The following is a 57,671-nucleotide window of genomic DNA, read 5'->3' as shown; positions in this document are numbered from 1 at the left end:
CTATTACCCATTTATCCTTTATTTGCTCAGCTTTTGAAGCTTTCATACTATTTCGTTACTATAAATATTGATGCGCAGTACGCCTTGATACATTTTAGTCTGTGTTAATAGATTGACTCTTCTTAAGTATCGTGTTGAGATAAAGAAAAGCAAGTATGAGTGATCAAAACGCTTAATTGGTGATAAGTAGATAGCACTGCTACTTGAGTAATACATGGTCAATATCATTTAGCGCTGTCTTTTGATAATACAGATTCAGCCCTTGAACAATCCATCTGTCGCCCTGATTTACTTACTAACTCATTCATAAAGCTATCAATTATAAAGATAGGTATAACCGTAGGAAGTCGTTATGTTAAGTCGTCATCTTGAAGTTTCTTTGCGTTTAGCAATGACACTTGCGCGCCAAAAATCGCATGAGTACCTCACTGTTGAGCATCTATTATTGGCGTTATTAGAGAATACTCACGCTGCCAATACATTAACTGCCTGTAATGCCAATGTTTCAACGCTGCGCACCGAGTTAGAAGCTTATATCAATAAGCATACGCCAACGGTAGACGCAGACACCGAGCAGTCACCGCAGCCAACCCAAAGCTTTGATCGTATTCTACAGCGTGCTATTTTCCATGTACAATCTATTGGTGGTGGTCGCCTTGTTGAAGGCTCAGATATCCTAGTGTCTATGTTTTCAGAGCACGATACTTATGCCGTTTATTTGCTCAAAAAGCAGGGTATTAGTCGTCTTGAGTTGACCCAATACTTATCACATGGTCAAGATAAAGACGAGCCATCCGAGCCACGTGCTTCTATGACGGGCGAACGCCGTAGTGCCTCAGAAAAAACCAGTAAAGATCCCTTGGTTGAGTTTGCGACCAACCTAAACCAGCGTGCTGCTGAAGGTAAGACTGATCCACTAATTGGACGTGGCCCTGAAATTGAGCGAGCCGCGCAAGTACTGTGTCGTCGCCGTAAAAATAACCCGTTATTGGTTGGTGAGCCTGGCGTCGGTAAGACCTCTATCGCTGAAGGCTTGGCGTGGTTGATTATTAATGATAAAGCACCGAAACCATTGAATGGCTGCGTGATTTATAGCCTTGATATCGGCTCATTAATCGCTGGTACTAAATACCGTGGTGATTTCGAAAAACGCATGAAGTCACTGCTTGATGCGCTAAAGAAAAAGCCCAATGCAATCCTATTTATTGATGAGATTCATATGATTATTGGCGCAGGGTCGTCAATGAGTAGCAATATGGACGTATCAAACTTGATTAAGCCAGCACTTGCTAATGGTGAGCTGCGCTGTATCGGCTCAACTACCTTTACCGAATACCGTCAAGTGTTTGAAAAAGACCATGCACTGTCACGTCGCTTTCAGAAGATTGATGTCAAAGAGCCGAGTGTTGACGATACAATTGATATTTTACGCGGTCTGAAGCCTCGTTATGAGGAATTTCATAACGTTGAATATACCGATGAAGCGTTGGTCACCGCCGTTCAATTATCTGCTAAGCATATTCACGAGCGTTTTTTACCAGATAAAGCGATTGATGTGATTGACGAAGCAGGTGCCTATAAGCGTTTAGGCGTAATTCCTGATGCTAATGATATTGATGCAGAAGAAAGCTTCATTGCGGATATAGAGCAAGATTTTGATGCTCAGATTGATGCCGATGTTGAGGGTCTCGGTGGTGACACGTATAGCGATAGCGAAATGCAGGATGAAGCGGAAACTGCAAAAGCTAATGATCGTGCCAAATCGTTCAGTGAGTCAAAAAGTGCCAAGGCTAAGAAAAAACCACCGATGAAAATCGATGTGGCAGATATTGAGGCGATTGTTGCCAAGCTTGCACGTATTCCCCCCAAGTCAGTATCAAGTGATGATAAGAGTATTCTTCAGCACTTAGATCGTGATCTTAAACACTTAGTGTTTGGTCAAGATGAGGCAATTGAAACCTTAGCCGACGCCATTAAGCTATCGCGTGCCGGTCTCAAAGCACCGGATAAACCAATTGGTTCCTTCATGTTTGCCGGTCCTACTGGGGTGGGTAAAACCGAAGTTTCACGTCAGTTAGCGAACCTACTTGGTGTCGAGTTAGTTCGTTTTGATATGTCAGAGTATATGGAAGCGCATACTGCTTCACGTCTGATTGGTGCGCCTCCTGGCTATGTCGGTTATGATCAAGGTGGTTTGTTGACTGAAAAAATCAATCAACATCCACATTGTGTGTTATTGCTTGATGAGATTGAAAAAGCCCATCCTGATGTCTTCAACTTGTTACTGCAAGTCATGGATCATGGTACGTTGACTGATAACAATGGTCGTGTGGCTATCTTTAAGCAAGTCATTGTGATTATGACGACCAACGTCGGTGCTGATAGTATTAGCCGCTCTTCAATGGGCTTTACTCAGCAAGACCATAGCCGTGATAATACGGAGTCGCTCAAACGTGTCTTTACGCCAGAGTTCCGTAATCGTCTAGATGCCATCATCCAATTTAACCCATTAGATACCTCCGTGGTGGTATCTGTGGTTGATAAATTCTTGGTTGAGCTACAAGTTCAGCTTGATGATAAACAAGTCACCTTAGAGATTGATGACGAAGTACGCGATTACTTGGCTCACAAAGGCTATGATCGCCTAATGGGTGCACGCCCAATGCAGCGTCTGATTCAAGATGAGATTAAAAAGTCATTGGCGAGTATGATTTTGTTTGGTGATTTGGTCAATGGTGGGGTAGTACATCTCACCTTAGAGCCTGAAGCTAATGATGAACAAGATGGTGATTCTGTTAAGCTTGATAAGTACAGTGGTAAGACGGATTATAAGTCTACAGATAAAGGGTCAGCGGAGAGTCGTATTATCTTGACGGTCGTTGAGACTCATGAGCCACATCCAGACTCTGAGTCACTCGCCAGCTAAGTTTTTGCTACTAATGTAATAACAACGGTTACCATGTTACTGTGGTAGCCGTTTTTTTATTGCTATAATTCATAACAAAACCAACGTATGAAATCACGAGCTCCCATTCATGTGCGAGATTGGTTCACGCTCCCCCATTCGATATTTATCTAATCGATAACAAATATAAAAGGACATAATATGGAATTATTCGATGAACAAACGCCAAAAACGCCAGCACAAAAGCAGGCGATTTTAGACAATGTACGCTTGCCAGAAGATTGGAAAACGGCATTAGCAGACGAGTTAACTTCTAACAATATGGACGACTTGCGTGCGTTTTTAAAAGAAGCCTATCAATCAGAAAGTAGTATCTATCCACCAGCACCCTTAATATTTAACGCGTTAAACCTGACCCCTTTATCACAAGTTAAAGTCGTGATACTAGGTCAAGATCCTTATCATGGGCCAGGGCAGGCAATGGGCTTATCGTTTTCAGTGCCCAAAGCCATTCCAAAGCCACCCTCACTTAATAATTTGTTAAAAGAGATGGCGAGCGACGTTGGTATAGCACCCTCAAAACATGGCGACCTGACTTACTGGGCGCAGCAAGGAGTTTTGCTATTAAATAGCTCTCTGACCGTGCGAGAAAGTGAGCCAAATAGCCATCAAAATAAAGGTTGGGAGCAGTTTACCGATGCGGTGATTGATGTGGTTAATGAACAAACAGAACATACCGTATTTATATTGTGGGGCAGTAAAGCCCAGAAAAAAGGCAAATATATCAATACTGATAAGCATCTTATTCTGACCGCTGTACACCCATCACCACTTGCTGCCAATCGTGGCGGATTCTTTGGTTCCAGGCCGTTTTCTAAGACCAATGATTATCTGGTACAGTATGGGCAAACGCCTATCGATTGGCAATTACCGCAATAGTTGTCAAAATAAATGAAATATATACAAAATATAAGCTTGAAGCCACATCCAACCGCAAATAGTCAGTTAGTTATTGAAGATATGCAAGCCAGCGCATTTTGGTCAGTTCAAGATATGAGCTGGATGAACATAGCTCTTAAACTTGCTAGGCAAGGTGCTGAGCGTGGAGAAGTGCCGGTAGGAGCGATACTGGTACACGATCAGCAGATTATTGGTCAAGGATTTAATGAACCAATTGGGCGTCACGATGCGACCGCTCATGCGGAGATTGTCGCATTAAGAGAAGCGTGTGCGCGCTTAAAAAACTATCGTTTACCATTACAGACAACGTTATACGTTACCTTAGAGCCTTGTACGATGTGTATCGGAGCGCTCATTCATGCGCGGGTCGATAGATTGGTTTATGCAGCAAGCGAGCCACGAGCGGGTATGGTTGGTAGTCAGATAAATTTACCGATACAGCCTTTTTATAATCATGCTATCGAAGTACATAATGGCTTATGTCGTGAGCATAGCAGCCAGATGCTTAAGACCTTTTTCCGTGAACGACGAAAAGCGGCAAAAAAGAAAGACAATATAAGCAATTAACAAGATATCAGTCTTGCTGCTAGTGATGGGTAAGTTTTTTTGCTATAATATCGCCCTATTTGATGACGAAATGATGAATTAATTGTCAAGCGTTTGATAAATAAGTAAATATTGTTCTGCAGCTAGCATGTACTAAGCCGTATCAGTATCGTCTACTATTAAGTGAGTATTATGACCGTTTCTACAGCTGATAACGCTATACTTGATAACTTTAGTTCTGGCAGTAATGATAACCAAGCGCCAGTGTTGCGCTACCCAGTTATCTGCATTGATGGACCAAGTGGAGCAGGTAAAGGTACGGTCACGTGGCGTTTGGCCCAAGCATTGAAGTATCAACTGCTGGATTCAGGTGCTCTGTATCGTATCGTTGGACTCAAAGCATTTGAAGCGGGATTAGTTGCGGCAGACGGAATCCAAGCCATTGACGAGATGGCTGTATTAGCATTAACGCAGCGCCTAGAGATTGCTTTTGTACCTAACAATGCATCAGGACGTGTTGATATTTTAGTGAATGGTGAAGCGGTTGGTGAGCAGGTTCGTAATGAAACCGTGGGCGGCTATGCATCACAAATAGCCGTATTTCCAAAAGTTCGCCAAGCATTACTAAAGTTGCAACAAGATATGGCAACTCGTTCAGGATTGGTCGCTGATGGTCGCGATATGGGAACGGTGGTGTTCCCAGATGCGGATGTAAAAGTATATTTGACTGCCAGTGCTGAAGCGCGTGCCGAGCGCCGCGTAACACAGTTAATAAATGCTGGTCAGACGGCAGATTTTGACGCGATTTTAGCGACAATTAAAGCTCGTGATGATCGTGATGAGAATCGGTCGACTGCACCATCAAAGCCTGCAGAAGATGCTCTACTACTAGATAGCTCTAACTTAGATGCTGATGCAGTTTATGCACAAGTGAAAAGACATTGTCAGGATAAAGGTATTTTCTTTAATCGTTAATAAAAACAAGTTAGTAAGTATGAAAAAGTTTCCTATACGCTTGATTTTAGTATAAAATCACAGTAGTAGACGCTAATAATCTCTAGAGAGTGATAAAAATATTCTTTCTAAATCATAGAGATTTAAAAGTATAAGGCATTGCAACACAAGACAGTTGTTGCTAGTGAGTTTAATAAGTTATGTGCTTACTAACAACAAACGTTTTTATATATGATTGTATGGGATATAAAACCAGTATTCTCGTTTTATGCAATCATAAATTTGATCCGTACTGTGCTGGACAGGATACGGCTATACAAAGGTAGACATAATGGAATCATTTGCTGAACTATTTGAAGCGAGCATCGAAGAAACAGGTCTGGATATCGAGCGTGGCTCGGTTATCACTGGTACTGTTGTGGCCATTGATAACGACTGGATCACTGTTGATACTGGTCTGAAATCTGAAGGTATCGTCGCTCGTGAAGAGTTTTTAAGCGAAGAAGGCGAACTTGAAGTTGAAGTTGGCGATAGCGTTGATGTCGTGGTTGAAGCGGTTGATAACGGCATGGGTCAAACCTTGCTTTCACGTGAAAAAGCCAAACGTGTTGAAACTTGGAACTTCCTTGAAAAAATCGCTGATAATGATGAAATCGTAAAAGGTATCATCTCAAGCAAAGTTAAAGGCGGTTTCACTGTAGATATCGGTTCAGTACGTGCGTTCCTACCAGGTTCATTGGTAGATGTTCGTCCTATCCGTGACACCACGCATCTTGAAGGCAAAGAGCTAGAATTCAAAGTTATCAAACTTGATCAAAAGCGCAACAACGTTGTTGTTAGCCGTCGTGCAGTTATGGAAGCTGAAAATTCAGCTGAGCGCGAAGAGCTATTGAATAAGCTTGAAGAAGGCATCGAGATCGAAGGTATCGTTAAGAACCTTACTGATTACGGCGCATTCGTTGATCTAGGTGGTATCGATGGTCTATTGCACATCACTGACATGGCATGGCGCCGTATCAAGCATCCATCTGAAGTTGTTGAAGTTGGTCAAGACCTAAAAGTTAAAGTATTGAAGTTTGACCGTGAGCGCAATCGCGTTAGCCTAGGTCTAAAACAACTTGGTACTGATCCTTGGGATAACGTTGGCGGCACTTATCCAGTAGGTAGTGTGGTTAAAGCACGCGTAACCAACTTAACTGATTATGGTTGTTTTGCTGAGATTTCTGAAGGTATTGAAGGTCTAGTACACGTATCAGAAATGGATCATACCAACAAAAACATCCACCCATCAAAAGTTGTTCAAGTGGGCGATGAAGTTGAAGTAATGATTCTTGATATCGATGAAGAACGTCGTCGTATCAGCCTAGGTATCAAACAAACTCTAGCTAACCCATGGGATGAGTTTGATAAGAAACATGAGCGCGGTGATAAGATCACTGGCACGATCAAATCAATCACTGACTTCGGTATCTTTATCGGTCTAGACGGTGGTATTGATGGTCTTGTTCATCTATCTGATATCTCTTGGAACGAAACTGGCGAAGACGCTATCCGTAACTACAATAAAGGCGACACCGTTGAAGCAATGGTATTGTCAGTAGATGCAGAAGCAAACCGTATCAGCCTAGGCGTGAAGCAGTTAAGCTCTGATCCATTCAACGAATACCTAGTCAACAATGACCGCGGTGCTATCGTTAATGGTAAAGTAAAAGAAGTAGATGCTAAAGGCGCTACTATCGAGCTTGCTAACGAAGTTGAAGCGTATCTACGTGCCTCTGAAATTCAACGTGACCGTGTTGAAGATGCGACTAAGCATTTGAGCGTTGGTGATGACGTTGAAGCGAAAATCATCAGTGTTGATCGTAAAACTCGCAACATCAATTTGTCTATCAAAGCGAAAGACGAAGCTGAAGAGCGTCAAGCGATTAAAGAGCTAAGCAGCACTAGCACGACTAGTACTACTGCCAGTTCTGATGCACAGCCAAAAACAATTGGTGACTTGATCAAAGAGCAAATGCAGTAAGCTGCACGTTATTGATATAAGATTATAAAAGAAGCGACTATGGTCGCTTTTTTTTTGCTTAAATTTTAAGTGCACTATTAATCAATGAGGTTTTTGCTCAAACAGGCAAACTCTTATTTCCATTTACCGTAATATCCGCTATCATTTGCAACATTGAGTAACGAGATGTGAATTATTACTTATTTAAGACACTGATATTATTTTAGTGAATGGCTATTTATCTTTATGATCTTGATGTATAGCTTGTTTTAAAAGTAACCAGCTATCGAAAATGATGGTTCAATTCACAGTCATCTTATCCATTAATCAACAAGGCAAGCGTAATAATGCAGCAAGCGATTAACAAGTCCGAATTTATTAGTAATTTAAGTGCGAACTGTGACAATATGACTGATACTGTAGTCGATGATGCAGTACGTGAAATATTAAACTTGATGACCGATACGTTAGCCAATGATGGACGCGTAGAAGTTCGTGGTTTTGGCAGTTTTTGTCTGCACCATCGTCGTGCCCGTATGGGTCGAAATCCTAAGACAGGAGAAAGCGTACCTGTACCAGCCAAAGCGATACCGCACTTTAAACCAGGTAAAGCATTACGTGAAGCAGTCAATGATACAGTAGCAAATAGCTAAGTGTGTTATAAAGTATTTATTGGGTAAAATTGCCAACAAGAGTGCTTGCCAGCCACTTTTGCTAGAATTTATCACTAGTGAGTTTATAAGCATATAAATGTGTGGGTTGATGAAGGTTTTAGAGTGCTATTTTTAAAACACTAACGACATTCCAAATCGAGGTAGACGTCTCATGCGCTTTTTACTGTTTGTACTGCTGTTTTTAAGCTTCGCTTATTCATTAGGGTTGGTATTGGCCAATAATACCGAGGTTGGCGTAAATTTACTGTTTTCACAAGCGCCGACGATGAATTTGGGCTTATTGCTGATCCTGTGTCTGATACTAGGTATTGTGATTGGTATGCTACTTGCGCTGCTGCTCTTTCGTGTTTTACAAAACAAGTGGGAAATCTCGCGTTTGCAAAAATCGAATGTGAACTTGCAAGCGCAATTGACACAAGCCAATGCTGTCATTGATCGCCAAGCAAGTGCACCAACGGTGGAAGAAGCTGTTTATGGTTCGACAGCAACCAATGTGCAAGTGCAAGACGCAGAAGTACTTACTGTAGATGAAGGCGCGACACTTACCAAACAAAAGCGAGAATAAATTATATTTTGTACTGATCTATGAGCAGTCCATATATAGTGTTTTGATAATTCTGATATAGATATGGTAAAACCATGAATAATACAATGAACTCCCCAGTCCTCGTTGCCTTAGATAATATGACAATGGAGGCATCGATAGCATTAGCTGATCAGTTAGATCCAACATCATGCCGCTTAAAAGTGGGTAAAGAGCTATTTACTCGCTGTGGTCCTGAGATAGTTAAGGCGCTACATCAGCGTAATTTTGACGTATTTCTAGACTTGAAATTCCATGATATTCCTAATACTACCGCACAAGCGGTACTAGCGGCAGCTGAGCTTGGCGTATGGATGGTGAATGTGCATGCCAGCGCGGGCTTAGAGGCGATGTCATTGGCTAAACAGCGTTTGTTAGACGGTAACTTTGATACCTTGCTGATAGCCGTCACCGTGCTGACCTCTATGGATAATCAAGCATTGATGCAAACAGGTATTACCGATGGTCTAGATGCGCAAGTGAGTCGATTGGCACAATTAACCAAGCAAGCGGGTCTTGATGGTGTGGTCTGTTCAGCACAAGAAGCTAAAACGCTCAAGACACTATGTGGTCAAGATTTTAAATTGATTACCCCTGGTATTCGCTTGCTAGACGACAATGCAGATGATCAAAAGCGTATTTGCACGCCAAAACAGGCGTTAGATGATGGTTCTGATTATTTGGTAATTGGTCGTTCAATTACTCAGGCAGCAGATCCTGCGGCTAAATTACAAAAGATACTCCGAGGTATTTAGATACTTATAAAATATTTGTATATTTACAAAGTGTTTAGCATTTTATAGTGTCAGCATGATAAAAAAGACAGCCTAATCCGCTGTCTTTTTTTAATTTTTGCGGGTATATCAAAAAGTGCTAAACTATTTATGTTTATTTAATGATATTAGAACTTATGAAATTACAGATTTTAAGTGACTTACATATTGACAGTTATGCGCGTCAGTCACATCCGCTAGGGCATATTCCCAAAACTGATGCAGACGTGGTATTAGTTGCGGGCGATACTGCCAACAGTGATAGTGGTATGCCATGGCTACAAGAGCAGGCAGCACGTTTGCAAGTGCCTGTGATTACGATAGCTGGTAATCATGAATACTTTAATGAAGATGTGCTACATTTTGATAAAAAGCTTGCGACTTGGGATAATTATAATGCCCAGTCGCAGCAAGGCGTCCGTTTTCTACAGTGTCAATATATTGATATTGGTGACATACGCATCCTAGGTTGTACTTTATGGACAGATTACCAATATCAGGCCAATGAAGATACTATAGCTGCTGCTATGCGCTTTATGCGTGACTATAAACAAATCTATGCTGGAGGCGAGCTCTTTTCACCTGAAATATCGATGCAAATCCATGCTAAGCAGCGTCAATGGTTAAAGCAAGCATTGATCACCGCCAAAACACTTGGCAAAAAAACTGTTGTGATGAGTCATCATAGTATCAGTCCATTATCGGTTTCTGAGAAGTATGCGAATCTACCAAGTAACGCAGCTTTTATCAGTGATTTGTCTGGCTGGATGCATGAAGATTGGGCGCCAATATTATGGGTACATGGACATACACACGAAGCATTTGATTACCGTATTGGTAATACACGAATCATTGTCAATCCACGTGCGTATCCAAATGAGGTGAGCAGCACTGCATTAGCATTTGCGTGGGACAAAGTCATTGATATCGGCTAAGTAATTTTAATCATTTAAAAGCAGATATCTTTTTAGTTATTTGTCACCTTGATCTGTCTTTTTAAAATAGCGAATATAAAATAACGCTTATTTTAAAGTCTAACCGCCTAGACTCGTCAGCAATATTACAATCGAACTGATATTTTGTTCATTCATATCAAAAAATCTGCTACGCTTGCTACCATGAGCAAATATCTCAATAACAATCCCTCAAAACTGTCTGCTGAAAAGCTTGCGAGTCATACTCCAAGTGCTCCAGCACCTTCGCACTTGCCTGATAGTATGATTTCTTCAGTCAGCTTATTGCCTGAAGATAAACGGCTGATTTTATTTACCAGACATTCCTTACGTGAACGCTCTGATGGTAATGGTTTTGCCAGTTATCAATTACCCCTAACACCTAAAGGTCGAGTACTAGCGAAGTCGTGGGGGCGTTGGTTGGCAGGGCATTTACCGTACTCGCTCGATGTAGACAGTATCTCAAGTCCGATTGGACGCTGTATTGACACGGCGCAGCTGATGCAAGCAGGGGCGGGACTACAACGTGATATTACGCATCAGTCATTGTTGGTCGAGCCTGGTAGCTTAGTGACTGAGCCTGAAATAGCAAATCCAGTATTTAAAGAAATTGGTGTACTCAACTTTATCAATCGATTTTTGCAAGGCAATCTTGAAGGTACCAAAAACGCTTACCAAGGCGGTCTCGATATTTTATCGTTGTTTTATCAGCATCAGCCGCAGCGAGGGCATCTCATGCTTGCTGTTAGTCATGATACTTTGTTGTCTGCTTTTTTAGCAGTGATGTTTGATGTGATAGAGATTGATTGGAATGATTGGCCAAAGATGATGGAAGGCGTGTTTTTGTGGTTTGATGATAAGCCGTTTGAACAAGCCAGTGCACACTTCGTTTGGCGCGGTGAAGTGTATGTGCGCCCGATTCATACTTTATTAGACGGCTACCGTGCTGCCGGCTTTCATCCTAATACATTGCTCTTACCACCAGAAGTAAAATGGATCTAAATACTATTTAAAAGATTACTACTCATTTTTCAAGCAGACATAAAAAAACCTTGCCCCAGTATTAGAACCAGTAACAAGGTTTTAGTCATCACACTATAAAGGCGAGATGTGGTCTAAACGTTAACAATCTTAAGCTTGTAGGCCTTTGATGGTTTTGTTCAGGCGGCTCTTACGACGAGCAGCTTTATTCTTATGAATAATACCTTTGTCAGCCATACGATCAAGAACTGGTACCGCTTTTTTGTAAGCTTCGGTAGCCGCGTCATAATCTTTAGCTGCGATAGCCGCATCAACACGTTTTAAGTAAGTACGAACCATAGAGCGTTGTGACGCAGAGTTCTGACGACGTTTGGTGTTTTGACGGGCGCGTTTACGAGCTTGTGCAGTATTAGCCACGCGAATCTCCTTGATAAAGACAGATAAAAATATGAATGTGGATTACAATAAAAAAGGGTTTAACCATCATCGGTAACGAGCAGCCGTCTCGCCAGACATGATGTCGATGTCTAACATTAAAGTACCTATCTATTATTAAAGGCACCTAAATGAGCAATAGAGCATCGCAAGCGCCAAAACTGTTTGGAATAATTAAACAGCGTTAACGTGTAAAGCCGGTTATCTTAGCAAATTATCGCCCTTAGAACAATATATTTGATGATTAATGCTTAAAGAAGTTGTGTGATCATATATACGACAGTTTTTTGTGTCTCTACTCAACTGTTTCTTGAAATATTTATCAATATTGTTGCACCAAAAACCGCTTATGAGTGAATAAATCGCTTAGCCGATAAAATCTCTTACAATAAATTCTATAGAATACCCTCAGTTATGCGTTAATTTAGGTATGATACTAGGGCATGTCCTCAATTCAATCGATGGACATATAAATGGGCTAAAAGTGGCTGAATCTTGCCAAACAATGTTAAAAAAAATGTCAAATAGCTGGTTAATATCCCGATACTATTTAACATTCTGATAGTATCTGCGCTATTTTCCTCATTTGACTATGATTTATCTCATTGTTATCACCATTTTAAAAATGAGGATACGCCCTAAGATGAAAAGCTTTGGTGATAGGCTTTAAAATCAGATTTTTCATTATCATCTATTTTCCAACACACTATAAATGGATAGGCTATGCAGCGAAAAGCAATTGTAATTGGCGCGACAGGATTGGTCGGACAGCATCTTGTCAAACAGCTTAGTGAGCTTTATGACACGTTAATTGTGATTGCAAGGCGTCCGCCACGCTATATCAATACCAGCATGCGTTTTTATCAGGTTAATGATTTTGATAATTTGGCTGAAATATTTGCCAGTGTTGGCGTTGATAGAAAGACGGACGCTTTTAGCTGTCTTGGTACGACAAAGAAGCAGGCTGGTAGCGATGAGGCCTTTCGAAAGATTGATCATGATTATAATGTCAATTTTGCCAAACTTTGCCAAGAAAAAGGTGTTGAAAATTTCTTTTTGTTATCATCCATGAATGCTGATATTCATAGTCGGTTTTTATACAATCGCGTAAAAGCTGAAACTGAGCAGTCTATTATGGCGCTAGGTTTTACGCAGCTAGTTATTTTCCGTCCGTCCTTGTTACTTGGCAAGCATAAAGGTCGTCCGCTTGAAAGTATTGGTCAAAAAGCCTTTCAGCTGATATCGCCCTTAGTTTCAGAATCATTGTCACTGCATCCCATTTCCGCCAAACGCGTTGCCATTGCCATGGCGATGAGTGCGCATGATGTTTATCAGCGTAATAAATACCGTAATGAACCAGCTATCCAAACCACTGATATCATCGAAAATAAGCAAATGCTAGCGATGACTAAAGTTAAAAAATAGCCTAAGTATTAAGTTGAAGGAACAATTAAAATTAAGCCCTCGTCATAAATAATCAGTCATAAACAACCAATCATACATAACAAGGAGCGTCACTATGTCAGACATGCCAGAATCAATAACAACGGATAAAGAGAACTTTGTGACCTGTGATTTATTGGATGCCAATCCTGAGTCGCAGGTGTGTTTGCCTAATATCGAAGGTAAGTCTTTTCATAGCTTTGGCGGCAAAAGGAAATTCTGCGGTGAAATTGTGACGGTGAAATGCTTCGAAGACAATAGTCGCGTCAAATCATTGCTAAATAGCGATGGTAAAGACAAAGACGGTAACGGTAAGGTGTTGGTGGTTGACGGTGGTGGTTCAATGCGTTGTGCTCTGCTAGGCGACATGATTGCGCAGTCAGCGATTGATAATGGCTGGGCGGGGGTTATCGTATACGGCTGCGTCCGTGATGTTGATGATATGGCAGCAATGGACATCGGTGTTATGGCGCTTGGTTGCATTCCGCGTAAATCGAATCGCCGCGATGAAGGTCAAACCGATATTGAAATTAGCTTTGGTGATTTAACATTAAATTCTGGTATGTTTGTCTACGCAGACAATAACGGTATTATCGCTAGCGACAAGCCATTAATTTAACACCAGCTTAATAAATAGCACTCAAAAACCTCAGCTTAGCCGTTGAGGTTTTTACATTTAATCATCCTGTCTTTATATACGAATATAATCTTTATCAGCTATTTGGCTATTGGTTTTTTAATAAAAATGCTAAGTGACAAACCGTTACGGCATAAATTTTGGTAATTGCTGAAATATTCGTATAATAGCTCTCTGACTCTTAACATTGATCCTACTCTTTATGCCTATCACTGCTTTGACTGACGCGTTTGAACCAATTAACCAGCAGTTGTTTCCTATCCAGAATGCCGAGCGGCGTTGGCTGGCACCTGTGCATGGTGCAGTCAGCAGTTTGTGGCTAGCAAGTCTGGTGCAAACACCGCTATGGAATGTTGCCGACCGATTAAAAGTCGTGGTAACTCGTGACCAAAACCAGCTTAACCAGATAGAAACAGAATTGGCATTTTGCGGCGTCGATGCTTATGTGTTCCCCGATTGGGAGACGTTGACCTATGATGAGCTGTCACCGCATCAAGATATTGTTAGTGAGCGTATCAATCTATTAACCGATATGCCAACGTCAGGCGTGCTGCTCATCTCAGTTCAGGCGTTGATGCATCGTGTCGCACCGCCAAGCTGGCTGATAGGGCAGCATTTTGATTTGAGTGTTGGTGATCGATTTGATATCAATACCCAGCGCGGATTGCTGGCAAAGGCAGGCTACCGCGCCGTTGAGAATGTATTTGAGCCGGGTGAATTCGCGGTACGTGGCAGCATCATTGATATCTTTGCCATGGGTCAGCCGTTCCCACTACGTTTAGATTTGTTTGATGATGAGATTGAGACCATTCGTTTTTTTAATCCGCAAACCCAGCGGACATTGACCGTTGATCACCTCAAAACAATGATGAGCGGCAACGATAGTAGCATGGGCAAAGAGTCACTATCACTGCTACACAAGCTACCAGATATCTCAAAACCTATCGAACAATTCCAAATACTACCCGCCAAAGAATTTCCGCTTGATGAAGGGCGTGAGACGTTTCGTACCAACTTCGCTACGATGTTCCCTAATGCGAGCAGCCGTAAGTTTGAGCTACATAAAGACGTAATGGCAGGTATCGCTAGTAGCGGACTTGAATATTATCAGCCGCTATTTTTTGATTTAAAAGAATGGACAGCAGAGAGTAGCTTGTTTGCTTACTTACCAAGCGATGCGCTGTTTATCACTGATGAATTGATTAATGAAAAACAGGTAGATTACTGGTCACAAATTCAGCGCCGTTATGAAGAGCGTCGTCATGATATCGATAAACCTATTGTCGCGCCTGAATGGTTATATTTGCTATCGAATACTTTAAATGAGCATCTTAATCATTATCCGCGCGTGATTCTCAGTGCGCGCAATGAGCTGGCTAGCATGACGGATGTCGCTGCGATTGACAGCGATGATCCATTGTTAGTAGACAGTTCGTTGTTACAAGTTGATCACCAGTCAGATTTGCAGCCTCAATTGCCGCTGACGGCAAATAAGCAGCAAGGCTTGGTGACGCTCAGTGCGCAAGAGCCGCCACAATTGACCGTTAACCACCAAAAGGCTGAGCCTCTTACCCAGCTATTAGAATTTTTAGAGCTGCAAGCACAAACAGCGACGCCAGCATTGATCGTTGCTGAAACAGCGGGTCGCCGCGAAATTCTCATCGAGTTGTTTAAAGGCAAAATCGATATCAAAGCTTATGATAGTTTTGAGGCGTTTTTAGCAGCGGACAAAACCAACAGCGTTAAAGGTAATAAGCTACCGCAGGTTGGTTTAACCGTTGCGCCCATTGAACGTGGGGTATATGTTCCTGAGCGTCTGGTGCTGATTAGTGAGACGCAGTTATTTGGTCGCCAAGTATTGCAAACACGCCGTCGTCGTCAAAGCGGGGTGTCTGAAGAGTTTTTGGTTAAAAGTGTTACTGAAATAACCGAAGGTAGCCCAGTTGTTCATATCGAGCATGGTATTGGGCGTTATAATGGGCTGATTACGTTAGATGTGGGCGACGGTGAGCAAGAGTTTATCCACTTAAAATATGCCGATGATGCCAGTATTTATGTGCCCGTTGCTAATTTGCAAATGATTAACCGTTATAGTGGCGGTGACCCAGCACTTGCGCCATTGCACAAAATCGGTAGCGGAAAATGGGATAAAGCCAAACAAAAAGCGCTTGAGCAAATCCATGATGTAGCGGCCGAGCTGCTTAATATGCAAGCGCGTCGTGAAGCCAAAGTCGGTATTCATTTTACAATAGATGCGTCACAGTATGAGCTCTTTGCCAGTCAATTTGCCTTTGAAGAAACGCCGGATCAAGCCAATGCCATTCATGCGGTGATGGAAGACATGCGACAAAACCAACCAATGGATCGGCTCATCTGCGGTGATGTGGGTTTTGGTAAGACTGAAGTAGCTATGCGGGCAGCATTCATTGCCGTCAGCGCCGGTTATCAGGTAGCGGTGCTAGTGCCGACGACCTTGCTGGCCGGTCAGCATGAAGACAATTTCCGCGACCGTTTTGCTGATTGGCCAGTGCGTATCGAGACGCTATCGCGCTTTGGCGGAAAAAAGCATCAAGAAACGGTGTTGACAGATCTAGCAGCAGGTAAAGTCGATATCGTCATCGGCACCCATAAACTGTTACAACCTGATGTGAAATTCTCTAGTTTAGGTTTGATGATTGTCGACGAAGAACATCGCTTCGGGGTGCGCCATAAAGAGCGTATCAAGGCGATTCAGACGGATGTGGATAGTATGTCGATGACAGCAACCCCCATCCCTAGAACGCTCAATATGGCGCTCTCAGGTATGCGTGACATGTCAATTATCGCGACACCGCCAGCACGTCGTTTGGCGATTAAAACCTTTGTCATGCAAAAAACGGATGCTCTAATGAAAGAGGCCATCTTGCGTGAGTTATTGCGCGGTGGGCAGGTTTATTTATTACATAATGATGTGGCGAGCATTGAGCGTATGGCAGAAACCATACGTGAATTGGTGCCTGAGGCGAGAGTAGGGGTTGCTCACGGGCAAATGCAAGAGCGCCAACTTGAGCAAGTGATGCAGCAGTTTTATCATAAAAAATTCAACGTCCTGATATGCTCCACCATTATCGAAACCGGTATTGATGTACCGAATGCCAATACCATTATCATTGAGCGCGCTGATAAGTTTGGCTTGGCACAATTACATCAGCTGCGTGGTCGTGTCGGTCGTAGTCATCATCAAGCGTACTGTTATCTACTTGTGCCTTCTATCAAAGGGCTTAAAGGCGATGCTAAGCGCCGATTGCATGCGATTGAACGCGCCAATACGCTGGGTGCAGGTTTTATGCTGGCTAGCGAAGACTTAGAAATTCGCGGTGCTGGTGAGATACTTGGTAAGCAGCAAAGTGGTAATATGCAGGCGATTGGTTTTAGTTTATATATGGACATGCTAGAGCGAGCAACTAAGGCGATTAAAGCGGGTAAAGAGCCTGATTTAAGTACACCATTGTCGCTGACTAGTGAGATTAATCTGCATAGCTCAGCATTGATACCAGAAGACTATCTGCATGATGTCCATCAGCGTTTGTTATTTTATAAGCGCATCAGTAATGCCGATGATAAAGAGGCATTGATTGATATTCGTACCGAAATGATTGACCGTTTTGGTACATTACCAGAGCAAACTAAGCAGTTATTTGCCATCCACGGACTGCGTATACAAGCTGAGCCGCTCAAGATTAATAAGATTGATGCCAATAGTAATAGCATGACATTAGAGTTTGCGCCTGATACCCCAGTCGATGCCTTGGCAATTATTAAGTTGATTCAGAGCAATGGTCAGCGTTATCGTATGAACGGTGCTTCTGGTATTCGTTATCAAGATGCTGATAAACTGGGAACGCCGCAACAGCGCGTCACCGCGATACAAGAGTTATTACGCTATTTTAGCGAGCATATGGTGGCAGAGTCAGCGTAGTTGTTTTGGTATTTCGGCATTTTGAGAGCTTAGCAATGATTTTCGGTCGATTCAATCAGCTTAATAAGTCAGCTAGACAGTGCTCAAGTAGGACGTCAAGACAATGAGTCATAGCGCTATTTTATCGGTCGGATAACTGATAAAATAGCGGCATCCTATATTTAGCCTATTGTTTTTTATTAAATTAAATTCTGCTTTTCTAGATTTATATTCCTTTTATCTGAGTGTCATAACAAGAGAACCGTCATTATGTTCCAACTTCATCATAAACTTGCTGCCGATAGCTTTTTAGTGGGTGACTTCCCATTATCGACTTGTCGTTTAATCAATGATTGCCAGTTTCCTTGGTTAATATTAGTGCCGCGCGTATCAGGTATCAAAGAGTTATATGAGTTATCTGAAGCCGATCAAACACAGTTTTTACGTGAGTCAAGCTGGTTGTCGAGTCAGCTAGCCAAGACCTTTCAAGCTGATAAAATGAATGTAGCTGCACTCGGTAATCAAGTGCCCCAACTTCATTTTCATCACATCGTTCGCTATCAAAATGACATGCAATGGCCAAATCCAGTATGGGGCGTCCCTGCTATTCCTTATACTAAAGAGGTGTTGGCGCAGATGCAGCAAACGTTAATGATGGCGCTACGTGGCCATCATCAGATGCCGTTTGACTGGCAAATGTAATAAATACCTGAGTAGTAACAGGTCGGTAAGTTGATTGGCAAATTGATAATGATACTCTATTGGCTAGGTATCGATTAACTAGGCATCGATTGACCCATCAAAATAACTGGAAAAATGGCTAAACGTTTAAAGTTAGGCTTTATTTTGGTGTCTTAGTCGTTTTACGGTTATGTGCCAACGTTATGCTCAGTTATTACAGCCCCTAATTTTTATATATTAATAGGTTTTAAGTATTTGAAATCCAGATAAATATTATCTGGATTTTTTGTGTTTTGCTCAAACGATATGTCTTATAATCCCGATTTAGTAGCATATTAAGACAAGATGAGTGATGAGTGGTAGGCTTTTGGCTATCAGTGACATGGGTTTTGTTGCATTTAAAAAGTATAATGTAATCATTGATTAATTTTATACACAACTTGGCATAGAGGTAGGTAGTGCGCGTGTGCTATCCTCAAGCCTTTTAGTTTTTTACATAGCCTGTTTTACGTAAGCGAATACTTCATATGCCTTTTTTAGACACGCTGAGACCAAATCACTCTTCAAAAAATGAAGGGATTTATCGATTTGACTATCCAGAAGTCTTCGTTTTAATGCTTACCGTAATACTCCTCGCTGTACATTTTAATTTTAGACCTACTTCAATGGCACTGCTCGTTATTGTTTGTCTGCCAAGTTTAATGATTTTGATTTATAACTATCGCCGCCAAAAAAGCTTTTGGACGTCTAACATTGTTATCATTTTACTATCGGTAGTTATTGGATCGATACAGTTTTGCACGGTTATTTCGCTTAGCTTAGCCGCGCTCATAGCACTCAGAATTATTATCAGTAGCCCTGAAAATCATTTAAAACTGATTGCCGTCTCTGTAATAACCGTCATTGTTTTCTATTATGTTAGCGTTACCCTAAGCAGTGCTGATATAGATTGCCATGAAGGCTGGACCACACCAATAATATTATTAGCCAGTATGATCGTCATACTGTATCAGTTTTGGCATGTGTACCAAGAGTATATTGGTTATGAAACTCGTGCTCATCAGGCCGTTGGGCGCTTAAGTACAATGGTTTCTGTCATTAATAAGTTGACGCGCTTCATACCTCCACAAGTTTGGGAGCCTATCGTAAAATCTGATAGCCCAGTTACCGTTGCTAATAAGCGTGCTAAGCTGACGATTATGTTCTCAGATATCGTTGGCTTTACGGAGTTGTCAGATAGTTTGAGCGCTGACAATTTGGCTGATATCTTAAATACTTATATGCATTGTATGACATTGATAGCAAACAAGCATGGCGCCGTACTTGATAAATTTATTGGTGATGGCATGGTGTGTTTTTTCGGTGAGCCAAATAGTCGCGGTGCGCGCCAAGATGCTTTAGACTGTATCGCAATGGCAATAGATATGCGTCGCGAGATGCGAACTTTGAGGCAGAAATGGCGCTTGATGGGCTTTGAGGGGTTGTACATCCGTATAGGCATCAGCACAGGTTATTGCCATGTTGGTAATTTTGGTAGTAATAATCGTCTAAGTTATACTCTTATTGGTAAAGAGGCTAATCTAGCGGCAAGACTTGAATCGAGCGCTGGTAAAGATGAGATACTGGTCAGTGAGAGTACTTACGATTATATCTGTCATAATTATGATTGTCAGCATGCGGGTGCGTTCAAGTTAAAGGGTTTTGATAGCAAGGTAAATGCATGGCAAGTGCTGGATCCAGATACGTATAAAGGTCATTTATCAAAGTGGGTTGATCACACACTACCAGGTTTCAATTTGCATCTAAATTTTAAAGATATGAAGGATAATGATTATCAAGATATCAGAGCACGCTTAAATTTTGCGCTTGAACGTGTCGAGCAGGAGCAAGAAAAAGTGGCAACTGACATAGCGGCAGCAAGCAAACGTAATGACAATCAATGACAATCGTCATAAATAATCATCCAAAAATAATGTTTATACAATCAAGCGCAAAAAAGCCAGCTATTATTATGATAGCTGGCTTTTGCAATATAACAGTCAGATGAATTTTACGGTTAGCGTTTAGTGGTTTTCTTTTGCATGGTTGAGCGTATATTTAGGAATCTCGATGGTTAAATCTTCATCATCGAGCATGACCTGACAAGATAGGCGTGAGTCAGGCTCTAATCCCCAAGCACGATCTAATAAATCGGCTTCAATATCATCCATTTCATCTAAACTATTAAAACCTTTACGGACGACCACATGGCATGTGGTACAGGCTTTTGACATCTCACATGCATGTTCAATTTTAATGCCTTTTTCCAATAGCGCTTTACATAAGTTGCTGCCAGCTTCTAGCTCGACTTCGGCGCCTTCAGGGCAAATTTCATGATGCGGTAGTACGGTAATTTTTGGCATAAATCGTCTTTCCAGTGCTAATCAATTAAAAGAATAAAAATATAAGAAATGCGCTTACTATGGTGACTAAGTCACATTTTAAATGTATCTGCTACCAATCTTGGGCATTCGTGCCTGCCATGCTGGCTTTGACGCTTTGATTCATAATACGGGCAGCAAACGCATCACTGTGAGGCTTGAGCTTTGCTTGCTGTGCCTCGATAAGTGCCAAATCATCAGTACTGAGCGTTGTTTGCAATACTTGTATTTGCTCAGCCAATGAGTGCTGCTCCTCAGAAGATAATAAAGCTGCAAATTCTTTAAGGGCAGATTGTAGCGCTAATACTTCACGCTCCGCTTCTACTTTAGTTTCGATTAAAGAACGTGTATTTTTATCTTCTTCTGCATGCTTGAATCCTGCAACGAGCAACTGCTCTTTTTGCTCATCTGATAACCCATAAGAAGGCACAATCTCAATCTTACTTTCTGTCTTGGTTGAGGTTTCCTGTGCGCTGACGGTTAGCTGTCCATTCGCATCAATACTAAAGGTGACTTCAATACGAGCAAACCCAGCTTTCATCGGCGGGATACCATATAGCTCAAAACGACCCAATGAACGGCAGTTATCTACTGTCTCGCGTTCGCCCTGTACCACATGAATCACCATGCCTGTTTGCCCATCTTGATAGGTGGTAAACACTTGGCGTTTTTTGACAGGGATAGGCGTATTACGTGGAATCAGTACTTCAACTAAGCCGCCCATGGTCTCAAGACCAAGCGATAGCGGCGTTACGTCTAACAATAATAGGTTGTTATTACTATCGCCATTGACCAATTGATGCGCCGTTTGGGCAGCACCCAAAGCCACGACTTCATCGGGATTTAGACGACAAAGTGGTTGCTTGGCAAAAAACTCTGTCACGACTTGTTGTATAGCAGGCATACGAGTAGAACCGCCGACCAAAATCACTTCGTCTAGATCAGCACTCGAAAGTTTGGCATCACGCAGTACTTGTTCGCATACGCTCAGTGTACGGCGGCTAACTGGCTCTGCAATAGCCAGCAAATCTGTACGGCGAAGCACACCTTGGTAAGATTGCTCATTGACAGTGATATCGATATTGACTTGCTCAGCATCTGTCAGGGCTTGTTTATAAGCCTTGGCTTGTTGGGCGAGTATCGATTTATCATGACGACTCACGTCTTTAGGATCGATATTTAATTGTTTGATAAGCCAATTGGTCATTAGACGATCGATGTCGTCACCGCCTAATGCACTATTACCGCCAGTTGCCAATACTTCAAAGACGCCATCAGTCAGCTTTAAGATAGAAACGTCAAAAGTACCGCCACCCAGATCGTAAATTAAATAATAACTTTCTTTATCGCCGTTTTGCGTTGACTGGTCGAGACCATAGGCGACGGCAGCAGCAGTAGGCTCATTTAGCAGGCGTAGCACTTTGATACCAGCCGCTTGGGCTGCATCTTTGGTCGCTTGACGCTGGGCTTCATCAAAATAAGCAGGGACAGTAATGACCGCACCCTCGATACTGTCTGCAGGCAATGCGCTCGCTGCCCGTTGCTCAAGCGCTGCTAAAATACGTGCTGATACTTCAACAGGCGATACTTTACCCTGAGCCGTCACAAATGCTGGCATGTCATCTTTGCTGCCGCTTAACTCATAAGGATGAGAGAATTTGATATCAGCTTGACTACGACCCATAAAACGCTTAGCCGAGACAATCGTATTTTTTGGATCATCCGCTAAGTGAGCTAATGCATCAGAGCCAACTAACGGCTTACCTATACTTGGATAATAGACCACAGAAGGTAATAAGGTATCGGTAGCTGCGCTTGCCTCTAAGACTTGCGCCTTGCCTGAGCGTACTACCGCGACCAATGAGCGCGTAGTACCAAGATCAATTCCTAGGCCAAAACGATGCTGATGGGGTTGGGCGCTTTGATTGGGTTCGGCAATTTGCAATAAAGACATAAGATAACTCAAAGATAAAATGAAAGAGATAAAATTAATAAGTGAAATAGAACAAATATGATAAGCGCACTATTGTGGTTTAACTGCTTTGTATGCACGTGAAAACGAAGATACTTAGCGATTAAAAGTGCTTAAAATAAGGGATTATACGGCATCGCTGTGACTATTTTAACCATCGCTTATAATATAGTTTTCAAATAAGCGTCATAAGCTAATAGCATTTATAAATAAATTTGGCATATAAAATAAATTAACAAGCTTATACGTCAGTTAGTTAGACGTATAAATCATCATCATCTGAATGCTCAGCAGTCGCTAACTCATCGATACCAGTAGTCACGTCAGCATTTAATTTGACTAAGAATTTCAGTTTTTGTGTCGCATCAATCGCCGTTTGCCAATCTTGGTTTTGGTAAGCATCGTTAAAACGCTTAGACTGTTTTGCCAGTCGCTTGGTGATTTGAGGGTGTAGTTGTTGCAATGTCGCACGATCTTTTCCTTCGATTGCGTCATCTAAATCCATTCGCATCTGCATAGCATCTTCTAAAAAGTCCAAGTCTGCGATTGAGTGTTCTAGATTCTGTGCTTGATCGGCCATATCTAGTAGATAGCTAGCACGACTATCAGGCGCACTTAACGCTTGGTAGGCTTGGTTGATTAATGCTGAAGCTTGCTCAGATTGCTGTTGCGCTTGTGAGGTGTTTGCCAGATTCTTGTCGACATTATCAGGGTGATAACGTTTTTGTAGCAGGCGTAAATGCTGATCGAGACTCTCTTGATTGACTTCAAACTGTACAGGTTGCTCAAATAGGGCAAAGAAGTTATCAAACTGGGCTTCTGCAGTAATATCTCTCATATCATACGCCTTGCTTTTTATTTATTTTGAAAGTTTTCTTTAGTTGAGAACATATTTACGATGGCTTAAATATAGAGTCAGTAAGCTCTAAACTAAAGGGTTTTCAACCTTTGGCTCATTAGACGGTAAAAGATTCACCGCAACCACATTCGCCTTTTTGATTAGGATTGGTGAACTTAAAGCCTTCGTTAAGACCTTCTTTTTCGTAGTCCATCAACAAACCATCTAAATACACCAAACTTTTAGGATCAATAAAGATGTTAACGCCGCGGCTTTCGTAACGCGTGTCATTTTCATCAGGGGTATCTACAAACTCTAAAACGTAAGCTAAGCCTGAGCAACCCGCGGTACGGATACCCACTCGAATACCTTCGCCTTTGCCGCGATTGTCCAAAAAGTCTCGAACATGCTGAGCGGCGCGTTCTGTCATTTCAATCATGCCAACTCCCATTGACTATCAATGATAAATATCAATCAAAAAAATCTGTATAAACTGGCAATGAAAATAGCGCACTTGCCAAAAAATCTTAATAACGACCAGTTAAGAATCACTAGAAAATAAAAGGTGACAATTACATTAGCGTTATTGTCACCTTTTTAGCGTTAGTAGCTGTTCAATACATCGACTACTAAAGTACGGCCATTAAGACCGTGTACTTAGAAGTACAATACTTACGCTAATAGGTTTAGCTAGCCGCTTCTTCTGTCTCTACTGCTACGCTATGCTTACCTTTATAGTCGCTAATAGCGGCTTTAATGGCGTCTTCAGCAAGTACAGAGCAATGCACTTTTACTGGTGGTAAGGCCAACTCTTTCGCGATATCGTTGTTTTTGATTTCGCCCGCTTGATCCAAGCTTTTGCCTTTTAGCCACTCAGTCACAAGCGAGCTTGAGGCGATTGCTGAACCACAGCCATAAGTTTTAAAGCGTGCATCTTCAATGATGCCGTTATCATCAACTTGAATTTGTAGGCGCATTACATCGCCACAAGCTGGGGCACCAACCATACCAGTACCAACGTTTTTGGCATTTTTATCAAGATTGCCGACGTTGCGTGGATTTTCGTAATGATCAATAACTTGGTCACTATAGGCCATGGGGTTTTCTCCTAGTTAGATGATGAGTAGTCAATTACTGACTTTAAATGTCTAACTACTCATCGATAATTGGGGTCAAACATTTAGTTAATAGAAACGGTATTTATAAAAAGGGTATTTATAAAAACGGTATTTATAAGTGTCTGATCAATCGTTTAATGGTTCTGTGTGATAACTATGTCGTTGCTTTCGGTAATTTTAGTGCTCAGCCCATTCGACTGAATCTAAATCAACACCTTCTTGGTACATATCCCAAAGTGGTGATAAGGCACGTAATTTATCGACCGCTTCATGCATTTGTTTGATGACAGTATCGATGTCTGCTTCAGTGGTATAACGACCGAAGCTGAAACGAATTGAGCTGTGTGCTAATTCATCTGGGCGACCAATAGCGCGTAATACATATGATGGCTCAAGCGTCGCTGATGTACAGGCTGAGCCTGATGATACGGCTAAGTCTTTGAGCGACATCATGAGAGACTCGCCCTCAACGAAGTTAAAGCTGATGTTTACGATGTTAGGTACGCTGTGCTCAAGATCACCATTTAGGTAGATCTCTTCGATATCTTGTAGACCATCCCACAGTTTTTGGCGTAGCTTGGCTGCATGTGCATGGTCTTCTTCATAACGCTCATTGGCTAAAGCAAATGCTGCTCCAAGACCAACGATTTGATGCGTCGGTAATGTACCTGAACGCATGCCGCGCTCATGACCGCCGCCATGCTGCTCTGCTTTCAAACGGATACGTGGCTTACGACGAACAAATAATGCGCCAATACCTTTAGGACCGTAGGCTTTGTGACCTGAGAAGCTCATCAAATCGATCTTCGTGGTTTCAAGGTCAATCAATACTTTACCAACAGATTGTGCGCCATCGACGTGGAAGACCACACCCGCTTCACGAGTGATTTCACCAATGGCAGCGACATCGGTAATCGTACCAAGCTCATTATTCACCATCATGAGTGATACTAAGATAGTATCATCACGTAATGCTTCTTTAACTTGCTCTGGTAAGATTAGCCCAGTGCTTGGCTGCGGCTCAAGATAAGTAATCTCAAAACCTTCTTGCTCAAGTTCACGGCACGTATCTAATACGGCTTTATGTTCGATCTTACTGGTAATGATGTGCTTACCACGAGATTGATAAAAATGCGCGGCACCTTTAATCGCTAGGTTGTCTGATTCTGTTGCACCAGAGGTAAAGACGATTTCGCGTGGATCAGCATTAATGACTTCAGCCACTTGTTGACGCGCTGTTTCTACCGCTTCTTCTGCTTGCCAGCCATAGCCATGCGAGCGCGAGGCTGGGTTACCAAAGATGCCATCTACTGTCAGATACTCGCTCATCTTAGCAGCTACTGATTTTGCAACTGGTGTGGTGGCGGCATAATCTAAGTATATAAGGTTGTTATGTTGGCTCATGCTGGGTTTGCCTCGCTGTTCGATAGGGTAATAGTGTTGATATCTTTTATGGAAATCTCTTTGGTAAAGCTGTGCTGACGCTCTGACACTGACTGCACATTTTCCATGTCTAATAATTGCGCTAATGTTATATTTTTCAAGTACTGTTCGATATGATTGGACAGTGCACACCATAAATCATGGGTTAAGCACATTGTACCACCTTGACAGTCGCCACGTCCTTCACACTGCATCGCATTAACCGACTCGTCAACGGCAGATATGATGCTCATGACGTCTATTTCATGCAATGGTTTGGCTAGATGATAGCCGCCTGCCGCACCTCGGATGCTAGTGACCAGACCACGTTTACGAAGTTTGGAAAACAGTTGTTCAAGGTAAGAGATAGAAATCGATTGCCGCTTGGCGATATCAGATAAGGAGACTGCAGTGTCTTGTTGGCTGGTCTGTAATGCCAAATCCAGTAACGCAGTAACGGCATATCTGCCTCGAGTAGTCAAACGCATGTGTTATCTCCAAACTTTTAAGTCATTTTTATTTAACAACGACCTTAGCAAAATGATAGTGGTGGCAGCTTGTAGCGCAATATGAAAGCTACTGATGGAATCACATAACCGCTAAGTTGTGTCTTATCGTTATTAAACAGCAGATGATGAACCCGATGTGTGCAACGATTAAGCCAATTATACTTAATCCTGAGTAATTTAGTCAAGATTAAAGTGTGGTTGAATGGTTAATCGAGCTTATCACTATGATTGATAAAAACAATGGTATTAAAAGGAGGGGCTATAAGATTGAAAACATTGATTCCTAGTATTTTTGAAATACTAAAATACAGTCTTGAGGTTTGCGTCTTACGTTTTTTGAACTTCTATCAATTATATTAGGGCGTGCTGAATGTTCCATACGCCCTAACTATCTAAGCGTTTAATATGTCTTAATCAGCATCAAACGCGTTTGGTAAAGTAAGCAACCTTTCATTGTTAAGCTGACATTGGTAAGTCGTTGTTGGCGAAATTAATTCATTAATAGCACGATAATGGCTGCGATCATAATGACGAGAGCAGACACGGTGACGATTATCAGGGTTTTTTGTTTGCTCTGTAACTCTTTAACCGTGATTTCGAGCTCACGGTTTTTAATAGTTAAAGTGTTTATTTGGGTTTGTTGCTCTTTGATGCGTAATTTATAGCTGTCCTTTTTGTCAGCCATTTCAGCTTCAGTAGGCTTGGTTTTACCTTTGCCACCTTTTATCTTTTTAATAAGACCTTGAATTAAGCTGCCAAGACCGAGTTGCATAATAAACTGCTTGACCACCTGTACTTGAACAGACTCACCGCGCATTTGTAGTTTTTCGGTGGTTTCGCTGTCATGAGTGGTGATCGCATTGATCACTTGGATGCTATAGGCATTAATGATGACGTCAGGTTCGCTGCGGTCAATAGGTAACTCTGCGTCTAATAATACGCCTTTGGTGCTAAAAGTGGCAAACACCTCAACATGCGGTAGATACAAGCGTAGCGCCACGACAGTACCTTGCTTGGCAAGTGGGTAAGCGGCTTTACGTAGTTCGGGATCTAAACGTAACAATAGTGTCAGCGCCGACTCGATGAACACCAGAATGATATTAAGAAAAGAGTGAGACAACGTAGAACGCTTCATGTAAATAATCCGTTTTATATTTGGCAAATTAGAGGTAAAAGACAAACAAGAGTCAAAATTGACCCAAAAGGTGCAGTGATATTTTGCTTATAGTAACGCCTTTATAATAAAAAGTAACGCTAGTTTCTGTCAGTTGGGAAATTATTACTTTACAATTTGGTAATCAACAAGGACACAGATATTTATGACTGGCGATGCCTCAGTATGAGATGACATCTCTTTGAACGATAAGGCAGTATAGAGGTTGACTCGCTAAGTCGAAGTTACGAAAAGCCAAGGTGACTAGCAGTTATGACAGTTGCAGAGGCTTTGCGTAACATTGAGTGTCAAATACGTAGTACAGTAGGCAAAAATATGTAAAATCGCTTGCGCTCCTTATGCTGCCTTGATATAAAGACGATAACAAAGCGAAACCTGTTAATACGCCAGTCAGGCAGTTTTTATTGCTTAAATGCTATGAGAGCGTTACAATGCTTGGCGTGAGCGTTTATTATCCCCCTTAAACTTGAAGGAAATTTTATGAATAAGTCAGAATTAATTGATAGCATCGCAGACAAAAGTGGCCTAAACAAAACCCAAGCTGGCGATGCATTGAATGCTGTTATGGAAAGTGTTGGTGAAGCGCTAGAAGCTGGCGATAGCATCTCATTGGTTGGTTTTGGTACTTTCAGTGTAAAAGACCGTAAAGCACGTACTGGCCGTAACCCTAAGACGGGTGAAGAGCTTAGCATTCCAGCAAGTAAAGTACCAAGCTTTAAAGCGGGTAAAAACTTAAAAGAGCGTTTAAACTAAGCCGTTTTATTAAAAACGGATGCTGTATAACGACGTGATATACGAACGAACACAGCATTTACTTAGTAAAGCACTATATGATTTATAGCATGGCTGAAAAGTCATAATATGAATCATAAAAAAGCACCTAGATATTAGGTGCTTTTTTTATCGCTATAGTTTGTATCATACCACGTGAATATTTTGAGTCTGCATCAAAAATCACGTATCATAGGGCGCGCGATAGATGCGTTGTTTAAATAAGGCCGTTTTACTCAGTCTTGTTGTTCTATATCAAATTCACACGTTCTTATTCTTACCATTGCCTGCTTAGATAGCATTGATATTAATAGTAATATTACAATGGTTTTTCATCAATATAGGTTTATAAAGCAGAGATAACTATGGATAAATTGCGCGATTTCTTAAAAAGCTGGCCAGGTCGCATTTTATTGATTTTATGCCTATCGCCGCTCGCTCTATTGGGTGTCGAAAGCTATTTTGGAGGCGGGGTCGATCCCAACCAAGTCGCTCAGGTGGGTGAAGCAAGCGTAGGGTTGTCCGAGTATCAGACTGCCGTAAATAACCGTCGTACTGAAATACTAGAACAAGTTGATGATGCCAGTCTATTAAATGAAGATGTGTTGCACGAGCAGGTGCTCAAAGGTCTCATTGATCGTACGCTATTGGAGCAGCAAGCGGGCAAGCTTGGTATGACAGTCTCTGATGACACGATTAATCGTTTATTGCGTGAAGAAGAAATTTTTAAGGACGCAGAAGGCAATTTTTCTAACGACCAATTCTCAAACTTCTTGCGCCAGCGCGGCATGACTAAAGATCAGCTATTTGCTGAGTTTCGTAACCAGTTAAGCCTCGACCAACTCAATGCCAGTATTGTTGGCACGGCAGTATATCCAATGCAAGCGGTAAGTCAATTGATTGACTTACAACTTGAGTCGCGCAATATCTGGCTGCATCGATTTAATTGGCAAGACTATGCAGATCAGGTCAAGTTAAGCAAAGGCGATATACAAGCCTATTATGATGCCAATAAAGACACGCTAAAAAGTGCGGCGATGGTAGATTTGGCATATTTGCAATTAAGTCCTAAAACCATTCAAGTGAATGAAGTTACGGAAGAAGATTTGCAGCAGCAATATGAAGCTTATAAGCAAGGGCTAGCGGTCGTCGATGAACGTAAAATCAGTCAAATCCTATTAACGGGTAAAGATGCGAAGACCAGAGCGGCCAAAATCAAAGCTCGCTTGGATAAAGGTGAGTCTTTTGCCGCATTGGCTAAAACTGAATCAGATGATCCATCAGGAGCAACAGGTGGCGATATTGGTACCTTTAATCCCTCTGTATTTGGTAATGATGCTGCAGCGGTTGAGCAAGCTTTAGAGGGCTTAAGTATGGGTGATGTAACAGCACCTATTAAGACTAGCTTTGGCTACCAGATATTTACCGTAACCGAAGATAACGGTAGTAAAATCCCAAGCCTAGAAAGCATGCGTGCAGAGCTGACAGCAAAAGCCAAAGAATATAAGCGTCAAGAAATCTATGCAGATAAAGTGACAGCGATTAATGACTTGGCAGCAGATGGCTTTAGTATCGAAGACATCGCTCAGCAAGAGAACGTAACGCTAAAACGTATCAAGGATTATCGTAAAGAAAACAACAAGTCTGAGCTATCACAACCAGCAGTGATTAAGCAGGCTTTTGATGAGTTTACCATTCAAGATCAGGCAGTAACCGCAGGTATCGAAGTCGGTAACGGTACGGTATGGGTGCAACCAAGCAACTATCGTCCTACGAAAACGCTTAGCTTAGCTGCTGCTACACCAAAAATCACTCAGATATTACGTCAAGAAAAGGCCACGGCGTTGGCGCTAAAAGAGGCGAAGAAACTAGCCGCTGGTATTAAAACGCCTGCTGATATCAATAAACAGCCAGTACGTTTTCAATCATTAGGTGAAGTGAATCGCCAAACCACTCTATTGACAGAGAAAGAACGCGGATTGGCCTTTAGTCAGCAAGCAGCTAATAATGGCGTCGTTGCTATTGCCAGTGAGACTGAGATGGGCGCGACTTTGTTGGTCGGTGATCGTATTAAAACAGAGGAGCAGTCGCCATTATCTGATGTGCAAAGAGCACAAACAGCTGCCATCATTCGTGATAACTTGGGGCAAGATCAGCTACAAGATTACTTGGATTATTTACGTTTGGTGTATAAAGTTGAAATTAATGACGCCAATATAGCAAACGCGCAAGGGCGTTAGAAATAAAGCTATTAAGGAAAACTTGAGATACTTACTTAGTCATTCTTTCTAAATAATCTTCTCAAGTTTGAAGCATAAAAAAGCCACTGTCTACAGTGGCTTTTTTAATGAGTATTACTTTTATCATAAAGATTTAGCATTAATGGCGATACGAAATTCAATATTGCTATCAATGCTACTATTCAAAGTGATACGGAACAATTTAATGGCGGAAATGACGCATACCAGTGAATACCATCGCGATGCCATGCTCATTTGCCGCAGCAATGGTTTCATCATCACGCATAGACCCACCTGGCTGGATAATAGCAGCAATACCGACTTGGGCAGCGTTATCGATGCCATCACGGAAAGGGAAGAAGGCATCTGATGCCATAACAGCACCTTCAGTAGCCAATCCAGCGTGCTCAGCTTTGATAGCAGCGATACGCGCTGAGTTGACACGGCTCATCTGACCAGCACCAACACCGATAGTACGCTGACCTTTGGCATAAACAATCGCATTAGATTTGACGTATTTTGCCACATTCCAGCTGAATAATAGATCGGCGATTTGCGCTTCTGTTGGTTGTACATCAGTGACAATCTTTAAGTCATTGGCTGTAATCAAACCAAGATCTTGCTCTTGTACTAGCAGGCCACCATTGACGCGCTTGTAGTCAAGCTGACTATCGCGTTGATCTGGCGCTGGCAGTTCGCCGCACACCAATACACGGACATTTTTCTTAGCAGCTGTCGCTTCAAGTACACCATCTTCGATGCTTGGTGCAATAATAACTTCTACAAACTGATTGTCGATAATGGCTTTAGCCGCCGCCAACGTCAATGGGCGGTTAAAAGCAATGATGCCGCCAAAAGAAGACTCAGGGTCAGTACTAAAGGCAGTGTTATACGCGGTTACTTGATCGTTATCGACAGCGACACCGCAAGGATTAGCATGCTTAACGATAACGCAAGCAGGGGCACTAAAGGCTTTCACGCACTCAAGGGCAGCATCAGTATCGGCGATATTGTTATAAGATAGCGCCTTGCCTTGCAGTTGCTTAGCAGTCGCTATAGAGGCTTGTTGGCTTTTTAGCGGATGGTTTTCTGTATAAAAAGCGGCGTTTTGATGTGGGTTTTCGCCGTAGCGTAGGTCTTGTGCTTTTTCGAGCTGCACATTAAAGGTACGTGAAAAATTCTCAGGTTGCTGGTTTTCATTGACACGGCTACCTAAGAAATTGGCAATCATTCCGTCGTACTGTGCAGTATGCTCAAAAGCCTTCACTGCCAAGTCATAGCGCAAAGCAGGTGTCAGCTCGGTGCCATCATCTAAAGCGGCAAGTATGCGCTCATAATCTGCTGGATCAGTCACGATACCCACATGAGCGTGGTTTTTCGCCGCAGAACGCACCATCGTAGGACCACCGATGTCGATGTTTTCGATAGCGTCGTTCATGGTGACGTCAGCACGAGCAATGGTTTCTGCAAACGGATAAAGGTTGACGACAACCAAATCAATACGCTCAATCGCGTGCTCACTCATTACGGCATCGTCTGTACCACGGCGTCCTAAGATGCCACCATGAATTTTAGGATGTAGCGTTTTGACACGGCCATCCATCATTTCAGGAAAACTTGTGTAATCGGATACTTCGGTCACAGCGACATTGTTTTCTGTGAGTAAACGATAAGTACCGCCAGTAGACAGTAAGTCAAAGCCTGACTTAATAAGGCCTTGCGCAAACTCAACGATATTGGATTTATCAGAGACTGACAATAGAGCAAGTGGGGTTGTACTCATAAGAAAATTTCCATAAAAAAAGCCTGACGTAAACGTCTGGCAAGGTGACAATGACAATTGTTGTAGACAATATCATGGTGGATAGCGTCAATAACGTTAAATTGCCATACATAATGATTGGTAATAAAGACAGAGAAATGCATATAGCAGATGCTACATTAAGTCATAAGTTTTGAGTTTTTTGCGTAAAGTGCCACGATTCAGACCTAAGATTTGTGCACACTTGGTTTGATTGCCTCGAGTTTTTTCAAGGACAACCGATAATAGTGGCTCTTCAATTTGTTTTAAAATAAGCTCATACAAGTCGGTCGGCATCTCATCACCTAGCATCGCAAAGTACTGTCGTACCACACGCTCCACATGTACGCGCAGTGGTTCATGCCGCTGGCTCGCATCGCTGTCTAATGAGGAGTCAACATGACGAGTTGAATGATGGTTAGCTGTACTATAATCGGCAGGATGCTCAGAGCTTGTGGCAAAATGATTGGCATTATGCTGTGCATGAGGTGCCATAAGATAATGTCCTTGGGATTGGAAAGAGTCAAACCATAAGATATCAGGGTATTATATCAAATTAATATCGTTTAGCGCTGACAGATTAACCTTATATTGGCAGCAGTATGACTAGGGTATATGCTTATTATTATAACATTGCCACAAAATATAACTGGCTGGTTCGCACTTGCATCACTATTGAACTTGCGACCTGCCTACGTTTTTCTGACGATTAAAGTTTTAAGAGACGAGGTTGTTTATAGATAGACAGTATTTTGTTGGTAATTATCCATTCAATACAGAGGACTTATAGTCACTTCTCGAATTTGTCTATTAGCAACAGGGATGGTAAATAATATGTTTCGACTACTGTCCGCCGCTAATTGGCTTTGCTTGCTTAATAGATAATCAGCTGGCGTGGCGATGAATTCTCCAATCATATCATTTGCGCCGTATACGCTGACTTTAACATTCGGATATAGCTGTGCTTTGGCACTTTGATTGTTTAATGTGGCACTGACATCGCTCGACTTTCCATCCATCTTAATCTTACTCGATTTATGATTAAGGTTGGTAATCGTGAATGCTGTTAGATCGGCACTAGGTAAACTACAGGCAGCGACTGCACATACTGATTGTAAGCGCTCTGCATGCACTGGGTTTTTCATCAAAGTTTCTAGATTAAAAATGACGTATTGAGCAAAAAGTAGCAGTGCTAATACTAAGCATCCTAGCGTCCATAGTAAGGATGCGATAGAACGTCTCTGCGGCGTAGGTGTAAACTTTGCTTGTGCTTTTCTCACACGCTCTTCGGAGGTTAACGCTTCATCTTTCAATGGTACACCCATATCGAGCAATAGTTGTGATAAGTCGGTATCGTCTTGTCGAACCTCTTCGCTTTTATTTTGTTCTTTTAGGAGTTTTTCGAGCCAAGAATTGTCCGCAGTATCATCCACATTGGCATGAATATCATTAGCGGCTGCTGAACTGAGCGCTATTTGTGCTGATGAGGAATTTTCTGTTGTAGCATCAGATGATACTTTCACTGATGACCCGTTGTTTTTATCTGTTTTTTTAGAGAGGTTACTTGTTGGTTGGCTGTCTGCTGTAGAAGTATAACTGCTATTGTTCATATTGCTGGCTTGAGTCAGCCAAGCATCCATACTATCTAGAGAATCATACTCTAAAACGCTTTCTTCTGGTTCATCGCTATCCATATCATCATAGATTAAGCCGTCATGAATCAAATCATCCTCAATTAAAGTATCAGATGAAACATTTTTTGAATGTGGAGGAGTGAGTGGTGACTTAGCAGTGCCTGCTGCATGTTGATTTTTATTATGATTGTCAGCGTTTTGTGTAGAATGTCTATTTGAATCGGCTGTCGTATTGGTGTCAGTCGTTGTATTTTCTTGAATCGCGGAAGTACTGACAGCATCGGCAGTGAGGATAAGATGTTTATTGACCAAAAAACTCTGTTGGCATTGATCACAGCTAACCGTGGCGTTTACTTTATTCAACTGTGTTTGCTGTATTTTAAAGCAAGCTTGGCAATGAGGGCACTGAGTTTTTATGGGCGTGGTCATAGGGTCGAATCCAAAAAATTATGGTTATCAATACCGCTTAGCCACTCGCTAATAGTTGCCTATAGTGCTAATACTGCCTTTCGTATCAGCTTTAAATATTAGCTGTAAATGTCCATAAATCATGAGTAAGGACAGAGTGGCGTCAAATGCATGACATTTGACTGCCCTCTATCGTAACAGATGTAATTAAATGTTGCTAGCCTGTAAATGTACCAGATAAACGCTGCCAATGTTGGTCTTCTTGCGCTGTAAAAGCATGCTTTGCATCAAGCGCAAAATAAGGTTGATAAGCCGCCGTTACTTGTTCGGTTTGTGACTCTATTAGACCGGCCAAGACAATGCGACCTTTTGGTGCGATTAAGGTGGCGAAGTAAGGCGCTAAGCCAATGAGCGGCTTGGCTAGAATGTTTGCAACGATTACGTCTACAGGTAACACATCATTTTGTGCGCAGTAGTCAGTGAAGTCTTCTGGCAAAAACGCTTGCAGACGATCCCCAACGTGATTGCGTGCGGCATTTTGATTGGTTGCCAGCACTGCTTGTGGGTCGATATCGACGGCATATACGTGGCGTGCACCTAATAACAAAGCAGCAATACCTAAAATACCTGAACCGCAACCATAATCAATCACCACTTTGTCTTTTAGATCTTGTTCTGTTAACCAGTCAAGACATAAGCGGGTAGTGGCATGATAGCCTGTACCAAAGGCTAGGCCAGGGTCCATAATAATGTTAGTCGCCTCAGGATTGGGCGGCGTCAGCCAGTTGGGTACAATCCATAAATTATTGGCACATTCGATAGGATGGTAATTGCTCATCCATTCGCGCTCCCAATCTTTATCATCGACAGCCGTGAGCCAGATACGAGTGGCTTGCACTTGTGCTGCGATTTCATGACTGAGCTGCTCGACTGCCTGACGACTGCCAGCATCGGTAGTCGCATCAAATAGCCCTGTCAAGATAACCTCATCCCATAGCGGCGATTCACCAGGTAATGGCTCAAATAAAGGCTGGTCACCTGCGTCGTCTAAGGCGATGGATAATGCACCTGCTTCTAGGAGCAGTGCCTCAGCCAAATCGACGTTTGCTTTTTCACATTGTAAATGCAGTTGTTGCCATGCCATAACGATAACCTTAATTAAAAATAAATGTCTATTTTGGATAAATGATGCGTATGCACAATATAAAAAGTGAATAGATACCAAGTGATAAACTTAGTATCTATTCACTTCGCTATGTCTTGATATTAGCGTAGGGCTTGCTTCGCTTCACTGATGACGCGAGCGTTGCCTTGGGCTCGTCCTGATTGCAAAATAATTTGCCAAAGCGCGCGGCGACGACTGGTATCTTGAGAAACACTCAGACCACGGCGTGCCATGGCTTCTGCCTTGCGCGGCTGGTTCTTTTTCAATGCCACTTGTGCCAAATAGAAATACACCGCAGAAGATTTAGGTGCTAGGCGCTGAGCACGGGTAAAGCTGTTTTCAGCATTGGTCAGTTTGCCAGCTTTTAGTTGACTGATACCTGCTTGCATCAAATTGCGAAATGCTGGCAAGTTACTATTATTAGTGGTAGCTTGCTGTATCCGTTGCTGCGAGTTTTTTCTTGCCTGTTCTAGCAATTCGTTGTGTGACGGTGCTGACGGCTCAGAGATGATGTAGTCATCACGCGATGGGATGATAATAACTGGATCAGGTTGGGTCAATACAGGATTAGATGGTGTAAATACAGGCGTCTCTTGAGTCAACGGATTGGTTGATTCGGCTGGTTCGGAGGAATTATAAGGCTCAATGGGGTAATCATCCTCGTCCTCTGTTCTGACAATGGGCGCTTGCGTCACAGTCGCTATGGGGGCTTTAGCTGTTTGCGATGATGGCAGCGTTTGAGTCGGTACCGTTTTTATTGCGGTAGATGCAGTCGGCGCAGTCTGACAAGCGCTCAAACTCAACATGCCAGCTAGAGCACTGACTGCCAGCATCGTATTGGCTGGCTTGATTTTGATAGACCGCGTTATGACGGCTGACCTAGCTGATACAGTTTGCTTGAGAGATAACATTAAGTTGAGACCTTTTTTAAGTTTCACAAATAACTTTAGAACCATTCAACGGCACGATCATACCAAGTATCGGCACGACTTTCTGCATCATTACCATTTGACCCATCACTGTTTTCTTGGTTGTCACTATCAACAGCTTCACCATTTGGAATCTCTAAACCTTCACTACGGCGCTGCTGGTTTTGTTCACGAGCACGATCTTGTTGATATAAGCCGACAGCGCAACTGCTGGCTTCTTCTGGTAAATATGCCGACAAGACAGGCAGATAGCGTGCATCTGCACAGCGCTCATTAGACAACTTGCCTGAGTTGTTCTCTAACCACAACCATTCAATACCTTCAGGCTCTGGTAGTGCTACAGGCGTCAGCTTCAAGCGATTCATATAGTCAACCCAAACTGGCAATGCGCCAGTACCGCCGCTTAAACCAATTGGCTTGTTATCATCACGGCCAACCCAAACCACACTGACATAGTTGCCACTGTAGCCTGCAAACCAAGCGTCGCGGTAATCATTTGTGGTTCCTGTTTTGCCAGCAAGATTTAGATTGCTACCAAGTGATTGCACGCGTTTGGCAGTACCGTTTTTGACCACATCTTGTAAAGCATAGTTAATTAAGAAGTTGGTTTCAGGCGGAATACTACGCTGAGTGTTGAGTCCAGTACGTTGTAAAATACGACCACGGTCATCAATGACAGTGCGAATACTATGGATAGGCGTACGGAAGCCACCAGTTGCAAAGACTTGATATACACCAAGCATGTCCATTGGGCTAAGATTAACAGAACCTAACAATGCTGACGGGTAGGGTGGTATTTTTTCTTTAATACCCATGCGCTGTAACTGCTTGGCAAAGGTATCGACCCCAAACTCCATACCTAAGCGTACCGTTGCTTGGTTATAAGACTTTGATAAAGCGGTGGTAAATGGCACATAACCATGGTCACGATTGTCATAGTTCTTGGGGTTCCATTTAGTACCATCGCTTAGATTCACGGTAATCGGTGAGTCATCGACTGAGCTTGCAAGATTATAGCGTCCACTTTCAAGTGCTGTCATATAAATAATAGGCTTCAATAACGAACCCACTTGGCGCTTGGCATCGACCGCACGGTTAAAGCCGGTAAATTCACTGCCACTACCCACCACAGAGACCAGCTCACCAGTCTCAGGATTGGCACTCACTAAGGCACCTTGCAAGTCTTTAGTTTTGCTACTATTACGACGCAGCTCACCCAATTTTCTATCAACCGCTTTGTCTGCGGCTAATTGTGCAATAGGGTCCAAAGTACTGATAATGATAAGACCTTCATTTTTGAGGTCATCAGAATAGTACACGGTATTCAGCTCGCGCTTGACGATATCCAAAAAGTCAGGGAATTGACTTTTGCCTTCGACAGGTTTGTCCACGACACCAAGTGGCTGCTTTAGCGCTTTTTCATAGTCTTCTTGACTGAGTGAGCCAACGGCCAGCATGTTGCCCAGCACGACGTCACGGCGCGCTTTTGAGTCGTTTGGATGGCGACGTGGGTTATAGATACTCGGGCCTTTTGCCATACCGACTAGCAGGGCTTGCTGATCCAAGCGCAGCTCATTCAGTGGTTTATCAAAGTAAAACTGTGATGCCAAGCCAAAACCATTAATAGAGCGGTTGCCGTTTTGACCCAAATAAATCTCGTTGAGGTACGTTTGTAGAATTTCATCTTTGCTATAATGTAGCTCGAGCAATACTGCCATCAACGCTTCGTTGGCTTTGCGCTTCAGCGTACGGTCTGAATTGAGATAGAAGTTTTTAATCAGCTGCTGAGTGATGGTCGAGCCGCCTTGTCTAGAGCCACCAGAGAAGTTGTTCAGTACGGCACGTGCAATGCCTCGTATAGAGACGCCTTTGTGCTCATAAAACGCACGGTCTTCCGTGGCTATTAACGCATCAATGAGTGGTTGTGGCACTTCATCTAACGAGACGACCAAACGATCTTCATTACTGTCAGGATAAATACCACCGATACTCACCGGCTCTAAGCGAATGATGCCGCTTTTGGCAGGCAAAGTGCTTTGTACGGACTCAATCTTGTTACCAGCAATGGTCATTTTTATGACTTGCTCTTTATCCACATCGTTGGCGCTATAAGTAAAACCGCGAGTATGAATAAAGTAGGTATTACCTGATCTATGATAGGTTCCCGTGCGATCATAAGCTTTGTTGCTTTGATAGTTCAGCAACTCCAGCCATGTCTTCATCGTATCTTTGTCGACACTCGCGCCTTGATACAATTCAAGCGGCTGCGAATACACTTTAGCAGGGATATCCCAGCGCTTACCCTCAAACTTATGAGTAATGGTGCGATCAAGTTTGATTAAATATAGCGCCAAGAGCACCATGCCAGCAATAATGACAATTAAGATAAGACTACTAAATACCAACCCACGCTGCTGTGAAGGGAGCGTGTGGTTAACAGATTTAGAGGGCTGTGTTAACTTGGTATTTGGTAACTTGGAATTGGATGTTTGCACTGATGTCGCACCATTTTGGTATAAAAAACTGCCTCATAATGACGCAAATTGACAAATTTTTCAATCTATCATCGTCAACGCAGGCATTCATTGATTTTAAGCTGTGAGTCGTTAAGCTCTTCACAGCACTTGCTTATAGTATAATCTCTGTTAAAACACGGTCATTGCTAACAAAGCATTAAAAGCTTTAGATTGGCAGTATCATTGTTATATAAGTGTCATATTAGCTTCATGTCACCATGTCACCATGTCACATAGCCATGCACGATAGCAGTTTAGAGACGCGCCAACGATGTGTTTTTTATGAATTAACCGCTACTGTTATTGTTTTATTTTTTGTGAGCCGTGCTGAGAGTTATTTAAAATAGCTGTTTTAGATAGGTCTTCTGCATAGGCGTTGAGTCTCGTTAATGATAGTAAGTTTACTTAAAGCGAATAAGGTTCGAGCAAACCTGTCTAAAGGAAGTAAGCGCGATTATGTCTAATGTCCCATCATCAATGGCATCGACCACCAGCCAGCATTATGAAGATAACTCTATCATCGAAGGTTTAGTATTGCCACTCGCAGGCCACTGTTTCCACTGCGGTGATCCTGTACCGCAGCCGCCGTTCCATGCCAAGATATTGGGTAAGCCGCGTGAGATGTGCTGTATGGGCTGTCAGTTAGCCTCTCAAAGCATCGTAGAGGCAGGGCTTGAGCAGTATTATCTGGACCGCTCAGAGATTAATCGCACGGCAAGTCTACCAACGCAGTTGACTCGCCTTGAGGCGTATGACCATGACGAGATCAAATCACAATTCGTCTATGCTCAAGACGGACTGTCGGTTGCAGAGCTGTCCGTCAATAACCTACGCTGCGCGGCATGTACTTGGCTAATTGAGTCGCGTCTCGATGAGTTAGAGGGCATCAGTAAATGTCAGGTGAATTTGACCAATCAGCGGATGCGTGTGATATGGAACGAGGATAAGCTGCCGATCAGCCGTATTCTTGCCACCATTAATGAAATAGGCTATGAAGCCAAGCCTTATCGTCAAGATACGCATGAGGCGATGCTGGCGCGTCATAACAACCAAATGCTCATAAGATTGGGCATTGCCGCGTTGGGCTCGATGCAAGCGATGATGTATGCCGTTGCCATCTATTTTGGTGAATACAGCGACATGCTAATATTTCAGCGCGATTTTTTGCGCTGGGTATCTTTATTTGTCAGTACGCCCGTTTTCTTCTATGCGGGTGTCCCGTTCTTTACCTCAGCGTGGTCGGCAATTCGTGCCCGTCAAGTCAATATGGACGTGCCCGTCAGTATTGCACTGATTGTGACTTTTTTCGCGAGCCTGTATGCCACCATCACTGGGCAAGGGGAAACCTATTACGATTCGGTCAGTATGTTTATTTTCTTTTTACTGGCAGGACGTTACATTGAGCATAATGCCCGCCTAAAAGCCGCCACCATGGCCAATGACTTGGTCGTGGTTGAGCCAGTACTGGTACAAAAAATTGCGGAAGATAAAGAAGCCGCCGCGCTTATATTACAGCAGTTAAAGAAAAATGAGCTCGAGAAAACAGCTATAAATGAAGACGTGAGTAATCAAGTCAGTAATTTGGATAAAAATGAGGCGAGCACATCAGCCAATCCAACGTCTAATTTTATGCAAAGCATGGATGCCAATGTTCATCGGCTCACATCAAAAATTGCACAAGACTGGCAACGCACGCGTACTCAAAAATCAGCCATATCAACAACAGCAGATGAGGCAAAAGAAAAACAAATGGTCACCGCCCATAGTTTGCAAGTGGGTGATATCATTTTAGTTGAGGCTGGCTCTGAAATCATCAGCGATGGTATTTTGCTGAGCCAGACTGCTACCGTGTCGCAAAGCCTATTGACGGGTGAGGGCGACTTGATTATCAAGAGCCAAGGTGACTATATCGTCGGCGGTGCACAAAACGATAGCCAACCGTTTGAGATGCTGGTCACAGCATTGCCAGCAGACAGCCAAATTGGCTTGATTGATCGGCTGATGAACCGTGCCATGAGTGAAAAGCCCAAACTGGCACAGCAAGCCGATAAGCTGGCACGTTGGTTTGTGGCGCGTATTTTGGTCTTGTCTGTCTTGGTATTCATTGGCTGGTATATCGTTGACCCAAGTCAAGCGATTTGGGCTACGGTCGCGGTATTGGTCGCGACTTGCCCTTGTGCACTGTCTTTAGCGACGCCGATTGCGCTGACGGTCGCGACCAATCGACTGGCAAGCTATGGCTTTTTGACGACGCGTGGACATACGCTACAAACGCTCGCTGAAATCACTCATGTCGCCTTTGATAAAACAGGTACTCTCACTTATGGTAAGCCTAATTTATTAAATATTGAGCTGCTTAAAGATAATGATATTGCAACGGCTACAGACGAGCAAAAAGATACGCTATTAGCAATTGCCGCCGCCTTAGAAGTGGGCAGTCGCCATCCTATCGCACACGCGCTGCTTACCGCTGCCTATCAGTTGCACTTGCCATCGACGCAGGCCTTACAGCATTATCCAGCAGGCGGTGTCGAGGCAGTGATTGATGGCGTATTATATCGAATTGGTCATGTAGATTTTGCGTTAAACGATGCTGATAATGATATGGTCATTGATTTAGTATCACAGCGCGCCAGCTCAGCGGTGGTTTTATCTTGTCAACAAAATGACTCGGTCACTTGGCAAGCGCTGGCATGTTTCTATTTCAATGATAAGGTGCGTGATAGTGCCAAAGCCATGCTCGATACGCTTAAAGAGTTGGGTATTGAGACAGTTATGTTGACTGGTGACCCAAGCCCGCAAGCGCTGGTATTGGCTGAAAGTTTAGGAATGCATTCTGCTTACAATGGTCTGTCGCCAACGGACAAGGTCACTCACATTCAAAAGCTACAGGCGGAAGGTGGCGTAGTGTTGATGGTGGGAGACGGTATCAATGATGCGCCAGTGCTAGCAGCAGCAGATGTCTCAACTTCTATTGCGGGGGCGGCAGATTTGGCACAAGTATCGAGTGACAGTATTATCTTAAATGGTCAAATCGACGCTATAACTGCTGCCAAACGTATCTCTGATAAAACGGAACGTATTATCAAACAAAACTTCCGCTGGGCACTGATTTATAATGGCAGTGTGCTAATACCAGCAGCGTTAGGCTATGTGCCACCTTGGCTGGCTGCTATTGGTATGTCATTAAGTTCATTGTTTGTGGTTTTAAATGCGCTGCGCTTAAAGCGTGCTTAATACCCATTCAAAAAAACGATTAGCTGCGTCAAACTTACTTAGCCTACTAATGTAGTACTGAAACTCATCTTCCTTGCTGCTCAAATTTTTCCAAACAGTATGTCTATCATAAGTATTTAACTTTACCCATAAAAAAACCGCCTTTAACTATATGAATAGATAAGGCGGTTTTTTATTTAGATAACGATTAACTGGTTTTTAAATTAGTCTTGTAAGTAGCTAAGCAGACGCATAAATTCAATGTACATCCACACAAGCGTTGCAAGAATACCAATACTAAATAACCATTCGTAGTCTTCAGAGACACCCATCGCCACACCGCGATCGATATTATCAAAGTCTAATAACAGCGTAAAAGAAGCGATAACAATCACAAACAGGCTAAAGCCGATAGCGATAGCACCACCTTCAAATAAGAACGGTAGGCTTGAACCAAACGCTAAAGAAAGTACCCATTGCGCCACATAAACCAGCATAATTGCAATCAATGCTGAAGTCACAATTGAGCGGAACTTTTCAGTCACTTTGACCAGACCTGAGCGATATAGCCCTAGCATAACGGCTGCCGTCACAAAAGTGGCACACATAGCGGTCACTGGTACACTCGGATACATCCGCATAAAGAACAGCGAGATGCCGCCTAAAAATATGCCTTCTAACAGTGCATAAGGCACCGCAAAGGTTTTGGCTTTGTGTGGTTTAAAAGTGATAAAAAGCGCGAGACCAAAAGCGGCAAACATACTACCGAAGGCAGCCATCGTGATAAAGCCTTGCGACAAGCCTGCCATAAGGGCATAAAAGAAAAAGCCCACACCAGTGATCGCAGATAATCCAAGTAATAGACTGGTCTTTTGAATCACGCCCTTGACCGTCATTGGCTTACCGCCGATCGCAAGTTCTGCGCGACTGACAATAGGATTGGCCATAAAGTTGTCCTTAATAAAATATAAATAATAGTGATGCTAGCTACTTTAGCAAAACCGCCATTATTGTCAACTGTGTTTACGTGACAGCCATCAAGGCCTCACGACCTTATAGAGCTATTATTAGTTGATGTATTTTGGCGTATTGCCTAGCTAAACAAACACGTTTAAGAGTAACGTGCGATGGCTTTTATATGGGGTTGATTACGACAGTTAACAACGATAATTCATAAACATGCTAGTCTAAACGCTCGTTTATCGCTATCATTGGCGAGTACTTTACCGTTATGCCGAGTCGTTTTATGGAAAACTCAGCGCAATCCGCAAGATTGCCGCACTTACATGAATCAGAGCTGTTCCACGCTATCAAAAACCCTGCTTTTAGGCGTATTGGGCTTATGGGCCGCGCTGGTAAACGCAGTGTCACTCAAAGTTTGGTGCAAATTGCCCAGACTATCAATGAGATGAATCTCACATTGATTATGGATGTGCAAACGGCGAACTTGCCCACTTTGAACCTCACTGAGATTGAAAAGGTCAAAATCGTTAAGCGTAGTCTAATCGGCGAGATTTGTGATTTGGTCATCGTTGTTGGCGGTGATGGCTCGATATTGCACGCGGCTGAAGCGTTGGCACGCTACCGTGTGCCTGTACTTGGCGTCAACCGTGGTCGGCTTGGTTTCTTAGCGGATGTAAAACCTGATGAAGCGGCGTTTAAATTGCGCCAAGTCCTGATGGGTGATTATCAGCTGGATCATCGTTTTCTATTGACGATGGAGATACGAGAAGGGCGCACTATCATTCATGAAGATATGGCGCTCAATGATATCGTATTGCATGCGGGGAAATCGGTACATATGATTGATTTTCAGATGAAAATCGATGGTCAAGATGTCTACCGTCAGCATAGTGATGGTTTGATTGCAGCAACGCCTACCGGTTCAACGGCCTATGCACTCTCTGGCGGCGGTCCCATTATTCACCCGAGTATGGATGCTATCTGTTTGGTGCCCATGCATCCCCATACGCTGTCTAGCAGACCGATTGTGGTGAGCGGTAATAGCGAAGTGTGCATTCGCATTCACGAAGACAATCGCACTCAGCCGATGGTCAGTGCCGACGGCAAGCCAAGCGTGCCACTTGAGCAAGAGCAACGGCTCTATATTCGTAAGCATCCAGATAAACTTACTTTATTGCACCCGCCAGGGTTTGATTTTTATGAAGCTTGTCGCACCAAATTGCACTGGAACGTCCATGCTGAGGAATTCAGTCTTGACGTGGATGATGATATTATGGACGACGAATAAGTGTCTCTTTTATATAAAAACGTTATAAAAAATATGTTATAAAAATAGTGGTGGAGAATAGGTAGGATGGATAAGCAAACGATATTAGCAAGTTTAACGCCAGAAGTGGTGGATAAATTCCGCATGGCGATTGAGTTGGGTAAGTGGCCTGATGGTCGCAAGCTGACCGCTGAGCAGCGCGAAACCTGTATGCAAGCGGTGATGGTGTGGGAGCACGAGCATCTACCACCTGCTGAGCGTACAGGCTATATTCATAAGCCAGTCAAAGACGATGGTTCTATCGTTGGGGCGGAATGTGATGTCGAGCATGAGCATCATTATCCAAACATGCCTAATCCTAAAGGTGCGGTACAACCCGTCAAGTTTCGTGATAAATAGGCTGTTGGCTAAGTTTTATGATAAAAAATGAAGCACATAAAAAAGGCCACGCTAATCAGCGTGGCCTTTTCTTATTTAATAACTTTTTAAAGCGCCGTCGTATCAACACTAGGGCGAACCGTTAGTGGGTTTTTTTGCATCAAAAACCCTTGCCAGCCCCAATGTAAAAAATTGCGGATATTGGCATGGTCAGTACCGTTAGGAGTTGCTTGAACTTTGGCATAATGCTCGCCAAACAGTTTTAGCGTGTCCAATTGATTCAGACCATGGTGCTTGGCAAAGCCAAAAATTTTCGCACTACCTTCATTTTCACCAGCTGCATTGTGTACCATACCGTTCACAAACGGGGCAGGTGCGTAGCGATAAAAATCATCAATAAAACTGATGACATCATTGAATCCAATGGCTTTTTTATCCAAACCATTAAGTAGAGCCGATACGTCTGATTGGCGGATACTCATAAATAAATGACCTCAGAGCAGATTAAAAAGTGAAAGTATGTAACTTAGCGATTGAAATAGTCTTCGTCATCAAATGAAGGCGCAAAATTGCCTTGCTCAAGATGTTGCATTTGCGACTGTACAGAACGCTCATGCTGAATACGTTGGTAAATCTCTTCGCGGTGTACGGCAATATCTTTCGGTGCATTGACACCGATACGTACTTGATTGCCTTTGACACCTAGGACAGTCACACTGACCTCATCACCAATCATTAGCGTTTCGCCCACGCGGCGTGTCAAAATTAACATGCGTCACACTCCTTATGTCGCATCAACAAATTATTACTCATCAGATTACTTCTCAATTGCAGGACATTACCGCAGCACTAGAAAGACAATGTATCAATGACAACCACAATGCTTACTATTGTGCCAATAGCGGTAATGATAGGTAGATTCATTTAGCCCAAATGAAAGCCCCATTATAGGGGGCATAACAGAGACTGTCACGGGTTTTCACAAAACTATTGGGTAAATACTCACCCTAGCAATAATAAAAAATAAAAATAGGATCTAAAAAGACCCTATTTAAATTAATACATTGTTGAAAGTAATTGATACTGACTTAATGCATAACTGTTGATGCTAAATCGATTATTTTAAGCGTTTTAAAATAAGTTATAGCCCAGCGATTTTACTTTCGCCATCTTCACGATCCAGACCAAATGCGGTATGTAGTGATTTAACGGCTTTTTCTAAATACTGTTCTTGGATAAGGACAGACACTTTGATTTCGCTGGTTGATATCATTTGAATATTGATATTGTTTTCAGCAAGCGTTTGGAACATGAGGCTCGCAACACCAGCATGAGAGCGCATGCCGACGCCGACTAAAGAGACTTTAACGACTTCATCATTAGCCAATATCTCTTTAGCACCGATCTCATCTTTGACTTCATTCTCTAGTACTTTCATGGTTTTGTCCATGTCAGTACGGTTGACAGTAAAAGTAAAGTCGGTGGTGCCGTTGGTAGAGAGGTTTTGCACTATCATATCAATTTCGATATTGGCACGACCAATCGGGCTTAGGATAGCAGAGGCAATACCAGGATGATCAGGTACACCGCGCACGACTATTTTTGCTTCGTCTCGATTAAAAGCGATACCTGAGATGATTGCCTGTTCCATATTGTCTCCTTCGTCTATCGTAATTAGGGTGCCGACATTGTCTTGAAATTCTTGGTCGAAGCTACCATCGTTGTTTTCATCAAAGCTAGATAATACGCGCAGTGGTACACCATATTTACCCGCGAATTCTACCGAACGAATCTGTAAAATCTTAGAGCCAAGACTTGCCATCTCCAGCATTTCTTCAAAGGTAATTTTTTCAAGTTTTTTGGCTTTTGAGGTCACACGAGGGTCAGTGGTATAAACGCCATCAACATCGGTATAAATCTGACATTCATCAGCACCCAAGGCAGCAGCAATAGCGACACCTGTGGTATCAGAGCCGCCGCGCCCTAAGGTGGTTGCATTGCCTTCGTCATCAATACCTTGAAAGCCTGCGACGATAACGACATTGCCTGCATCGAGTTGCTCACGGATATTTTTGTCATCGATACTTTCGATACGGGCTTTATTGTGGGCATTGTCGGTCTTAATCGCGACTTGACGACCAGTAAATGAACGAGCACCTACACCAAGCTCTTTAATCGCCATGGCAAGCAATGAAATCGATACTTGCTCACCGGTTGAGACCATTTGGTCGTATTCACGAGGATCAGGCTGAGTGCTAATTTGGCGTGCTAGATCAATCAAACGGTTGGTTTCGCCGCTCATAGCAGAGACGACAACAACTATTTGATGACCGTTGTCATGCCAGCGTTTGACTCGTTTGGCGACGTTTTTGATGCGGTCGATACTGCCCATCGAGGTGCCGCCGTATTTCTGTACTATTAACGCCATAAAAATCTACCTATTATTCATTAATGGCCTTTTATTATCATCAATGAGAGCCAATATGCGGATGTGACGCTCAATCAATGCTTGTATAGATAAAGCCGTATTATAAGAATTGCGCCCATGCTTTTTGTTTATGTATTCAGTAGTGCTGACTAGGTAATGCATGCACGATGCATATAAACGTTGACCTTTATATCATATCTACGTCACAACGTTAAGTGCCCGTAGCGCTTAGATACATGGCGATTGGTTATAACCGTTATAACCAATCGCGTATCTTATGCGTAGTAGACCAGAATGATGCTCTGTATTCATGTCTTTTTTAGGACTAGCTAAGCTGAGTTTCAATCCAAGCAGGTAGGGCGTTGATAACTGCGGTACTGTTGCCAGACTTTGGCGCGCCGCCTTGTGCGTAATCTGGCTTACCACCCCCTTTACCGCCCAGCTCACCTGCCAAATGACGAATGATATCACCAGCTTTTACTTTAGCGGTGACTGATTTTGCCACGCTTGCAGCTAGGGCTAACTGTTCGTCTTTATCACCAATCAATACAATCACGCTATCAGGTAGTTTAGATTTAATATCGTCCATCAGGGTACGGATAGATTTGCCGTCGATACCGCTTAAGGTACTGATAAGCACGGGCGTGCCTGCGATGGTCTGTACTTCATCAAGCAAATTAGCTGCTTGGGCGCTGGCGATTTTTTGCTCTAAACGCTCTAGTTGTTTCTCAAGTTCGCGCTGCTTATCCGCCATGGTACGCACGCGCTGTGCCACTTCAGGACGTTTTACTTTTAGCTGACTAGCAAGCTCGCTCAGCTGCTGCTCACTTTGCTGAATGTTTTTAATTGCATTCATGCCAGTGACAGCTTCAATACGGCGGATGCCAGCAGCAATACCTGATTCGCTGGTAATTTTTAACACACCAATATCACCAGTACGTTTAACGTGCAAACCACCGCACAACTCAATAGAGAAGGGCTTACGCTGACCATCGATGATACTGTCAGTGCCCATGGTTAAGACGCGAACGTCACTGCCATATTTTTCGCCAAACAATGCCATCGCACCTTGTTTCATCGCTTCGTCGATAGACATATTCTCGATGCGAGCAGGGGTGTTGGCTTGAATTTGCTCATTGACTAAGCGTTCGATACGCGTAATTTCAGCAGTGCTGACGGGCTTGTCATACGAGAAATCAAAACGTAATACTTCGCTTGATACTAGCGAGCCTTTTTGCGTGACCGCGTCGCCCAATACTTCTCTTAATGCGGCATGCAATAGATGCGTGGCAGAGTGGTTTTTAGCACTAGCCGCACGGATGCTGGACAAGACTTGCGCATCGGCTGTTTGTTTGGTGTTAATGTCACCCATGGTCACGACACCGTAATGGATGATGGCTTGACCAGATTTTTTGGTGTCTTGCACTTCAAAAACGCCAGTCGCGGTGCGAATTTCGCCAAGCTCACCAACTTGACCACCACCTTCAGCATAAAACGGTGTACGGTCAAGTACCACGACGCCTTCCATACCTTCGTTTAAGCTATCGGCTGGACTGCCATCTTGATACAGCGCATCAATCGTGACGCCTTCTTCTGCAAGCTGCTCATAACCGATAAAGGTGGTTGGGTTTTCTACTTGAATGACGCTGCTATAATCGACGTCAAATTTGCCAGCATCACGCGCACGCTCACGTTGCGCTTGCATATGCTCGTCGAACTCAGCTTCATCAATAACAATACCACGCTCACGAGTGATATCCGCAGTCAAATCGATCGGGAAACCATAAGTATCGTACAGTTTAAATGCGGCTTCCCCAGATAACGTGTCGCCATCTTTTAGACCTTCCAGTTCGCTGGCAAGTAGACGCAAGCCTTGTGCCAAAGTTTTGGCAAACTGTGCTTCTTCTTTTTGAATGGCATTTTCAATGACGCTTTGCTTATCTTTGAGCTCAGGATAAGCCGTACCCATTTCAGAAACCAAAGGCGCGACCATTTTATAGAAAAACTCACTGTCAGCACCAAGCTTATTGCCATGACGTACTGCACGACGAATGATACGGCGCAGTACGTAACCACGACCTTCGTTGCTTGGGGTGACGCCATCAGCAATCAAAAATGAAACAGCGCGAATATGGTCAGCGATGACTTTTAATGACGATTGTTGCTGGTTTTCAATCTCTAAAATCTCAGCCGCCGCATCCATCAAGTGTACAAACAAATCTATCTCGTAGTTGCCATGGACGCCTTGCATGATGGCGCTGATACGCTCAAGTCCCATGCCAGTATCTACGCTTGGCGCTGGTAGTGGTAGCATAGTGCCATCTTTTTGACGATTAAACTGCATAAAGACGCAGTTCCAAATCTCGATATAACGGTCGCCATCTTCTTCAGGTGTGCCCGGTAGACCGCCTTCGATATCAGCACCATGGTCATAAAAGACTTCGGTACAAGGACCACAAGGACCGGTATCGCCCATCGTCCAAAAGTTGTCTGAGGCGTAAGGCGCACCTTTATTATCGCCAATACGGATAATGCGCTTGCTAGGAATACCGATGTCTTTATGCCAAATATCAAAGGCTTCGTCGTCAGTCTCATAAATGGTCACATACAAGCGATTTTTATCGATTGCTAGCCATTCATCTGAGGTCAAAAACTCCCAAATATAGCCAATACCGGCTTGCTTAAAATAATCGCCAAACGAGAAGTTGCCTAGCATTTCAAAGAACGTATGATGGCGCGCCGTATAACCGACATTATCCAAATCATTATGCTTGCCGCCAGCACGTACGCACTTTTGCGACGTCACCGCACGGGTATAGTCACGTGGCTCCATACCCAAAAACGTTTCTTTAAATTGATTCATGCCGGCATTGGTAAATAGCAATGTCGGGTCATTGTGTGGAATCAAACTCGATGAGGCAACGGGGGTGTGCTGTTTGCTTATGAAAAAATCGATAAAAGCTTGACGAATATCGGCTGAGCGAAATGGCTGGCTCACAGCGGCTCCTTACTGGCGAATAGAATTGAGTAAAATAATTTTGCAAATGATTTTAGCACAAACGCCCAAGCTCTTGGTACAAGAGTTACAACGGCTAGGTTATTCTGCGCCTGTAGATGCTCGATGGATTTATAGCGCATCAAAGCCAGTTGGTCAAAAAAGCTAATTGGTCAAAATCGCCGCATCAGTCTCGTCCAGTTTATCTTGTATCAATGGATTGGACTCAATGACTTGTACTGGCAAGTAGCGTAGCTGTAGCTTAATGGGTAGATATTCAGGGAAATTCTCTGCCATATCTTGAGTAATAACGGTTTCGATTTGCCGTACATCGTATGAGGTAGGCGTCGTCTCTCCACGAATGACCGCACGTACGATCTTATTTTCTTCTGAAGTATCAAACTGAGTATTGGTCAGTACGTTACCTTTATCGATAAAGTAGCTATTGATGGCTTCTTTGACGCTACTCTCAAAAACCTGCTGCTTGGCGTTGGTCTGTAGGTTGATGGTCAAATACGTCCCCAATCCACCTAACAATAATAACGTCACCGCATTACGGCGTAAAAAGGTCAAATAGTTGCTGGATTTATAATCATCATCGACCAAACGGCGAAAGCCTAATAACCAAAGTACTAAAGCATTGGTAAACTGGATAGCAATAATATTGGTTAGCGCCAGTAGCAGTGCCCCAAGTCCAAGCTGCGTCTCGCCATTGGCAAATAATATCCCACTCGCGGCAAGAGGTGGCACCAATGCAGTGGCTACCGCCACGCCGACCACTGCCACTGATAGGTGCGGTGAAACCATCGCATAAGCACCAGCAGTACCACCCGCTAGAGCAATCATTAAATCCATCGAGGTTGGCTGAGTGCGCGATAATATCTCTGCGGTCAGTGGCTGATCTTTGTGTAACCAGCCGACGATAAAACCAACCAATACCACCAATGATACGCCGACGATAACCGTAATCAGTGATTTACGTAGCAATGGCATACGATGATCAATAATCGCTAACGCTATGCCAGTAATGGGACCTAACATCATGGCAACCAACATGGCGCCAATGACGACGGCAGCTGAATTGGTCACCAGTCCATAACTGGCGATGATGGCAGAAAGTATATTCATAATGAAATACATTTTGCTCGGCAGCGCATTGGCCTCAATCCTAACGCGCACTTCTGGATAGTCTACCTTTTGATTGCTAAATTGCTCGGCAACAAATTGCTTATAAGACTCGAGCTTGGCTTCCTTTTTTTCTTTAATCTCGTCTTCTAGCTCTTCCTGATTATCGACTTTATCTTTCACAGTATTTTTTACGATAGTGTCATTATTTTTCGGTGTGTCTGGATGTTTATCAATTGAGGACGGTTTTGTGTTGTCACTATTTGCTTTGCTTTCTTGCTGAGGGTTATCAGAGATAGGATAAGTGCTCTGTGTATCAGCGGGGGCAATACCCTCTGCCTCTACCGTTATCTCAGCATCAGCATCTTCTTGAGAATTTTGCTCTGAAGCGTTATCTTCTTCTGCTTGAGCATGTTCTGCTGATGCATTTTCTAGATTTTTATGATTGGGCGCTGTTGTGGATTTTAACGATTCATTGGATAGTGGTGTCTCAAGCCCAGTTATTTCAAGTTTAGTTATTTCAGACTCATTGTTGGGCTTGGCGGTTTCTAACGTTGCCACTACCTCGTCAGCACCAATGGACTTTATCGCTATCGTTGTTTCAGGAGGCTGTGCACAAGCCATATCCTCGCCACAGTCATTGTCATTGTCATTGTCATCACGAGTCTCTGAGCTTTTTGAAGGCTCAGTATGTTCGACATTGCTATTTAGTACAGAGCTACCATCTGCGTCAGTTAGCACCACTTTTTTGTCTGGATAAATGGCCGTGCTTGAGGCATCTTTTATAACTGAAGAATCATTAGAGGGTTTGTTTTCAGATGAGGTCATGGCAGATGGCTTTCTTAAAAAGTAAAAGAAAGACATTATTGTAATGATAAAACGAGGACAACGTATGGGTTTTTTACGGCTAAATAGAGCGCAGTGTCATTAAGTAGTAATACTTAAAATAGTAAAATTATGCATCATTAATTAATAACAATAAAAACCTTAACTCTAACAGGGTTTTTATGCTTAGTCACCTACTATAGCTGGCTCGCAGGTTTATAGGAAATACTTACTTTCTTTGTGGGTTTAGTGTATAAAGGTACTATATCCACAATAAAAATGAGGAATAAGTTATGAACTGGCCATTATTCTCTGTTATCTATTCAATCGCAGCAACCGTTACCATTGGCGTTTTTATGATTGGCGCTTTAGTCACAGGTTTTAATGAAATACCTCATATCCAAATAGCAGTAGCATTAGGCGTTTTGGTGTCTATCCCGGCAGGCATGTTTTTTACCAAAAAAGTTGGTAGCATCACTGGTAATGAAGAAGGCTATAAAGTATAAAAGCGAATAATGTTGTTAATTTAAATGAATAATCCCGATTATCAGCCATAACAAAAGACCTTGATAGCAAGGTCTTTTTTTTATTTATCGTTTATGACTTATCATTTAAGTTCAACGGTCGCGCCATTTTCGATATTGGCATAAACCTCTAACACATCCCAGTTGGTCAAACGCACACAACCTGCAGAGGCTTGGCGACTGATGCCTTCAGGCTTTGGTGAACCATGAATACCATATGAAGGTTTAGACAAGCCCATCCATACGACGCCAACAGGGCTATTTGGTCCTGGTGGTAGCATATGTATTTGTTTGTCTGCGCCTTTACCAACGGTCGCTTTGTACCAAGGCATTTTCACCTTGTTAATGATTTTAAACGAACCTTGTGGCGATGGTGTGGCATCGCTACCGATTGTCGTTGGGTAAGTAGCCACCAGCTTATCGCCGTTATAAGCATATAATGTCTTATCGGCTTTATTGGCAACCACACGGTTAATGCGCTGCTTAAGTGGTGCACGGGTATTTAAAACAGTGATGGTTTCGCCCGCTTTATACTGCTTATTTTTATTGAGCTTATCTAAATAACGCACATCCATATGGAAGCGCTCACCAAACATCTCTTTAATGTCTTGATAGTATAAGCCTTTCATTTTTGACTTGGCTTCTGAACCTGCAGGTGTGCTGGCAAAGTTGGTCTTAATATCATCATCAGTGATGGTGTAAGTCACGAGCACTGGTTTATTCGCTGGAATATTTTTATTTAACGCATCCCACGTTTTTTGATCCATTTTACCTGTGGCCGGCAAGCCTTTCATAGTTTGAAAGTTGATCAGGGCTTTTTTACTGTTCATGCCCCAGCCGCCATCGATGGCGCCAGGAGAAGCATGGTTCCAATCAAGCAGTGCCTGCATTTTGATCGTCATTGCCGAGTTAACTTTCATATTCGGTGTCCATGTGGCACCGTTTACTTGTTTGGCGTAATTCGACAAATTCAGCGTAGTATGTTTTTTACCATTAACATCTTCGATGCTTTTGATAGAAGTGTCTGCTGGGCTAGCATCAGATATGGCTGCGGTAGGGGCAGCGACGGCTTGACCTTCACTAATATCGTCAGTGCTATCAGACTGCACATCTTTACGAGCCAGCTCTTCTACCGTCATATTATCAGCACTGACTGCTTGTTGCGCTGTCTCTACATCGACTTCCTGCTTTTCGTCAATCAGCTGAGTCATACGATCAGGTGAATTAGGCTTCAAGGCAGGCGTGGCTACAACAGGCGCACGACCATCGATTGAGCTACTGCGGTTCTCTTGTACATTAAGGCTAACTTTTTTGGCAATGCTAGGCATTGAGTCAGCGGTTCGTACTGGTAGGGTGCGCGTATTATCAGCAGGTGCGGCAACGGCGCTGACACTGGCAGTAACGATAGCAATTGATATAGCGGTAATAAGAGGCTTCATTTTCATCATATTGGGATACTTATGGTTATAACTAATGGGGCTATTATGCGCATAATTTGAATGCTTCGCAAACTTTTGACACATCTTTTTTCATTAAAGTCTTGCCAAACGTCAACCGTTGACGTATTCACTACAGTTGGGCAATAACTGAGCGAGGGTATGCATAAGATGATGCGCTATTCTTACTTGCAGTCCTCATTATTCACGTTGTTTTTAGAACCATTTTTATGAATATAAAACTGCAAAAATTGGCGCAACTTAGCGTTTATGTCTATAATGGTGAATAAATTTTTATTCAATAGATCGGCTTTTAATAAAAGGCGTTTTAACCCATCCGCATGTAGTCAGTGAACATGTAATCAGCAAGGTGCGATATGTCAGAAGACCAAACAATGAGCGCAGAAGAGTTTCAAAATCAATACTTCAATGACGATGGTCTAGAGAGTGAAATGGTGTTTGATTTAGAGAGTGGGATTCTGGGTGAAGACGATCAATTTGCCAATTTGCCTGCAGAATTAGAAGAGGCCCGCGAGCAATTGGTTAGTATTCGTGATTTTATTCGCTTTTCGGTCACCCAGCTTCGTAATTATGATGTGGTCGTTGCACAAGGCACCACCGATGAGTTTGCTGAAGCATCCGCCATTGTTTTGCATTCTTTGGCTTTAGACTGGTCAGCCAATGAGCAAATTTTAGACTGCCGCTTGACCACCTCAGAGAAGCAGTTGGTACTGAGTTTGTTAGAAGAGCGTATCGCTGAGCGTAAACCATTAAGCTACTTGATTAATTTATCATACTTCTGTGATTTGCCTTTTTATGTCGATGAGCGTGTACTAATTCCAAGATCGCCTATCGCAGAATTGATTCGTCAGCAGTTCCATCCATATTTTGATGTCAATGAGCTTGCCAAGCCACTTGGTAAGAGCGTCAACGAGCAGGCTGCTGTATTTTATGATCACGGTTTAGAGGTCAAGCAGCTGTCGCAGCCTGAACGTATTTTAGATTTATGCACGGGCTCTGGTTGTATTGCTATTGCACTTGCGACGCGTTTCGTTGATGCGCTGGTTGATGCTGTTGATATCGATAAAAGTGCGCTTGAAGTAGCTATGGTTAACGTCGATCATCATGATCTTGGGCATCAGGTTAATGTGATTGAGTCCGATCTGTTTGCTAAGATTCCTGCTGAACACCAGTATGAGCTGATCGTCACCAATCCGCCGTATGTTGATGCGGCTATTATGGCAGAGCTGCCACCTGAATTTTTATATGAGCCAGAGCATGCGCTAGCCGCGGGTCAAGATGGGCTGGATTTGGTGCATCGTATTTTGTTTGAAGCGCCAGATTATCTAAGTCCAGAAGGCTTGCTTGTCTGCGAAGTGGGCGATAGCGAATGGGCATTAAAGCAAGCCTATCCTGAAATTCAGTTTGATTGGTTGAAATTTGCCCACGGTGGTCACGGTGTCTTTGCGATTACCTATGATGAGCTCATGGCGCATCGTGAGCTGTTCAATGCTTACGTGCAACTGTTAGATAGCATTCAATAGAGCTGTCAGGTAATAGAGCTATCGAGTACTAGAACTGTTGAGTAATAAAACCATCGAGATTTACGTGATACTCAAAAATCGACTTCATTTGTTTAAGGATAAATATGGCAGGCAATAGCATTGGACAGGTTTTTACGGTCACCACGTGCGGCGAGTCGCATGGTGCAGGTCTTATGGCAATCGTCGATGGCGTGCCGCCTGGCTTAGCCTTATCTGCAGATGATTTGCAAATCGATTTAGATCGCCGCAAACCGGGCACGTCTAAATACTCTACCCAGCGCCGCGAGTCCGATGAAGTTGAGATTATCTCTGGTGTGTTTGAGGGTAAGACGACTGGTACGGCTATTGGTTTGTTGATTCGTAATACCAATCAAAAATCCAAAGACTATGGCGAGATTAAAGACACGTTTCGCCCCGGTCATGCCGACTATACCTATAGCATGAAATATGGCTTTCGTGATTATCGTGGCGGCGGGCGTTCCTCAGCGCGCGAGACTGCGATGCGCGTGGCGGCAGGTGCTATCGCTAAGAAATATCTACAAGAGCGCTTAGGTGTGCAAGTCCGTGGTCACGTCACCCAAATTGGCAATGAGTACAGTAATGTCCTAGACTCAAGCCAAATTGATTGGGACTTTGTGAATAGCAATCCGTTTTTTTGCGCCGATGCCGATGCTGTCAGTCGCTTTGAGACTTTGATAGATAACCTACGCCGTGAAGGCACTAGCTGTGGCGCACGTTTAGAGATTATCGCCAGTGGTGTACCCGTTGGACTGGGTGAGCCGGTATTTGATCGTCTCGATGCAGATATCGCTCATGCCATGATGAGTATCAATGCCGTCAAAGGTGTTGAGGTTGGGGACGGAATGGCAGTCGCAGGGCAGTTTGGTCATAGCTCTCGTGATGAGCTGACGCCTGATGGCTTTACGGCCAATCATGCTGGCGGTATTTTAGGTGGCATTTCCTCAGGACAAGATATTCGCGTTAGTATCGCGCTTAAACCAACCTCTAGTATCACTACCGCTGGCAAGAGTATCAATACGCAGGGCGAGTCGGTTGATATGCTCACCAAAGGTCGTCATGACCCTTGCGTTGGGGTACGTGCCACGCCCATTGCAGAAGCCATGCTAGCCATTGTTTTATTGGATCACTATCTGCGTCATCGCGGTCAAAACGCGGATGTGATGCAGCCAGTAGAGTCGATTACTTAGTGTTTCATTGTGTTTTTCTGAAAGTACACTTATCTTGAAAAGGCTTAAGCATGTCTGTTTATCACTATATATTAACATGGTCTGAAAATAAGCCATTATATCTAAGAGACAGTCTTCGAAGAATTTTAAACGCTTCTATTGATAATGATGATATTAATGAGCTAACTTTATTAGTCAAGAAAGAACACGGTGATAATACAGTCAATATTCAACCAGTTTTTTATGATCAAACGCATATTCCGACAAATATTCAAACTAATAATGACTATCCAAAACTACTAGGTTTGAAAAATCCTAAAAATATATCTGCTTTACATAGTGAAGCAGATTTAAAGTTTTCACAAGATGGTCTAACCGTCATTTACGGTAATAATGGTTCTG

General features: G+C 43.0%; 45 protein-coding genes and 1 pseudogene (1 of these 46 only partly in view). 24 read left to right on the top strand and 22 right to left on the bottom strand.

Going from position 1 to position 57,671, the window contains the following annotated elements; all coding sequences use genetic code 11:
- Nucleotides 1-352: 352 nt before the first annotated feature.
- The 10 genes from ACI2JM_RS02680 (at nt 353) to ACI2JM_RS02635 (ending at nt 11,352) form a co-directional block, all read left to right on the top strand.
- Nucleotides 353-2,926 carry an AAA family ATPase gene (locus ACI2JM_RS02680; RefSeq protein WP_404641909.1) on the top strand — a complete coding sequence of 858 codons (2,574 nt, stop codon included), beginning with the start codon at nt 353-355 and terminating at the stop codon, nt 2,924-2,926.
- Nucleotides 2,927-3,106: 180 nt separating this feature from the next.
- Nucleotides 3,107-3,844: a uracil-DNA glycosylase gene (locus ACI2JM_RS02675; RefSeq protein WP_404641907.1), complete on the top strand. Its 738-nt coding sequence runs from the start codon at nt 3,107-3,109 to the stop codon at nt 3,842-3,844.
- A 12-nt stretch (nt 3,845-3,856) separates the two neighbouring features.
- Nucleotides 3,857-4,432: a tRNA adenosine(34) deaminase TadA gene (gene tadA / locus ACI2JM_RS02670; RefSeq protein WP_404641905.1), complete on the top strand. Its 576-nt coding sequence runs from the start codon at nt 3,857-3,859 to the stop codon at nt 4,430-4,432.
- Nucleotides 4,433-4,603: 171 nt separating this feature from the next.
- Nucleotides 4,604-5,386 carry a (d)CMP kinase gene (cmk, locus tag ACI2JM_RS02665; protein ID WP_404641903.1) on the top strand — a complete coding sequence of 261 codons (783 nt, stop codon included), beginning with the start codon at nt 4,604-4,606 and terminating at the stop codon, nt 5,384-5,386.
- Between the two features lie 310 nt (nt 5,387-5,696).
- Nucleotides 5,697-7,388: a 30S ribosomal protein S1 gene (gene rpsA / locus ACI2JM_RS02660; RefSeq protein ID WP_404641901.1), complete on the top strand. Its 1,692-nt coding sequence runs from the start codon at nt 5,697-5,699 to the stop codon at nt 7,386-7,388.
- Nucleotides 7,389-7,714: 326 nt separating this feature from the next.
- Nucleotides 7,715-8,020, top strand: a complete 306-nt coding sequence (locus ACI2JM_RS02655) for an integration host factor subunit beta (protein WP_045445047.1) — start codon at nt 7,715-7,717, stop codon at nt 8,018-8,020.
- 172 nt (nt 8,021-8,192) lie between these two features.
- A complete protein-coding gene (locus tag ACI2JM_RS02650) occupies nt 8,193-8,606 on the top strand; it encodes a lipopolysaccharide assembly protein LapA domain-containing protein (protein WP_404641899.1) in 414 nt (137 codons plus the stop codon).
- Between the two features lie 74 nt (nt 8,607-8,680).
- Nucleotides 8,681-9,379, top strand: a complete 699-nt coding sequence (gene pyrF / locus ACI2JM_RS02645) for an orotidine-5'-phosphate decarboxylase (RefSeq protein WP_404641897.1) — start codon at nt 8,681-8,683, stop codon at nt 9,377-9,379.
- Nucleotides 9,380-9,534: 155 nt separating this feature from the next.
- Nucleotides 9,535-10,332 (top strand): metallophosphoesterase, encoded by a 798-nt coding sequence (locus tag ACI2JM_RS02640; protein ID WP_404641895.1) that lies wholly within the window; start codon nt 9,535-9,537, stop codon nt 10,330-10,332.
- 183 nt (nt 10,333-10,515) lie between these two features.
- Nucleotides 10,516-11,352: a histidine phosphatase family protein gene (locus ACI2JM_RS02635; protein ID WP_404641893.1), complete on the top strand. Its 837-nt coding sequence runs from the start codon at nt 10,516-10,518 to the stop codon at nt 11,350-11,352.
- 129 nt (nt 11,353-11,481) lie between these two features.
- Here ACI2JM_RS02635 and rpsT read toward each other — a convergent pair whose 3' ends face one another.
- Nucleotides 11,482-11,748, bottom strand: a complete 267-nt coding sequence (rpsT, locus tag ACI2JM_RS02630; protein ID WP_010200097.1) for a 30S ribosomal protein S20 — start codon at nt 11,746-11,748, stop codon at nt 11,482-11,484.
- A 741-nt stretch (nt 11,749-12,489) separates the two neighbouring features.
- Between rpsT and ACI2JM_RS02625 the strand changes: the two genes are divergently transcribed.
- The 5 genes from ACI2JM_RS02625 (at nt 12,490) to ACI2JM_RS02605 (ending at nt 20,407) form a co-directional block, all read left to right on the top strand.
- Nucleotides 12,490-13,191, top strand: a complete 702-nt coding sequence (locus ACI2JM_RS02625; protein WP_404641890.1) for an NAD-dependent epimerase/dehydratase family protein — start codon at nt 12,490-12,492, stop codon at nt 13,189-13,191.
- A gap of 103 nt (nt 13,192-13,294) precedes the next feature.
- Nucleotides 13,295-13,828, top strand: a complete 534-nt coding sequence (rraA, locus tag ACI2JM_RS02620; RefSeq protein WP_404642205.1) for a ribonuclease E activity regulator RraA — start codon at nt 13,295-13,297, stop codon at nt 13,826-13,828.
- Nucleotides 13,829-14,048: 220 nt separating this feature from the next.
- Nucleotides 14,049-17,804, top strand: coding sequence for a transcription-repair coupling factor (gene mfd, locus ACI2JM_RS02615; protein ID WP_404641888.1), 3,756 nt, complete (start codon nt 14,049-14,051; stop codon nt 17,802-17,804).
- A 249-nt stretch (nt 17,805-18,053) separates the two neighbouring features.
- A complete protein-coding gene (locus ACI2JM_RS02610) occupies nt 18,054-18,485 on the top strand; it encodes an HIT domain-containing protein (protein WP_045445060.1) in 432 nt (143 codons plus the stop codon).
- 644 nt (nt 18,486-19,129) lie between these two features.
- Nucleotides 19,130-20,407, top strand: coding sequence for an adenylate/guanylate cyclase domain-containing protein (locus ACI2JM_RS02605; RefSeq protein WP_227685440.1), 1,278 nt, complete (start codon nt 19,130-19,132; stop codon nt 20,405-20,407).
- A gap of 120 nt (nt 20,408-20,527) precedes the next feature.
- On the opposite strand, the gene fdx is transcribed toward ACI2JM_RS02605, so the two are convergent.
- The 8 genes from fdx to ACI2JM_RS02565 all read right to left on the bottom strand — a co-directional run bounded on the left by fdx (nt 20,528) and on the right by ACI2JM_RS02565 (nt 27,878).
- Nucleotides 20,528-20,866 (bottom strand): ISC system 2Fe-2S type ferredoxin, encoded by a 339-nt coding sequence (fdx, locus tag ACI2JM_RS02600; RefSeq protein WP_045445066.1) that lies wholly within the window; start codon nt 20,864-20,866, stop codon nt 20,528-20,530.
- A 91-nt stretch (nt 20,867-20,957) separates the two neighbouring features.
- A complete protein-coding gene (gene hscA, locus ACI2JM_RS02595) occupies nt 20,958-22,838 on the bottom strand; it encodes a Fe-S protein assembly chaperone HscA (protein ID WP_404641885.1) in 1,881 nt (626 codons plus the stop codon).
- Between the two features lie 274 nt (nt 22,839-23,112).
- Entirely contained in the window at nt 23,113-23,694 is a 582-nt protein-coding gene (gene hscB / locus ACI2JM_RS02590) for a Fe-S protein assembly co-chaperone HscB (protein ID WP_404641883.1), read from the bottom strand.
- Between the two features lie 118 nt (nt 23,695-23,812).
- Nucleotides 23,813-24,133, bottom strand: a complete 321-nt coding sequence (iscA, locus tag ACI2JM_RS02585; RefSeq protein WP_045445072.1) for an iron-sulfur cluster assembly protein IscA — start codon at nt 24,131-24,133, stop codon at nt 23,813-23,815.
- A 247-nt stretch (nt 24,134-24,380) separates the two neighbouring features.
- Nucleotides 24,381-24,791 carry a Fe-S cluster assembly scaffold IscU gene (gene iscU, locus ACI2JM_RS02580; RefSeq protein ID WP_270894528.1) on the bottom strand — a complete coding sequence of 137 codons (411 nt, stop codon included), beginning with the start codon at nt 24,789-24,791 and terminating at the stop codon, nt 24,381-24,383.
- 198 nt (nt 24,792-24,989) lie between these two features.
- A complete protein-coding gene (locus ACI2JM_RS02575) occupies nt 24,990-26,216 on the bottom strand; it encodes an IscS subfamily cysteine desulfurase (protein WP_045451862.1) in 1,227 nt (408 codons plus the stop codon).
- Nucleotides 26,213-26,722: an Rrf2 family transcriptional regulator gene (locus ACI2JM_RS02570; protein ID WP_404641880.1), complete on the bottom strand. Its 510-nt coding sequence runs from the start codon at nt 26,720-26,722 to the stop codon at nt 26,213-26,215. Before ACI2JM_RS02570 ends, ACI2JM_RS02575 begins: the two co-directional genes overlap by 4 nt.
- A gap of 511 nt (nt 26,723-27,233) precedes the next feature.
- The gene (locus ACI2JM_RS02565; RefSeq protein WP_404641878.1) at nt 27,234-27,878 is read right to left on the bottom strand and encodes a hypothetical protein; all 645 of its coding nucleotides are present in this window, start codon (nt 27,876-27,878) and stop codon (nt 27,234-27,236) included.
- Between the two features lie 519 nt (nt 27,879-28,397).
- Between ACI2JM_RS02565 and ACI2JM_RS02560 the strand changes: the two genes are divergently transcribed.
- Both ACI2JM_RS02560 and ACI2JM_RS02555 read left to right on the top strand, forming a co-directional pair.
- Nucleotides 28,398-28,670, top strand: a complete 273-nt coding sequence (locus tag ACI2JM_RS02560) for an HU family DNA-binding protein (protein WP_045445077.1) — start codon at nt 28,398-28,400, stop codon at nt 28,668-28,670.
- A 383-nt stretch (nt 28,671-29,053) separates the two neighbouring features.
- Entirely contained in the window at nt 29,054-30,928 is a 1,875-nt protein-coding gene (locus ACI2JM_RS02555) for a SurA N-terminal domain-containing protein (protein WP_404641875.1), read from the top strand.
- A gap of 202 nt (nt 30,929-31,130) precedes the next feature.
- Here the strand turns inward: ACI2JM_RS02555 and purH are convergent, their stop codons facing one another.
- The 6 genes from purH to mrcB all read right to left on the bottom strand — a co-directional run bounded on the left by purH (nt 31,131) and on the right by mrcB (nt 39,360).
- The gene (purH, locus tag ACI2JM_RS02550) at nt 31,131-32,711 is read right to left on the bottom strand and encodes a bifunctional phosphoribosylaminoimidazolecarboxamide formyltransferase/IMP cyclohydrolase (protein WP_404641873.1); all 1,581 of its coding nucleotides are present in this window, start codon (nt 32,709-32,711) and stop codon (nt 31,131-31,133) included.
- A gap of 153 nt (nt 32,712-32,864) precedes the next feature.
- Nucleotides 32,865-33,224, bottom strand: a complete 360-nt coding sequence (gene fis / locus ACI2JM_RS02545) for a DNA-binding transcriptional regulator Fis (protein ID WP_201538869.1) — start codon at nt 33,222-33,224, stop codon at nt 32,865-32,867.
- 275 nt (nt 33,225-33,499) lie between these two features.
- Nucleotides 33,500-34,792: a DUF3426 domain-containing protein gene (locus tag ACI2JM_RS02540; protein WP_404641870.1), complete on the bottom strand. Its 1,293-nt coding sequence runs from the start codon at nt 34,790-34,792 to the stop codon at nt 33,500-33,502.
- Between the two features lie 196 nt (nt 34,793-34,988).
- On the bottom strand, nt 34,989-35,915 hold the full coding sequence (gene prmA, locus ACI2JM_RS02535; RefSeq protein ID WP_201501574.1) for a 50S ribosomal protein L11 methyltransferase: 927 nt from the start codon (nt 35,913-35,915) through the stop codon (nt 34,989-34,991).
- Nucleotides 35,916-36,037: 122 nt separating this feature from the next.
- Nucleotides 36,038-36,847 carry a tetratricopeptide repeat protein gene (locus ACI2JM_RS02530; RefSeq protein WP_404641868.1) on the bottom strand — a complete coding sequence of 270 codons (810 nt, stop codon included), beginning with the start codon at nt 36,845-36,847 and terminating at the stop codon, nt 36,038-36,040.
- A 35-nt stretch (nt 36,848-36,882) separates the two neighbouring features.
- Nucleotides 36,883-39,360 carry a penicillin-binding protein 1B gene (mrcB, locus tag ACI2JM_RS02525; RefSeq protein ID WP_404641866.1) on the bottom strand — a complete coding sequence of 826 codons (2,478 nt, stop codon included), beginning with the start codon at nt 39,358-39,360 and terminating at the stop codon, nt 36,883-36,885.
- 477 nt (nt 39,361-39,837) lie between these two features.
- On the opposite strand from mrcB, the gene ACI2JM_RS02520 reads away from it, so the two are divergent.
- Nucleotides 39,838-42,618, top strand: a complete 2,781-nt coding sequence (locus ACI2JM_RS02520; protein WP_404641864.1) for a heavy metal translocating P-type ATPase — start codon at nt 39,838-39,840, stop codon at nt 42,616-42,618.
- A gap of 203 nt (nt 42,619-42,821) precedes the next feature.
- On the opposite strand, the gene ACI2JM_RS02515 is transcribed toward ACI2JM_RS02520, so the two are convergent.
- Nucleotides 42,822-43,544: a Bax inhibitor-1/YccA family protein gene (locus ACI2JM_RS02515; RefSeq protein ID WP_193012950.1), complete on the bottom strand. Its 723-nt coding sequence runs from the start codon at nt 43,542-43,544 to the stop codon at nt 42,822-42,824.
- Nucleotides 43,545-43,843: 299 nt separating this feature from the next.
- Here ACI2JM_RS02515 and ACI2JM_RS02510 point away from each other — a divergent pair, with 299 nt between their 5' ends.
- Both ACI2JM_RS02510 and ACI2JM_RS02505 read left to right on the top strand, forming a co-directional pair.
- Nucleotides 43,844-44,848, top strand: a complete 1,005-nt coding sequence (locus ACI2JM_RS02510; RefSeq protein WP_227675922.1) for an NAD(+) kinase — start codon at nt 43,844-43,846, stop codon at nt 44,846-44,848.
- A 66-nt stretch (nt 44,849-44,914) separates the two neighbouring features.
- Nucleotides 44,915-45,226, top strand: coding sequence for a YeaC family protein (locus tag ACI2JM_RS02505; protein WP_045451872.1), 312 nt, complete (start codon nt 44,915-44,917; stop codon nt 45,224-45,226).
- An 86-nt stretch (nt 45,227-45,312) separates the two neighbouring features.
- Here the strand turns inward: ACI2JM_RS02505 and ACI2JM_RS02500 are convergent, their stop codons facing one another.
- The 5 genes and pseudogenes from ACI2JM_RS02500 to ACI2JM_RS02480 form a co-directional block, all read right to left on the bottom strand.
- A complete protein-coding gene (locus tag ACI2JM_RS02500; protein ID WP_045445094.1) occupies nt 45,313-45,687 on the bottom strand; it encodes a HopJ type III effector protein in 375 nt (124 codons plus the stop codon).
- Nucleotides 45,688-45,809: 122 nt separating this feature from the next.
- Nucleotides 45,810-45,977, bottom strand: a pseudogene (gene csrA / locus ACI2JM_RS02495) (carbon storage regulator CsrA); the annotation flags it as partial.
- Nucleotides 45,978-46,346: 369 nt separating this feature from the next.
- A complete protein-coding gene (locus ACI2JM_RS02490; RefSeq protein WP_055124395.1) occupies nt 46,347-47,633 on the bottom strand; it encodes an aspartate kinase in 1,287 nt (428 codons plus the stop codon).
- Between the two features lie 325 nt (nt 47,634-47,958).
- Nucleotides 47,959-50,631, bottom strand: coding sequence for an alanine--tRNA ligase (gene alaS, locus ACI2JM_RS02485; RefSeq protein WP_404641860.1), 2,673 nt, complete (start codon nt 50,629-50,631; stop codon nt 47,959-47,961).
- Nucleotides 50,632-50,793: 162 nt separating this feature from the next.
- Nucleotides 50,794-52,581 (bottom strand): DUF389 domain-containing protein, encoded by a 1,788-nt coding sequence (locus ACI2JM_RS02480; protein ID WP_404641858.1) that lies wholly within the window; start codon nt 52,579-52,581, stop codon nt 50,794-50,796.
- A gap of 290 nt (nt 52,582-52,871) precedes the next feature.
- On the opposite strand from ACI2JM_RS02480, the gene ACI2JM_RS02475 reads away from it, so the two are divergent.
- The gene (locus ACI2JM_RS02475) at nt 52,872-53,084 is read left to right on the top strand and encodes a hypothetical protein (protein WP_404641856.1); all 213 of its coding nucleotides are present in this window, start codon (nt 52,872-52,874) and stop codon (nt 53,082-53,084) included.
- A 101-nt stretch (nt 53,085-53,185) separates the two neighbouring features.
- On the opposite strand, the gene ACI2JM_RS02470 is transcribed toward ACI2JM_RS02475, so the two are convergent.
- On the bottom strand, nt 53,186-54,625 hold the full coding sequence (locus ACI2JM_RS02470) for a L,D-transpeptidase family protein (RefSeq protein WP_404641854.1): 1,440 nt from the start codon (nt 54,623-54,625) through the stop codon (nt 53,186-53,188).
- A gap of 290 nt (nt 54,626-54,915) precedes the next feature.
- Here ACI2JM_RS02470 and prmB point away from each other — a divergent pair, with 290 nt between their 5' ends.
- From prmB to ACI2JM_RS02455, 3 genes are all read left to right on the top strand, one after another.
- Nucleotides 54,916-56,082, top strand: a complete 1,167-nt coding sequence (gene prmB / locus ACI2JM_RS02465; RefSeq protein WP_201604719.1) for a 50S ribosomal protein L3 N(5)-glutamine methyltransferase — start codon at nt 54,916-54,918, stop codon at nt 56,080-56,082.
- Between the two features lie 104 nt (nt 56,083-56,186).
- Nucleotides 56,187-57,290, top strand: a complete 1,104-nt coding sequence (gene aroC, locus ACI2JM_RS02460) for a chorismate synthase (protein ID WP_404641852.1) — start codon at nt 56,187-56,189, stop codon at nt 57,288-57,290.
- A 50-nt stretch (nt 57,291-57,340) separates the two neighbouring features.
- Nucleotides 57,341-57,671 carry the 5' portion of a hypothetical protein gene (locus ACI2JM_RS02455; RefSeq protein WP_404641850.1) on the top strand. Its footprint extends 1,169 nt past the window's final position, so the window shows 331 of its 1,500 coding nt (coding positions 1-331); the start codon lies at nt 57,341-57,343; its stop codon lies off the right edge, out of view.

This window comes from Psychrobacter sp. NPDC064578 (assembly GCF_044901245.1).
Classification (GTDB): Bacteria; Pseudomonadota; Gammaproteobacteria; order Pseudomonadales; family Moraxellaceae; genus Psychrobacter; species Psychrobacter cibarius_C.
This window is presented reverse-complemented; position numbering and strand designations above follow the sequence as displayed.

Excerpts from the sequence above, each read along its gene's own strand:
- prmB (WP_201604719.1), top strand. The coding sequence starts at position 54,916 with ATGTCAGAAGACCAAACAATGAGCGCAGAAGAGTTTCAAAATCAATAC.
- ACI2JM_RS02540 (WP_404641870.1), bottom strand. The coding sequence starts at position 34,792 with ATGACCACGCCCATAAAAACTCAGTGCCCTCATTGCCAAGCTTGCTTT.
- ACI2JM_RS02500 (WP_045445094.1), bottom strand. The coding sequence starts at position 45,687 with ATGAGTATCCGCCAATCAGACGTATCGGCTCTACTTAATGGTTTGGAT.
- ACI2JM_RS02570 (WP_404641880.1), bottom strand. The coding sequence starts at position 26,722 with ATGCGTTTGACTACTCGAGGCAGATATGCCGTTACTGCGTTACTGGAT.
- hscB (WP_404641883.1), bottom strand. The coding sequence starts at position 23,694 with ATGAGAGATATTACTGCAGAAGCCCAGTTTGATAACTTCTTTGCCCTA.
- ACI2JM_RS02520 (WP_404641864.1), top strand. The coding sequence starts at position 39,838 with ATGTCTAATGTCCCATCATCAATGGCATCGACCACCAGCCAGCATTAT.
- purH (WP_404641873.1), bottom strand. The coding sequence starts at position 32,711 with ATGAGTACAACCCCACTTGCTCTATTGTCAGTCTCTGATAAATCCAAT.
- ACI2JM_RS02625 (WP_404641890.1), top strand. The coding sequence starts at position 12,490 with ATGCAGCGAAAAGCAATTGTAATTGGCGCGACAGGATTGGTCGGACAG.
- aroC (WP_404641852.1), top strand. The coding sequence starts at position 56,187 with ATGGCAGGCAATAGCATTGGACAGGTTTTTACGGTCACCACGTGCGGC.
- ACI2JM_RS02530 (WP_404641868.1), bottom strand. The coding sequence starts at position 36,847 with ATGTTATCTCTCAAGCAAACTGTATCAGCTAGGTCAGCCGTCATAACG.
- prmA (WP_201501574.1), bottom strand. The coding sequence starts at position 35,915 with ATGGCATGGCAACAACTGCATTTACAATGTGAAAAAGCAAACGTCGAT.
- fis (WP_201538869.1), bottom strand. The coding sequence starts at position 33,224 with ATGGCACCTCATGCACAGCATAATGCCAATCATTTTGCCACAAGCTCT.
- ACI2JM_RS02515 (WP_193012950.1), bottom strand. The coding sequence starts at position 43,544 with ATGGCCAATCCTATTGTCAGTCGCGCAGAACTTGCGATCGGCGGTAAG.
- fdx (WP_045445066.1), bottom strand. The coding sequence starts at position 20,866 with ATGCCAAAAATTACCGTACTACCGCATCATGAAATTTGCCCTGAAGGC.
- ACI2JM_RS02650 (WP_404641899.1), top strand. The coding sequence starts at position 8,193 with ATGCGCTTTTTACTGTTTGTACTGCTGTTTTTAAGCTTCGCTTATTCA.
- ACI2JM_RS02560 (WP_045445077.1), top strand. The coding sequence starts at position 28,398 with ATGAATAAGTCAGAATTAATTGATAGCATCGCAGACAAAAGTGGCCTA.
- ACI2JM_RS02655 (WP_045445047.1), top strand. The coding sequence starts at position 7,715 with ATGCAGCAAGCGATTAACAAGTCCGAATTTATTAGTAATTTAAGTGCG.
- pyrF (WP_404641897.1), top strand. The coding sequence starts at position 8,681 with ATGAATAATACAATGAACTCCCCAGTCCTCGTTGCCTTAGATAATATG.
- cmk (WP_404641903.1), top strand. The coding sequence starts at position 4,604 with ATGACCGTTTCTACAGCTGATAACGCTATACTTGATAACTTTAGTTCT.
- ACI2JM_RS02505 (WP_045451872.1), top strand. The coding sequence starts at position 44,915 with ATGGATAAGCAAACGATATTAGCAAGTTTAACGCCAGAAGTGGTGGAT.
- ACI2JM_RS02555 (WP_404641875.1), top strand. The coding sequence starts at position 29,054 with ATGGATAAATTGCGCGATTTCTTAAAAAGCTGGCCAGGTCGCATTTTA.
- ACI2JM_RS02635 (WP_404641893.1), top strand. The coding sequence starts at position 10,516 with ATGAGCAAATATCTCAATAACAATCCCTCAAAACTGTCTGCTGAAAAG.
- ACI2JM_RS02675 (WP_404641907.1), top strand. The coding sequence starts at position 3,107 with ATGGAATTATTCGATGAACAAACGCCAAAAACGCCAGCACAAAAGCAG.
- iscU (WP_270894528.1), bottom strand. The coding sequence starts at position 24,791 with ATGGCCTATAGTGACCAAGTTATTGATCATTACGAAAATCCACGCAAC.
- mfd (WP_404641888.1), top strand. The coding sequence starts at position 14,049 with ATGCCTATCACTGCTTTGACTGACGCGTTTGAACCAATTAACCAGCAG.
- ACI2JM_RS02510 (WP_227675922.1), top strand. The coding sequence starts at position 43,844 with ATGGAAAACTCAGCGCAATCCGCAAGATTGCCGCACTTACATGAATCA.
- ACI2JM_RS02575 (WP_045451862.1), bottom strand. The coding sequence starts at position 26,216 with ATGAGCCAACATAACAACCTTATATACTTAGATTATGCCGCCACCACA.
- ACI2JM_RS02610 (WP_045445060.1), top strand. The coding sequence starts at position 18,054 with ATGTTCCAACTTCATCATAAACTTGCTGCCGATAGCTTTTTAGTGGGT.
- tadA (WP_404641905.1), top strand. The coding sequence starts at position 3,857 with ATGAAATATATACAAAATATAAGCTTGAAGCCACATCCAACCGCAAAT.
- iscA (WP_045445072.1), bottom strand. The coding sequence starts at position 24,133 with ATGATTGAAATGACAGAACGCGCCGCTCAGCATGTTCGAGACTTTTTG.
- rpsA (WP_404641901.1), top strand. The coding sequence starts at position 5,697 with ATGGAATCATTTGCTGAACTATTTGAAGCGAGCATCGAAGAAACAGGT.
- ACI2JM_RS02640 (WP_404641895.1), top strand. The coding sequence starts at position 9,535 with ATGAAATTACAGATTTTAAGTGACTTACATATTGACAGTTATGCGCGT.
- ACI2JM_RS02475 (WP_404641856.1), top strand. The coding sequence starts at position 52,872 with ATGAACTGGCCATTATTCTCTGTTATCTATTCAATCGCAGCAACCGTT.
- ACI2JM_RS02480 (WP_404641858.1), bottom strand. The coding sequence starts at position 52,581 with ATGACCTCATCTGAAAACAAACCCTCTAATGATTCTTCAGTTATAAAA.
- ACI2JM_RS02565 (WP_404641878.1), bottom strand. The coding sequence starts at position 27,878 with ATGAAGCGTTCTACGTTGTCTCACTCTTTTCTTAATATCATTCTGGTG.
- ACI2JM_RS02470 (WP_404641854.1), bottom strand. The coding sequence starts at position 54,625 with ATGTGTCAAAAGTTTGCGAAGCATTCAAATTATGCGCATAATAGCCCC.
- ACI2JM_RS02680 (WP_404641909.1), top strand. The coding sequence starts at position 353 with ATGTTAAGTCGTCATCTTGAAGTTTCTTTGCGTTTAGCAATGACACTT.
- hscA (WP_404641885.1), bottom strand. The coding sequence starts at position 22,838 with ATGTCTTTATTGCAAATTGCCGAACCCAATCAAAGCGCCCAACCCCAT.
- ACI2JM_RS02605 (WP_227685440.1), top strand. The coding sequence starts at position 19,130 with ATGGCACTGCTCGTTATTGTTTGTCTGCCAAGTTTAATGATTTTGATT.
- ACI2JM_RS02490 (WP_055124395.1), bottom strand. The coding sequence starts at position 47,633 with ATGGCGTTAATAGTACAGAAATACGGCGGCACCTCGATGGGCAGTATC.
- rraA (WP_404642205.1), top strand. The coding sequence starts at position 13,295 with ATGCCAGAATCAATAACAACGGATAAAGAGAACTTTGTGACCTGTGAT.